The organism is Citricoccus sp., assembly GCF_035445025.1.
GTDB lineage: Bacteria > Actinomycetota > Actinomycetes > Actinomycetales > Micrococcaceae > Citricoccus.
On sequence record NZ_DAOMPX010000014.1, the window covers coordinates 1 to 56,139 of the forward strand.

The 56,139-nt window shown below is 72.5% G+C and carries 52 protein-coding genes and 2 riboswitches (1 of these 54 only partly in view); of the genes, 26 read left to right on the forward strand and 26 right to left on the reverse strand.

All coding sequences use genetic code 11. From position 1 onward, the window contains the following. Positions 1 to 1,257: bifunctional 3'-5' exonuclease/DNA polymerase (locus tag PLJ28_RS06485; RefSeq protein ID WP_324589978.1), on the forward strand; the 1,257-nt coding region annotated here is incomplete at its 5' end. 16 nt (positions 1,258 to 1,273) lie between these two features. On the opposite strand, the gene PLJ28_RS06490 is transcribed toward PLJ28_RS06485, so the two are convergent. Genes PLJ28_RS06490 through PLJ28_RS06500 form a run of 3 tightly spaced genes read right to left on the reverse strand, consistent with a single transcriptional unit; the run spans position 1,274 to position 5,114 of the window. After that, positions 1,274 to 1,879 (reverse strand): thymidine kinase, encoded by a 606-nt coding sequence (locus PLJ28_RS06490; protein WP_298041862.1) that lies wholly within the window; start codon positions 1,877 to 1,879, stop codon positions 1,274 to 1,276. Continuing rightward, positions 1,876 to 2,961: a tellurite resistance/C4-dicarboxylate transporter family protein gene (locus PLJ28_RS06495; RefSeq protein WP_324589979.1), complete on the reverse strand. Its 1,086-nt coding sequence runs from the start codon at positions 2,959 to 2,961 to the stop codon at positions 1,876 to 1,878. Before PLJ28_RS06495 ends, PLJ28_RS06490 begins: the two co-directional genes overlap by 4 nt. A gap of 14 nt (positions 2,962 to 2,975) precedes the next feature. Then, complete coding sequence (locus PLJ28_RS06500) at positions 2,976 to 5,114, reverse strand: transglycosylase domain-containing protein (RefSeq protein ID WP_298041860.1); 2,139 nt, start codon at positions 5,112 to 5,114, stop codon at positions 2,976 to 2,978. Between the two features lie 193 nt (positions 5,115 to 5,307). Between PLJ28_RS06500 and PLJ28_RS06505 the strand changes: the two genes are divergently transcribed. Continuing rightward, positions 5,308 to 5,583 (forward strand): acylphosphatase, encoded by a 276-nt coding sequence (locus tag PLJ28_RS06505; protein WP_298041859.1) that lies wholly within the window; start codon positions 5,308 to 5,310, stop codon positions 5,581 to 5,583. Positions 5,584 to 5,702: 119 nt separating this feature from the next. Here the strand turns inward: PLJ28_RS06505 and PLJ28_RS06510 are convergent, their stop codons facing one another. The 3 genes from PLJ28_RS06510 to PLJ28_RS06520 form a co-directional block, all read right to left on the reverse strand. Further along, a complete protein-coding gene (locus tag PLJ28_RS06510) occupies positions 5,703 to 7,037 on the reverse strand; it encodes a Na+/H+ antiporter family protein (protein WP_324589980.1) in 1,335 nt (444 codons plus the stop codon). 132 nt (positions 7,038 to 7,169) lie between these two features. Then, positions 7,170 to 8,525: an amino acid permease gene (locus PLJ28_RS06515; RefSeq protein ID WP_298041857.1), complete on the reverse strand. Its 1,356-nt coding sequence runs from the start codon at positions 8,523 to 8,525 to the stop codon at positions 7,170 to 7,172. 50 nt (positions 8,526 to 8,575) lie between these two features. Then, positions 8,576 to 8,677, reverse strand: a riboswitch (glycine riboswitch). 3 nt (positions 8,678 to 8,680) lie between these two features. Further along, a riboswitch (glycine riboswitch) is annotated at positions 8,681 to 8,781 on the reverse strand. A 64-nt stretch (positions 8,782 to 8,845) separates the two neighbouring features. Beyond that, positions 8,846 to 10,303 (reverse strand): sugar porter family MFS transporter, encoded by a 1,458-nt coding sequence (locus PLJ28_RS06520; protein ID WP_183527228.1) that lies wholly within the window; start codon positions 10,301 to 10,303, stop codon positions 8,846 to 8,848. Positions 10,304 to 10,522: 219 nt separating this feature from the next. On the opposite strand from PLJ28_RS06520, the gene PLJ28_RS06525 reads away from it, so the two are divergent. From PLJ28_RS06525 to PLJ28_RS06540, 4 genes are all read left to right on the forward strand, one after another. Then, a complete protein-coding gene (locus PLJ28_RS06525; RefSeq protein ID WP_183527230.1) occupies positions 10,523 to 11,218 on the forward strand; it encodes an NUDIX hydrolase in 696 nt (231 codons plus the stop codon). Positions 11,219 to 11,292: 74 nt separating this feature from the next. Next, the gene (nadA, locus tag PLJ28_RS06530) at positions 11,293 to 12,654 is read left to right on the forward strand and encodes a quinolinate synthase NadA (RefSeq protein ID WP_370577167.1); all 1,362 of its coding nucleotides are present in this window, start codon (positions 11,293 to 11,295) and stop codon (positions 12,652 to 12,654) included. Continuing rightward, positions 12,651 to 13,517: a carboxylating nicotinate-nucleotide diphosphorylase gene (nadC, locus tag PLJ28_RS06535; protein WP_010144385.1), complete on the forward strand. Its 867-nt coding sequence runs from the start codon at positions 12,651 to 12,653 to the stop codon at positions 13,515 to 13,517. Before nadA ends, nadC begins: the two co-directional genes overlap by 4 nt. Then, the gene (locus PLJ28_RS06540) at positions 13,514 to 14,662 is read left to right on the forward strand and encodes a cysteine desulfurase family protein (protein WP_298044481.1); all 1,149 of its coding nucleotides are present in this window, start codon (positions 13,514 to 13,516) and stop codon (positions 14,660 to 14,662) included. The genes nadC and PLJ28_RS06540 overlap by 4 nt, the downstream gene beginning before the upstream one ends. A gap of 18 nt (positions 14,663 to 14,680) precedes the next feature. On the opposite strand, the gene PLJ28_RS06545 is transcribed toward PLJ28_RS06540, so the two are convergent. Further along, entirely contained in the window at positions 14,681 to 15,328 is a 648-nt protein-coding gene (locus PLJ28_RS06545; protein WP_298044479.1) for a phosphatase PAP2 family protein, read from the reverse strand. 144 nt (positions 15,329 to 15,472) lie between these two features. Here PLJ28_RS06545 and PLJ28_RS06550 point away from each other — a divergent pair, with 144 nt between their 5' ends. Then, complete coding sequence (locus tag PLJ28_RS06550; protein WP_183527238.1) at positions 15,473 to 15,682, forward strand: dodecin; 210 nt, start codon at positions 15,473 to 15,475, stop codon at positions 15,680 to 15,682. A gap of 18 nt (positions 15,683 to 15,700) precedes the next feature. Here the strand turns inward: PLJ28_RS06550 and PLJ28_RS06555 are convergent, their stop codons facing one another. Further along, positions 15,701 to 16,234, reverse strand: a complete 534-nt coding sequence (locus tag PLJ28_RS06555) for a methyltransferase family protein (RefSeq protein WP_298044477.1) — start codon at positions 16,232 to 16,234, stop codon at positions 15,701 to 15,703. 83 nt (positions 16,235 to 16,317) lie between these two features. Beyond that, positions 16,318 to 18,237, reverse strand: a complete 1,920-nt coding sequence (locus PLJ28_RS06560; protein WP_324589981.1) for a glycoside hydrolase family 15 protein — start codon at positions 18,235 to 18,237, stop codon at positions 16,318 to 16,320. Positions 18,238 to 18,422: 185 nt separating this feature from the next. Between PLJ28_RS06560 and PLJ28_RS06565 the strand changes: the two genes are divergently transcribed. The 3 genes from PLJ28_RS06565 (at position 18,423) to PLJ28_RS06575 (ending at position 20,848) form a co-directional block, all read left to right on the forward strand. Beyond that, positions 18,423 to 19,820: an MFS transporter gene (locus PLJ28_RS06565; protein WP_183527244.1), complete on the forward strand. Its 1,398-nt coding sequence runs from the start codon at positions 18,423 to 18,425 to the stop codon at positions 19,818 to 19,820. A gap of 86 nt (positions 19,821 to 19,906) precedes the next feature. Continuing rightward, on the forward strand, positions 19,907 to 20,347 hold the full coding sequence (gene arfB / locus PLJ28_RS06570; protein WP_324589982.1) for an alternative ribosome rescue aminoacyl-tRNA hydrolase ArfB: 441 nt from the start codon (positions 19,907 to 19,909) through the stop codon (positions 20,345 to 20,347). A 138-nt stretch (positions 20,348 to 20,485) separates the two neighbouring features. Further along, complete coding sequence (locus PLJ28_RS06575) at positions 20,486 to 20,848, forward strand: cupin domain-containing protein (RefSeq protein WP_324589983.1); 363 nt, start codon at positions 20,486 to 20,488, stop codon at positions 20,846 to 20,848. Positions 20,849 to 20,854: 6 nt separating this feature from the next. Here the strand turns inward: PLJ28_RS06575 and PLJ28_RS06580 are convergent, their stop codons facing one another. Genes PLJ28_RS06580 through ychF form a run of 3 tightly spaced genes read right to left on the reverse strand, consistent with a single transcriptional unit; the run spans position 20,855 to position 23,994 of the window. Continuing rightward, positions 20,855 to 22,516: an ABC-F family ATP-binding cassette domain-containing protein gene (locus PLJ28_RS06580; RefSeq protein WP_324589984.1), complete on the reverse strand. Its 1,662-nt coding sequence runs from the start codon at positions 22,514 to 22,516 to the stop codon at positions 20,855 to 20,857. 22 nt (positions 22,517 to 22,538) lie between these two features. Then, on the reverse strand, positions 22,539 to 22,907 hold the full coding sequence (locus PLJ28_RS06585; RefSeq protein ID WP_183527252.1) for a zinc ribbon domain-containing protein YjdM: 369 nt from the start codon (positions 22,905 to 22,907) through the stop codon (positions 22,539 to 22,541). Beyond that, the gene (gene ychF / locus PLJ28_RS06590) at positions 22,900 to 23,994 is read right to left on the reverse strand and encodes a redox-regulated ATPase YchF (protein WP_183527254.1); all 1,095 of its coding nucleotides are present in this window, start codon (positions 23,992 to 23,994) and stop codon (positions 22,900 to 22,902) included. Before ychF ends, PLJ28_RS06585 begins: the two co-directional genes overlap by 8 nt. A 140-nt stretch (positions 23,995 to 24,134) precedes the next feature. Between ychF and PLJ28_RS06595 the strand changes: the two genes are divergently transcribed. Continuing rightward, positions 24,135 to 24,707 carry a hypothetical protein gene (locus PLJ28_RS06595; protein ID WP_183527256.1) on the forward strand — a complete coding sequence of 191 codons (573 nt, stop codon included), beginning with the start codon at positions 24,135 to 24,137 and terminating at the stop codon, positions 24,705 to 24,707. Between the two features lie 41 nt (positions 24,708 to 24,748). Here PLJ28_RS06595 and PLJ28_RS06600 read toward each other — a convergent pair whose 3' ends face one another. Continuing rightward, complete coding sequence (locus PLJ28_RS06600) at positions 24,749 to 26,350, reverse strand: SLC13 family permease (protein WP_502877079.1); 1,602 nt, start codon at positions 26,348 to 26,350, stop codon at positions 24,749 to 24,751. A 154-nt stretch (positions 26,351 to 26,504) separates the two neighbouring features. Here PLJ28_RS06600 and PLJ28_RS06605 point away from each other — a divergent pair, with 154 nt between their 5' ends. The 4 genes from PLJ28_RS06605 (at position 26,505) to PLJ28_RS06620 (ending at position 31,338) form a co-directional block, all read left to right on the forward strand. Beyond that, on the forward strand, positions 26,505 to 27,257 hold the full coding sequence (locus PLJ28_RS06605; RefSeq protein ID WP_324589999.1) for a TSUP family transporter: 753 nt from the start codon (positions 26,505 to 26,507) through the stop codon (positions 27,255 to 27,257). A gap of 96 nt (positions 27,258 to 27,353) precedes the next feature. After that, positions 27,354 to 28,673: a DNA recombination protein RmuC gene (locus PLJ28_RS06610; RefSeq protein WP_298041840.1), complete on the forward strand. Its 1,320-nt coding sequence runs from the start codon at positions 27,354 to 27,356 to the stop codon at positions 28,671 to 28,673. 86 nt (positions 28,674 to 28,759) lie between these two features. Then, a complete protein-coding gene (locus PLJ28_RS06615; protein WP_183527268.1) occupies positions 28,760 to 29,314 on the forward strand; it encodes an NADPH-dependent FMN reductase in 555 nt (184 codons plus the stop codon). A 296-nt stretch (positions 29,315 to 29,610) separates the two neighbouring features. Then, positions 29,611 to 31,338 (forward strand): DEAD/DEAH box helicase, encoded by a 1,728-nt coding sequence (locus tag PLJ28_RS06620; RefSeq protein ID WP_502877080.1) that lies wholly within the window; start codon positions 29,611 to 29,613, stop codon positions 31,336 to 31,338. Positions 31,339 to 31,477: 139 nt separating this feature from the next. On the opposite strand, the gene PLJ28_RS06625 is transcribed toward PLJ28_RS06620, so the two are convergent. The 4 genes from PLJ28_RS06625 to PLJ28_RS06640 all read right to left on the reverse strand — a co-directional run bounded on the left by PLJ28_RS06625 (position 31,478) and on the right by PLJ28_RS06640 (position 35,654). After that, positions 31,478 to 32,881, reverse strand: coding sequence for a GntP family permease (locus tag PLJ28_RS06625; protein WP_298044617.1), 1,404 nt, complete (start codon positions 32,879 to 32,881; stop codon positions 31,478 to 31,480). Positions 32,882 to 32,989: 108 nt separating this feature from the next. Continuing rightward, positions 32,990 to 33,508 (reverse strand): gluconokinase, encoded by a 519-nt coding sequence (locus tag PLJ28_RS06630; RefSeq protein ID WP_298044615.1) that lies wholly within the window; start codon positions 33,506 to 33,508, stop codon positions 32,990 to 32,992. After that, complete coding sequence (locus PLJ28_RS06635; protein WP_298044614.1) at positions 33,508 to 34,608, reverse strand: 4-hydroxy-3-methylbut-2-enyl diphosphate reductase; 1,101 nt, start codon at positions 34,606 to 34,608, stop codon at positions 33,508 to 33,510. Before PLJ28_RS06635 ends, PLJ28_RS06630 begins: the two co-directional genes overlap by 1 nt. Positions 34,609 to 34,700: 92 nt before the next feature. Beyond that, positions 34,701 to 35,654 (reverse strand): hypothetical protein, encoded by a 954-nt coding sequence (locus tag PLJ28_RS06640; protein WP_324589985.1) that lies wholly within the window; start codon positions 35,652 to 35,654, stop codon positions 34,701 to 34,703. A 115-nt stretch (positions 35,655 to 35,769) separates the two neighbouring features. Between PLJ28_RS06640 and xseA the strand changes: the two genes are divergently transcribed. From xseA to PLJ28_RS06660, 4 genes are all read left to right on the forward strand, one after another. After that, entirely contained in the window at positions 35,770 to 37,059 is a 1,290-nt protein-coding gene (xseA, locus tag PLJ28_RS06645; protein ID WP_298044612.1) for an exodeoxyribonuclease VII large subunit, read from the forward strand. Further along, positions 37,056 to 37,370: an exodeoxyribonuclease VII small subunit gene (locus tag PLJ28_RS06650; RefSeq protein WP_183527279.1), complete on the forward strand. Its 315-nt coding sequence runs from the start codon at positions 37,056 to 37,058 to the stop codon at positions 37,368 to 37,370. The genes xseA and PLJ28_RS06650 overlap by 4 nt, the downstream gene beginning before the upstream one ends. Positions 37,371 to 37,575: 205 nt before the next feature. Continuing rightward, the gene (locus PLJ28_RS06655) at positions 37,576 to 38,937 is read left to right on the forward strand and encodes an L-lactate MFS transporter (RefSeq protein ID WP_298044609.1); all 1,362 of its coding nucleotides are present in this window, start codon (positions 37,576 to 37,578) and stop codon (positions 38,935 to 38,937) included. Next, a complete protein-coding gene (locus PLJ28_RS06660; protein ID WP_324589986.1) occupies positions 38,934 to 39,116 on the forward strand; it encodes an MFS transporter small subunit in 183 nt (60 codons plus the stop codon). Before PLJ28_RS06655 ends, PLJ28_RS06660 begins: the two co-directional genes overlap by 4 nt. An 80-nt stretch (positions 39,117 to 39,196) precedes the next feature. Here PLJ28_RS06660 and PLJ28_RS06665 read toward each other — a convergent pair whose 3' ends face one another. From PLJ28_RS06665 to PLJ28_RS06685, 5 genes are all read right to left on the reverse strand, one after another. Beyond that, the gene (locus tag PLJ28_RS06665) at positions 39,197 to 39,766 is read right to left on the reverse strand and encodes a type 1 glutamine amidotransferase domain-containing protein (RefSeq protein WP_183527285.1); all 570 of its coding nucleotides are present in this window, start codon (positions 39,764 to 39,766) and stop codon (positions 39,197 to 39,199) included. A gap of 164 nt (positions 39,767 to 39,930) precedes the next feature. Then, positions 39,931 to 40,791 carry a PPK2 family polyphosphate kinase gene (locus PLJ28_RS06670; RefSeq protein ID WP_183528485.1) on the reverse strand — a complete coding sequence of 287 codons (861 nt, stop codon included), beginning with the start codon at positions 40,789 to 40,791 and terminating at the stop codon, positions 39,931 to 39,933. Positions 40,792 to 40,801: 10 nt separating this feature from the next. Next, on the reverse strand, positions 40,802 to 42,034 hold the full coding sequence (locus PLJ28_RS06675) for a pyridoxal phosphate-dependent aminotransferase (protein ID WP_183527287.1): 1,233 nt from the start codon (positions 42,032 to 42,034) through the stop codon (positions 40,802 to 40,804). A gap of 70 nt (positions 42,035 to 42,104) precedes the next feature. Beyond that, on the reverse strand, positions 42,105 to 43,211 hold the full coding sequence (locus PLJ28_RS06680; RefSeq protein ID WP_324589987.1) for a glycine betaine ABC transporter substrate-binding protein: 1,107 nt from the start codon (positions 43,209 to 43,211) through the stop codon (positions 42,105 to 42,107). Then, on the reverse strand, positions 43,208 to 43,636 hold the full coding sequence (locus PLJ28_RS06685; protein WP_298044605.1) for an NUDIX hydrolase: 429 nt from the start codon (positions 43,634 to 43,636) through the stop codon (positions 43,208 to 43,210). The genes PLJ28_RS06680 and PLJ28_RS06685 overlap by 4 nt, the downstream gene beginning before the upstream one ends. Positions 43,637 to 43,749: 113 nt before the next feature. Between PLJ28_RS06685 and PLJ28_RS06690 the strand changes: the two genes are divergently transcribed. From PLJ28_RS06690 to PLJ28_RS06705, 4 genes are all read left to right on the forward strand, one after another. Next, positions 43,750 to 45,744: a tetratricopeptide repeat protein gene (locus PLJ28_RS06690; RefSeq protein WP_324589988.1), complete on the forward strand. Its 1,995-nt coding sequence runs from the start codon at positions 43,750 to 43,752 to the stop codon at positions 45,742 to 45,744. A gap of 139 nt (positions 45,745 to 45,883) precedes the next feature. Beyond that, positions 45,884 to 46,444, forward strand: coding sequence for a hypothetical protein (locus PLJ28_RS06695; RefSeq protein WP_324589989.1), 561 nt, complete (start codon positions 45,884 to 45,886; stop codon positions 46,442 to 46,444). Positions 46,445 to 46,561: 117 nt separating this feature from the next. Next, the gene (locus PLJ28_RS06700; protein WP_324589990.1) at positions 46,562 to 48,100 is read left to right on the forward strand and encodes a sensor histidine kinase; all 1,539 of its coding nucleotides are present in this window, start codon (positions 46,562 to 46,564) and stop codon (positions 48,098 to 48,100) included. Beyond that, positions 48,097 to 48,795 (forward strand): response regulator transcription factor, encoded by a 699-nt coding sequence (locus PLJ28_RS06705; protein ID WP_183527300.1) that lies wholly within the window; start codon positions 48,097 to 48,099, stop codon positions 48,793 to 48,795. The genes PLJ28_RS06700 and PLJ28_RS06705 overlap by 4 nt, the downstream gene beginning before the upstream one ends. Here PLJ28_RS06705 and PLJ28_RS06710 read toward each other — a convergent pair. The 3 genes from PLJ28_RS06710 to PLJ28_RS06720 all read right to left on the reverse strand — a co-directional run bounded on the left by PLJ28_RS06710 (position 48,774) and on the right by PLJ28_RS06720 (position 51,677). Next, positions 48,774 to 50,003 (reverse strand): phosphotransferase family protein, encoded by a 1,230-nt coding sequence (locus PLJ28_RS06710; protein ID WP_324589991.1) that lies wholly within the window; start codon positions 50,001 to 50,003, stop codon positions 48,774 to 48,776. The two genes, PLJ28_RS06705 and PLJ28_RS06710, sit on opposite strands and share 22 nt — an antisense overlap. A gap of 17 nt (positions 50,004 to 50,020) precedes the next feature. After that, positions 50,021 to 50,890 carry a hypothetical protein gene (locus PLJ28_RS06715; RefSeq protein WP_183527304.1) on the reverse strand — a complete coding sequence of 290 codons (870 nt, stop codon included), beginning with the start codon at positions 50,888 to 50,890 and terminating at the stop codon, positions 50,021 to 50,023. A 157-nt stretch (positions 50,891 to 51,047) separates the two neighbouring features. After that, a complete protein-coding gene (locus PLJ28_RS06720) occupies positions 51,048 to 51,677 on the reverse strand; it encodes a GNAT family N-acetyltransferase (RefSeq protein ID WP_324589992.1) in 630 nt (209 codons plus the stop codon). A 66-nt stretch (positions 51,678 to 51,743) separates the two neighbouring features. On the opposite strand from PLJ28_RS06720, the gene PLJ28_RS06725 reads away from it, so the two are divergent. From PLJ28_RS06725 to PLJ28_RS06735, 3 genes are all read left to right on the forward strand, one after another. Then, entirely contained in the window at positions 51,744 to 52,475 is a 732-nt protein-coding gene (locus tag PLJ28_RS06725) for a 5-formyltetrahydrofolate cyclo-ligase (protein ID WP_183527308.1), read from the forward strand. 95 nt (positions 52,476 to 52,570) lie between these two features. Then, a complete protein-coding gene (locus tag PLJ28_RS06730; protein ID WP_298044596.1) occupies positions 52,571 to 52,948 on the forward strand; it encodes an FmdB family zinc ribbon protein in 378 nt (125 codons plus the stop codon). Positions 52,949 to 53,043: 95 nt separating this feature from the next. Continuing rightward, a complete protein-coding gene (locus PLJ28_RS06735) occupies positions 53,044 to 53,925 on the forward strand; it encodes a hypothetical protein (protein ID WP_324589993.1) in 882 nt (293 codons plus the stop codon). Positions 53,926 to 54,199: 274 nt separating this feature from the next. Here PLJ28_RS06735 and PLJ28_RS06740 read toward each other — a convergent pair whose 3' ends face one another. After that, positions 54,200 to 56,139: the end of a DUF4011 domain-containing protein gene (locus tag PLJ28_RS06740; RefSeq protein WP_324589994.1), read on the reverse strand. It continues 2,209 nt past the right edge of the window; 1,940 of the gene's 4,149 nt are visible here — the last part of the coding sequence; the start codon falls outside the window, past its right edge — the gene reads right to left on this strand; its stop codon occupies positions 54,200 to 54,202.

Here is a 56,139-nt window from a genome sequence, read left to right on the forward strand (position 1 = left end):
ATGCTGCTGCTGGCCGCGGAATCCCAGGGTGCGCTGGTCGCGGCGGAGATGCTGCAGGACGGACTGCCCTGGCGCCGGGACGTCCACGAGGAGATGCTGCGGCGCCGGCTCGGGCCCCGCCCCCGGGAGGGCGAACGGCCGCGGCTGCTGCAGGAGCTGGCCCAGCGCATCGCCGCCGGCCTCGGCGTCCCCGGCCTCAATCCCGATTCTCCCCAGGACCTGCTGCGGGGACTCACGGCGGCCGGGGTGCGGGTGTCCTCCACCCGGGCCTGGGAGCTGAAGGAATGGGCCCGTGGCGGCGGTGCGGACTCGCCACGCCGCACGGAGCTGGTGGCACCCGTGCTGGAGTACAAGCACCTGTACCGGCTGTGGACGGCCAACGGCTGGCACTGGCTGGACGAGTGGGTCCGGGACGGCCGCTTCCACGCCGCGTACGCGGTGGGCGGCGTGGTGACCGGGCGCTGGGCCGCCCACGGTGGCGGGGCCATGCAGGTCCCCGCGGCCGTGCGGGATGCCGTGCGGGCGGACCCCGGATGGCTGCTCACCGTGGCCGATGCCTCCCAGGTGGAGCCGCGCATCCTGGCGGCCATGTCACAGGACCGGGCCCTGGCCGCCGCCGGCTCCGGGCACGACCTGTACCTGGCGGTGGCGGAACAGGGCCGGCGGGCCGGGTCCGGGATCGGCGACCGGACCCGGGCGAAGATCGCGCTGCTCGGTGCCATGTACGGGGCCACGACGGGTGACTCGGCCGTGCTGATGCCGCACCTGCGCCGCCTGTACCCCGAGGCCATCGGGCTGCTCGAGCGCGCCGCCCGCCGCGGCGAGGAGGGCGGCCAGGTGACCACCTGGCTGGGCCGGACCTCCCCGGTGGTGGGGCCGGACTGGCTGGCCGGCGTCCGGGACGTCGGCACGGCCGAGGCCGAGTCCCGGTCCCGGTCGATGCGCGCGGCGGCCGGCCGGTTCACCCGCAACTTCGTGGTCCAGGGCACGGCGGCCGAGTGGGCCCTGTGCTGGATGGGCGAGATCCGGCGCCGGTTGCGCGCGGGCCACCGGGACCATCCGCGGGGGCTGCGGACCCGGCTGGTGTTCTTCGTCCACGACGAGGTGGTGCTGCACGGGCCCGCCGAGGAGGCCCCCGCCGTCGGACAGATCGTCACCGAGGCGGCCGCCACCGCCGGCCGGCTGCTGTTCGGGGCGGCACCGGTGGAGTTCCCGCTCACGGTCGCCGCGGTGGAGTCCTACGCCGAGGCGGGCTAGGACCGTTCCACCCGGGTCAGGTGTGGGCGCGGCACCGGGCCTGGTAGGTCTCCGTGCCGCCCACGTGCTCGGCCCGGGCGGCCCCGCCGGCCGTCGACGGCGTCCCGCTGGGAACGACCCGCACGTGGAAGGCGGCGTCCCGGCCGCACACCGAGCAGACGGCGGTCAGCTTGACCACCTCCTCCGCCAGGGCCATGAGCGCCGGCAGCGGTTCGAACGGCAGGCCGTCGAAGGTCACGCACAGCCCGGAGACCACGACCGTGAGCCCCTCCCCGGCCAGCCGCGTGACCACCGGGACCAGGTCGGAGCCGAAGAACTGGGCCTCGTCGATCGCCAGCAGGTCCAGGTCCTGGCCCGCCACGAGACCGGCCAGCCCGGCGGCGTCGGGCACGGAGCGGGCCGGGATGCGCTGCCCGGCGTGGGAGGCCACGTCCCGCGAGCCGTGCCGCACGTCCAGGGCGTGGTTGACCACCTCCACGGACAGTCCGGCCAGCCATGCGCGGCGGACCCGGCGCATCAGTTCCTCGGACTTGCCGGCGAACATCGGCCCGGCGATCACCTGCAGCTGACCGGTCCGCTCCCCCGCGAGGGCGAGCGGGCCGCTGCCCCACAGCCCGGTCACCGGGTGACCTCGCGGCGGGCACCGCGGACGACGCGGACCCAGGACCCGACCATGGCCAGCGTCGTGGCCGCCCAGGCCGCCAGGGCCACCCAGACCCACAGTTCCCCGACCCGGGCCACGATCGGCAGCTGGTCCGCCCGGCCCAGGTACATCCCGGCCACGGCGTACATGCCCAGCGGGAAGACGATGCTCCACAGCGTCGGGGTGTACCGCAGGGGGACCTTCTTCAGCACGTGCCGCCAGACACCGGCGGCGAAGAGCACCGGGATCAGCCACGTGGCGAAGCACCAGAGCACGACCGCGGCCCCCGCCACGAGGCCGCGGACGGCGTCCACCATCGGGGTGCTCTCCATCTCCACGATCCGCGCCCCGGCCACGATGGTGATGGCGATCGCGCCCATGGAGACCCAGTAGGGCGGCTGGAACTGCTCGGGCTCCAGCGGGTAGGCCAGCATCCGGTAGACCACCAGGATGGCCACGGCCACGTACAGCACCAGCCCGACCGACCAGGCGAAGACGGCCAGCATGGCCAGCCCCTGGCGCATCTCCGCCAGCTCGGGTTCCAGGGTGGCCGCCACCACGGCCACCGACTGCGCGGCGACCACCCAGATGAACCAGGTGCCGTTGGCGGCGGCGGTCACCGGCCGCTCGGACCGGCCCAGCACCGCGGCCCACGGCACGGCATAGCCCAGCAGCAGCCAGCTCACCGACCCGACCACGAGCAGCGCCGCGGCGGGCCCGATGATGCCGGTGCCGGCCAGCGAGGCTGCCAGCACGTCCGTGGCCGCCACGAAGGTGAACACGAGGAACGCCCTCGCGGAGTCGTGGAAGTCGGCCGCGTAGGCACCGCGATACGCCAGCAGCCGCCAGCCGTTGAGCACCACCAGCACGGCGTAGCCGACGGCGGCCAATACGATCAGCGCGGCAGAGAACCGGTCCCAGCCCCGCTGCGCCGCGCCGATGGACAGGATGCCCGTGCCCATCACGAAGGCGAAGTATCCCGGGGAGAGCCGCTCGGGCGTGAACCGGCGCAGCGAGGAGGACAGGGGTGGGCGCCGCGCAGGTCTCGTCACGGTGCCCATGGCCCCGATGCTAGTCAGCCGGTCCCGTTCCCGCCCATCCGGTAGCGCTCGGTGGAACCGGCGTCCGGGAACGGGGAGTCCGTCGGGGTGCGGAACGGCTCGGCCTCGACGCTGCCGGACGCCTGTTCCATGAAGTCCATCCACTGCGGCCCGGCCAGGGTGCTGCCCCAGAAGTGCTCGTGCTCCTGCCCGTTGACCCGGGTTCCGGCCAGGGTCTTCAGGTCCGTGTACCGCCCCACCCAGCTGGCCGTGGACAGCCCGGACGTGTAGCCGATGTACCAGGTGGAGGACTGGGAATTGTTGGTGCCGGTCTTGCCGCCCATCGGCACCCCCGGGTCCACGCCGGCCTCCTCCGCGTTGCGCCGGCCGATCTGGGTCAGCGTCTCGTTCAGCTGGGCCACCACCTCGGGATCGAGTGCCTGCTGGCAGTCCGGGCCGCCGACGTCGTACCGCTTGCCGGTCGAGTCCGTGACGGACTCGATCGCGCGGGGACGGCAGTACCGGCCGTCGTCCGCGAAGGCGGCGTAGGCCGCGGCCTGGGTCATGGGGGCGAACTCCTCCGAACCGAGGATGAAGGACGGGTTGCCCGGGTTCAGCGGCTGGCCGTCGTCCGCGCGGTGCACGCCGAGCCGGGTGGCCACGTCGGTGATGTCACACAGGTCCAGTTCCTGGGCCATGTTCACCATGACGGTGTTGATGGACCAGTACAGGCCGAAGTCGGCCGTCATCGGGCGCTTCATGTCGTCGATGACGTTGTTGACCTTCCATCCGCCCTCGTCCGGGATGGACACCGATCCGCCGGGCTGGCAGGAGGCGCGGAACTGCTCGCCCTGGCGCCAGTGGTCCTGGGAGGCGTCCACGAGGTCCGCCATGGACCGGCCGTCCTCCAGCCACGCCGCGGCCACGTAGGGCTTGAGCGAGGACCCGCCCTGGAAGCCGTTGCCCCCGCCCTGGGCGGCGTCCACGTTGAAGTTCAGCACGGTGTTGCCCCGGCCCTCCTCGGGTGAGTACCGCGTGTTCTGGGCCATCGCCCGGACGTTGCCGGTGCCCGGCTCGACCGAGACGAGGGCGGACCCGGCGCCCGAGGAGTCCGTGGCCGGGACGGTCTCCTCGACCGAGGCCTGGGCCTGCTGCTGGAGCTTCGGGTCCAGGGTGGTGGTGATCTCGAGCCCACCGCGGTGCAGCAGCTGCTCGCGGGACTCCGGATCCGGCCCGAAGGCCTCGTTGGAGCGGACCTCGTGCTGGACGAAGTCGCAGAAGTACGGAGCGGCGGAGGAGGAGATGCAGCCGGCCTGCTCGGGGTGGACGTCCAGGCCCAGGTCGCTGGCCGTGGCCTCGGCGTGTTCGGCGTCCGTGATGAAGCCCTGGGCCAGCATCGAGTCCAGCACCACGTTGCGCCGCTCCACAGCGGCCTCCGGACGGGTCTGCGGGTTGTAGCCGTTCGGGGACTTCACCAGCCCGGCGAGGGTGGCCGACTGGGCGATCGTCAGCTCGGAGGCCGGCACGCCCCAGTAGTACTGCGCCGCGGCCTCCACCCCGTAGGTGCGCCCCCCGAGCAGCACGATGTTCAGGTAGCCCTCGAGGATCTCGTCCTTCGTCATCTCCTGCTCCACCGAGACGGCGAGCTTCATCTCGCGCAGCTTGTCCATGTACGTCTTGGTCCCGGAGATCGTCAGCTTCTCCTTGCCGCTGAGCATGTCCGCGTTGATGAGCATGTTGTTGACGTACTGCTGGGTGATGGTCGAGGCCCCCTGCTCGGAGTCAGTGGAGGCGTTGTTCACGAGCGCACGGCCGATGCCCTGCGGGTCCACGCCGCCGTGCTCGTAGAACCGCTCGTCCTCGATCGCGACGATCGCCTCCTGCATGTTCGGGCTGATCTGGTCCAGGCCCACCGGCTTGCGGTTCTCCGCGTAGAAGGTGGCCAGCTCGGTGCCGTCCGAGGCCAGCACCCGGGACGGAACGCTGATCGGCTCCTCGCGCAGCGCTGTGGGGAACTCGTCGAGCAGCTCGGAACCGGTGGCCACGGTGGCGCCGCCGGTCGCGGCCAGGGGCAGGGCCAGCCCGGCCACGAGGATCCCGGCCAGGACGCTGGCGCCGAGGAAACCCAGGACCTTCCCGGTGGTGGTGGACAGTGCAGAGCGGACAGAACGCATCCGAAGACCCTCTCAACCGATCCTGACCGCCGGCTGGTCATGAGCCCAGAGCGCGCTGGTGGTGCGTGAGTCGGGTCACGGTGGTGCATGCCCCCGAGGACGTCGGCCGCGGCGGACACCGCACCCTCGCGTCGGCCCCGGTCCCGTTCGTAGGCTGGAACCCGACAGGAGCGCCGAGGTGGAGGGAGGACGCATGGAGGCGGTACACGTGCTGGTGTCCGGCACCGTGCAGGGCGTGGGCTTCCGCGCCACCTGCCGGCGGGCCGCGGCGTCGGCGGGGGTGACCGGCTGGGTCCGCAACCTCGACGACGGCCGGGTCGAGGCGCTCTTCGCCGGTCCCGCCGCGGCGGTGGAGGCCATGGTCGGGTGGTGCCGGTCCGGACCCGGTGCCGCGGAGGTCGAGGCGGTACGCGTCGACCGCCTGCAGGCCCCGCCGTCCGGCCTCCCCGGGCGCTTCGAGGTGCGCTGACGCCCCTGCCCGCCGCCCGTCATGGCCCGGAGGACATCGCCCCCTGCGGACCCGCACGGACGTGTCCCCTGGACGCGGACGGATCCTCCACCCGCCCCTCGCCGGCCGTTCGTCGGCGCCTACAGGACCAGGGCGGCGATGATCCCGCCGAAGAACAGCGGGATGTTGAAGTGCAGGAACGTGGGCACGCAGGTGTCCCAGATGTGGTGGTGCTGGCCGTCCACGTTCAGCCCCGAGGTCGGGCCGAGGGTGCTGTCCGAGGCGGGCGAGCCGGCGTCGCCAATGGCTCCGGCCGCCCCCACCAGGGCGGCGGTGGCGAGCGGGCTGAACCCGACGGCGGCGCACAGCGGCACGAAGATCGCCGCCAGGATCGGGACGGTGCCGAAGGACGAGCCGATGCCCATGGTCACCAGCAGTCCGACGACCATCATGACCACCGCCGCCAGCAGCCTGCTGTCCCCGATCCAGCCGGTCGCGGACGTCACGAGCTCGTCCACGGCGCCCGTCTCGGACAGCACGGACGAGTACCCCGAGGCCACCAGCATGATGAAGGCGATCGTGCCCATCATCGTCACGCCGCCGTGGGCGAGTTCGTCGGAGGTGCGCCAGCGCTCGCCGCGGAAGACGAAGATCACGAGGATGCCGCCGAGCGCGGCGATGACAAGCGAGCCGAACGCGATCTGGAGCACGAGGGTGACCGCGAGCCCGATCAGCACGACGACGTGCTGGCGTGTCCAGCCTGACTCATGACCCGAGCCCTCCGCACCGTCGTGCGAGGGACCGAACGCGAAGGCGGTGAGGTCCGGCGCGGCGTCCCGGTACTCCCGCGCCCGGCGGTAGCTGAAGAGGATCGCGATGACCAGGCCGATGACCATGCTGGCGACCGGGATCGCCATGGCCAGGGAGATCTGCCCGAGCTCGACGTCCATGCCGTACTTGGCCATCTCGTCGAGGATGATGTTCTGGAAGATCAGGCCGAATCCCAGCGGGATCAGCATGTAGGGGGCCTTCAGGCCGAAGGTCAGCGCGGTGGCGACGGCCCGGCGGTCCATCCTCATCCGGTTGAACACGCTCAGCAGCGGCGGGATGAGGATCGGGATGAAGGCGATGTGGACCGGGACGATGTTCTGCGACAGGCAGGCGAGTCCGGCGATCCCGAAGAGGGTCATCGCCCGCCGGCCGGAGATCAGCGGCAGGATCCGGCGGATCAGCTTCCCGGTGATCCCGGAGCGGGCGACCATGACCGACAGGATGCCGAGCAGGATGTAGCTCAGGGCGGTCTCCCCCTGGCCGCCGAGCCCGTCGACGAGGATGGTCACCGTCTCATCGGGGGTCAGCCCCGCGAGCAGTCCCGCGACGAGCGTGGCGATGAGCAGGGCGACGATGACGTTCACGCGGGCCAGGCTCAGCGCGGCGAGCACGAGCACGGACACGACGACGGGATTCAACAGCACAGCGGGGACGACCTCTTCGGTGGCGCGGGCGGCGTGATGGCGCATCCGCGCCCCGAAGAGTGTAGCCGGAGTACGGGTCTACTCACCCGCAGCACGGTGCCCTTACCGGTGACCCGACGGCGGCGGGCCCGGTCAGCCGAACAGGCTGAGCAGGATGCCCCCGACCGCCACGATGCCGGCGATGACCACGAAGACGTTCGAGATCGCGCCCCGGAACGGCGCCAGGGCGGGGACCTTCCGGATGGCGTACATCGGCATCAGGTAGAGCACGGCCGCGATGACCGGCCCGGCCAGTGATTCGATGAGTCCCAGGATGCTCGGGTTGAGCACGCCGGCGATCCAGGTGCTGGCGATGAGGAACACGCTGATCCCGATCCGCAGTCCGCGGTCGGAGAAGCGCCGGGACTGCGGGTCCACCATCCCGCGCATGATGCCCTGCGCGCCCTCGAACGCCCCGAGCCAGTGGCCGAAGAAGGACGAGCCGATGGCCGTGACAGCCACCGCCGGCCCGAGCCAGGCGATGATCGGCAGGCCCATGACGTTGGCCAGGTGGGAGAGCACCGGCAGGTTGGCGTCCTTGGCGGCCTGCAACCCCTCGGGGCCGAGGGCCAGCACGCAGGACCAGACGAAGCCCATGGTGAAGACCACCAGCAGGATGGAGGTGACGCGCAGGACGGAGGAGGCCTTCTGCACCGAGCCCGCCCCGTAGCGCTGGCGCAGGGACACCGAGAACTGCGAGATCGCCGGGGAGTGGTTGAACGCGAAGACCAGCACGGGGATCATCAGCCACAGGGACATCGCGAAGTCGCCGGCGGCGGGCACGGCCCCGAAGCCCTCGAAGGACCAGGACGGGATGAGCAGCAGGGTGACGGAGAACAGGACCGCGATCAGCGGGTAGACCAGCCACTGGGTGACGATCAGCATGACGCGCTGGCCGGCCACCATCACGGCGGACATCAGCAGCACGAGCACCCCGGAGAGCAACCAGCGCGGCCACGGGTCCATGCCCAGCTGGTTGACCATGAGGCTGTCCACGGTGTTGGTGATGCCGACGCCGTAGATGAGCACGATCGGGAAGATCGCCAGGAAGTACAGGATGGTGACCAGGCGTCCGGCGGCCTCGCCGAAGTAGTCCCGCACCACGCCGGTGATGTCACGGTCGGCCCGGGGCGAGGCGACCACCATGCGGGACAGCGCCCGGTGGGAGAAGTAGGTCATCGGCCCGATGATCAGCGTGGCGATGATCAGCGGCCACATCCCGCCCAGGCCGGCATTGATCGGCAGGAACAGGACGCCGGCGCCCACGGCGGTACCGAACAGGCCGATCGTCCAGCTCGAGTCGAAGCGGTTCCAGCCCGGCGCGGCGGCCGTGCCGTCCGGACGGCCGGGTGCCGGGCTCTCGAGGGTCGGGGCTGCGGCGGGGGCGTGGCCGGCTGGTCCGGCCTCGGTCCCGACGGCGACGGGCCCGGTGGGGCGGCTGGGTTCCATGGGTTCTCCTCAGGTGGACGTGGGACGGTGGTCCCCTCGTGTCCTCCCCGCTCTGTCCATGGACCTGAGAGTTTCGCGTCGTGCCGGCCCGGAGCCGGTCGGCCGCTTGCCCCGTCGGTGGTCGCGCGTGGGTGTGGCGACGCTTTCCAGAGGTGCCCAGCGATCCGGTACGGGGGCCTGAGAGATTCCCGGGGAGGGCTTGCTCCTTCGGCGTCGCGCATCTTAGGTGGTGCGGGATCTCTCCCGGACCGCTCAGTGGCTGATTCCGGGAGACAACTGTAATGCACCTCACACGGGTGCGTGAAATCGCGGCCGGGTCCTCACCGCGCGGGCGTGCTCCTGCGGGACTTCCGGACGATGCCGGTGTCCTGCATGTCCTCGAGCTCGCGGCCCTTCGTCTCCGGGACGAAGCGCCAGACGAAGAGGAAGGACAGCACCGCCATCACCGCATAGAGCCCGTAGGCCACGGTCAGCCCGATCTCGGCCAGCCACGGGAACGTGGTGGAGACCGCGAAGTTCGCGGCCCACTGGGCCGCCGCGGCCACGGCGAGCGCCCCGGCGCGAATCCGGTTCGGGAACATCTCCCCCAGCAGGACCCACACCAGGGGCCCCCACGTGGCACCGAAGAAGACCACGAAGGCGTTGGCCGAGATCAGGGCCACCGTGGACCACGGCTGGCCCAGCTCTGCGGCCGTGGTGCCGTCGGCGCCCTGGACGACCTGCGCGAAGGAGAAGGCCACCGCCATCAGGCCCAGTGAGGCCGCCATGCCCAGGGACCCGACGAGCAGCATGGGGCGCCGCCCCACCCGGTCCACCAGCAGGATGGCCACGATCGTCACCAGGATGTTCGTGACCGACGTGATCACCGTGATCGTCAGGGCGTCGGACTCCCCGAAGCCCACGGAGCGCCACAGCGTGGTCGAGTAGTAGAAGATCACGTTGATGCCCACGAACTGCTGGAACACGGACAGGACGATGCCGATCCACACGATCGGCCTCAGGCCCATCGCCGGTCCGCGCAGGTCGCGCAGGGACTCCCGCCGCTCGGACTCCAGGGTGTCCTTGATCTGCTCGATCTTGAGGTTGACCCGTTCGATGCCGGTGAAGTCGTACAGGACCTGGGCCGCACGGTCGAGGTCACCGCGGGCGACCAGGTACCGGGGTGACTCGGGCAGGCGGAACGCGAACGCCCCGTAGAGCACCGCCGGCACGGCCTCGGCCATGAACATCCAGCGCCAGGCCTCCAGTCCCCACCACAGCGTCTCGGCCGCGCCCCCGGCCAGGTTCGCGAAGAGGGCGTCGGACAGCAGTGCCACGAAGATGCCGGTCACGATGGCCAGCTGCTGCAGGGAGCCCAGCCGGCCCCGGACGCCGGCCGGGCTCACCTCGGCGATGTAGGCCGGGGCGATCACCGAGGCGGCGCCCACGCCCAGGCCGCCCACGACCCTCCAGATGATCAGGCTCCACACGTCGAAGGCCAGCCCGGAGCCGAGCGCGGAGACCAGGAACAGCACCGCCGCCAGCAGCATGACTCGGACCCGGCCGAAGCGGTTGGCGACGGGACCGGCGAACCAGGCCCCCAGGGCGCAGCCGATCAGGGCCGAGGACACGACGAAGCCGGTCAGCCCGGGTCCGAGTGCGAAGCCCGACTCGAGGGCGTCGACGGCGCCGTTGATCACCGCGGTGTCGAAGCCGAACAGGAAGCCACCCAGGGCGGCGGCGATGCAGATGCCGATCACGCGGATGTTCACGCGGTCGGCGGGATTCTTCGGCGTCATGACTTCCTCCGTGGGGGCGTGACCGGATGCCCCACCCTACTGCCGCTCCATGCCAGGGCGCAGGTCCTGGGACCCGCGAGGCCTGGGACCCGCCAGGCCGGGCCCGGGCCCGCGCTCCGGCCGCCCGCAACACTCTCCCCTTCGGGTCACTCCGACTGTAAGATGGATCTCAGTCAACTTAGGGTCATCCAGACCCTAAGTGGGAGGACGGGAGTCAGGGTGGATCAGCACACAGCCCGGTTGGCGGTGTCCACCGTCATCTTCGCGCTGCGTTCCGAGGCCGGGGACCCCCCGGCCCTGTGGACCCCCTTCGTGCGCCGCACCCGGGAGCCCCACCTGGACCAGTGGGCCCTGCCCGGCGGCTGGCTGCCGGACGCCGAGCCGCTCGAGGACGCCGCCGCCCGGACCCTGGCCGAGACCACCGGACTGCGCCCCAGCTACCTCGAGCAGCTCTACACCTTCGGCGCCCTGGACCGCTCCCCCACCGGCCGCGTCATCTCCGTCGTCTACTGGGCCCTGGTGCGCTCGGACGAGGTGACCGACGCCGCCGTGGGGAACAACGTCCAGTGGTTCCCGGCCGATGACCTCCCCGCCCTGGCCTTCGACCACAACGCGATCGTGGACTACGCCCTGCAGCGGCTGCGCACCAAGGTCGAGTACGCGCGGATCGCGCACACCTTCCTGGGTGAGACCTTCACCCTGGCCCAGCTCCGCTCGGTCCACGAGGCCGTCCGGGGCCAGCCCCTGGACCCGGCGAACTTCCGCCGCTCCATCACCGCCTCGGCGGACATCGTCGAGACCGGCGAGCGCCTGGCGGGCACCCCGCACCGGCCACCCCGGCTCTACCGCTACCGGCAGTTCACCCCGGGCAGCACCGACCCCATCCCCACCGAGCAGACAAGGACCCTCTCGTGACCACCACCGCCGACTCCCCCGCAGTCACTCCGCCGGACCGCTCCGGTTCCGGCCTGTCCCCGCGCGGCGCCTCCGTGCACCGCACACTGGACCTCATCGCCACCGGTTCCACGGGTGGCTCCTCCTGCTCCCCGGACCTGACGGCCGGGCCCTGGACCTTCGACGCCGGCACCCCCGGGTACGGACCGGGCGCCTCGCAGCAGGACGCGATCCCCGCCGGTGCACCCCGGCAGGGCGCGCTCCCGGAGGAGTACCAGCGCGCCTCCGACGAGGAGCTCCACGAGCGGATCCGCGTGGCTAAGGAGACCCTGGGCGAGAGGGTCGTGGTGCTCGGCCACTTCTACCAGCGCGACGAGGTGGTGGCCCACGCGGACTTCGTGGGCGACTCCTTCCAGCTCGCCAAGGCCGCCAGGACCCGCCCGGAGGCCGAGGCCATCGTCTTCTGCGGCGTGCACTTCATGGCCGAGACCGCGGACCTGCTCTCCACCGAGGACCAGGCGGTCATCCTGCCGAACCTCGCCGCGGGCTGCTCGATGGCGGACATGGCCGACCTGGACTCCGTCGCCGACTGCTGGGAGCAGCTCGAGGAGGTGTACGGCACCGCGCCGGACGAGGCGGGCCGCGCTCCGGTCATCCCGGTCACCTACATGAACAGCTCGGCCGCCCTGAAGGGCTTCGTGGGCGAGCACGGAGGGATCGTCTGCACCTCCTCCAACGCCTCCTCCGTCCTGGAGTGGGCCTTCGAGCGCGGCCAGCGGGTGCTGTTCTTCCCGGACCAGCACCTGGGCCGCAACACCGCCAAGGCCATGGGCATCGGCCTGGACCGGATGCCGCTGTGGAACCCGCGCAAGCCGCTGGGCGGCAACACCGAGGAGGAGCTGCAGCAGGCCAAGGTCCTGCTGTGGCACGGCTTCTGCTCGGTGCACAAGCGCTTCACCGTGGACCAGATCGCCCGGGCCCGCGCCGAGCACCCGGACGTCCACGTGGTCGTGCACCCCGAGTGCCCGATGCCGGTGGTCGACGCCGCGGACTCCGCCGGCTCCACGGACTTCATCGTCAAGGCCATCCAGGCCGCCCCGGACGGTTCCACCTTCGCGATCGGCACCGAGATCAACCTCGTCCAGCGCCTGGCCGCGCAGTACCCGCAGCACACCATCTTCTGCCTGGACCCGGTGATCTGCCCCTGCTCCACCATGTACCGCATCCACCCCGGTTACCTCGCCTGGGTGCTCGAGTCGCTGGTCGCCGGTGAGGTGGTCAACCGCATCCAGGTGCCCGCCGACGTCGCGGACCCGGCGCGGGTCGCCCTGGAGCGGATGCTCACCGTCGCCCCCGCCGCCCGTCCGGTCCCGACGCCGGCCGGTCCGGACGCGGGCGGGGCCGCGGCCGGTGCGGACGCCTCACCCGCGGGACCGGCCACGGGGGCGACGCGATGAGCGCCTGGTCCCAGCCGGTCGGGCGAGTCCAGGTCGAGCGGATCGTCGCCGCGGCCCTCGAGGAGGACGCCCCCTGGGGCGACCTCACCTCGGAGGTGCTGGTGCCGGCCTCGGCCACGGGGACCGCGCGACTGGTGGCCCGTGAGCCCGGCGTGCTGAGCGGCACGGCGGCGTTCACGGCCGCCTTCCGGCTCGTGGACCCGGAGCTGTCCGTGAGCACCTGGGTCCAGGACGGGGCGGCGTTCGAGGCCGGCACCGTGCTGGCCGAGGTCAGCGGCCCGGCGCGCGCGATCCTGCGCGGCGAGCGGATCGGCCTGAACTTCGTCCAGCGGATGTCCGGCATCGCCACCGAGACCTCGCGCTACGTGGCCGCGGTGGCGGCCACCCCCGCGCGGATCGTGGACACCCGCAAGACCACCCCGGGCCTGCGCGTCCTGGAGCGCCAGGCGGTGCGCGACGGCGGCGGCCACAATCACCGGCACTCCCTCTCGGACGCGGTGATGGCCAAGGACAACCACCTGGCGTTCCTGGCCGGTGCCGGCGTCAGCCTGACCGAGGCACTGGTGCGGGCCCGGCACCTGCTCCCCCACACGGCCCACCTGGAGGTCGAGGTCGACCGGCTGGACCAGATCCCGGACGTGCTCGCCGCCGGGGTGGACACGATCATGCTGGACAACTTCACCCTGGACGAGTTGCGCGAGGGCGTGGCGATCATCGGCGACCGGGCCATCGTGGAGGCCAGCGGCGGCGTCAGCCTGGACACGGTCGCCGACATCGCCGCCACGGGCGTGGACGTGATCTCCGTGGGGGCGTTGACGCACAGCGTGCGGTCCCTGGACCTCGGGCTGGACGTGGGGACGTGATCTACCTCGACCACGCCGCCACCTCCCCCGTGCGGCGCGAGGCGCTGGAGGCGATGTGGCCGTACCTGACCGGGGACTTCGGCAATCCCTCCAGCCACCACGGCCTGGGCGAGTCCGCCGCGGCCGGGCTCGAGGCCGCCCGGCGGTCCGTGGCCACGGTGCTGGGCGGGCGCGCGGCCGGCGTCGTGTTCACCGGCAGCGGCACCGAGGCGGACAACCTGGCCGTCAAGGGCATCGCCCTGGGTGCGCCGCGCGGCCGGCACCTCATCACCACGCCGCTCGAGCACGAGGCGGTGCTGGCCTCGGTGGACTACCTGGTCCGCGCGCACGGTTTCACCGCCGATCACCTCACCCCGGACGAGCACGGTCTCGTCTCCCCGGCGGAGCTCGCCGGGCTCATCCGTCCGGACACGGCGCTGGTCTCCGTGCAGTACGCCAACAACGAGATCGGCACCGTCCAGCCCATACCCGAACTGGCGGCGGTGGCGCGGGAGCACCGGGTGCCGTTCCACACGGACGCGGTGCAGGCGGCCGGTTGGCTGGACCTGGATGTGGGGCGCCTGGGCGTGGACGCCCTGAGCCTGTCCGGGCACAAGGTCGGGGCCCCCAAGGGGGTCGGCGTCCTGTGGGCCCGCAGCCGGCTGGCCCTGGAACCCGTCGTGCACGGCGGCGGCCAGGAGCGCGGCCGGCGCAGCGGCACCGAGAACGTGGCCGGCGCCGTGGCCCTGGCCACCGCCCTGGCGGCCGCCGAGGCCGAGCGGGCCGGCGTCGGGCCCCGGGTGCGCGCCCTGCGGGACCGGTTCGTCGAGCAGGTGCTGCGCGAGGTGCCCAGCGCGCGGCTGACCGGAGATCCGCAGCGGCGGCTGCCGGGGACGGCGTCGTTCGTGTTCGCCGGCACGCACGGGGAGGCCGTGCTGCTGGAACTGGAACGGCGCGGGGTCGTCTGCTCCTCCGGGTCCGCCTGCGCAGCCGGCTCGGATGAGCCGTCCCACGTGCTCACGGCGCTGGGCGTCCCGGCCGGACTGGCCAGGACCGCGGTGCGGTTCACCTTCGGCCCTGACTCCGCGGAACAGGACGCGGAGCTGGCGGCGAGCGCCGTGCGGGACGCCGTGGTGGCGGTGCAGGGGCTGCAGACCGCGGGCTGACCCGGCCCGCCCGGCCGCTCAGCCGGCCACGCCGGTCCATCCGCAGAAGGCCAGTCCCACGACGATCCCGACGATCGAGCCGAGCACCACCTCGGCGGGCTCGTGCCGGGCCAGGCGCACCCGGGACCAGCTGACGCCGAACCAGAGCGGGACGAGGACGGCGAGCAGTGTCCAGGCCCCGGCGACGGCGGGGACGACCACGGCGGTCAGCGCACCGATGAGGGCGTGGACACTGACCTTGATGCGGGTGTTCAGGGCCATCACCACCAGCAGGGTGCCCACGGCCAGGACCACCGCGGCCCGCATCACGGTGCCGGTGGGCACGAGGAAGGCCAGGGCCGCCCCGAGGAGGATGGACCCGAGGGCCAGGGCGTAGAACAGATGCCGTTGGGTCCGGTGGACGATGAACTTGTCCGTGACCACCTTCCGGTGTGTCATCACGAGGGAGATGGCCTGCGGCACGACGGCGATCGGCACGACCGTGAGCAGCGCGCTGCGCGCCCAGTGGGGATCGGTGTGCACGGCCACCACCACGAGGACCACGGCGACCAGGACGAAGGGGCTCGCCGCCTCCGTCAGGACCGTGGCCAGCCGGTCCAGCCCGCGCGCACCGGCCCTGCCTCCGCGGCCGTCGTGCCTCGTCAGGTCGTTCGTCGTTCCCGTCATCGTGCCCCTTCCCCGGCCAGTCTAGGAGCCCGAGGGACCGCCGCCGTGCGTGGCACGGGGTCTGGCCGCGGCGGGGCAGCCTCCGTTACGGTGGCCAGCACGACCCCCGGGCGCACCGGCCCGGGCCGAACCCCGGAGGACACCATGGCCAACAACGTGTACAACGTCACCGAGATCGTCGGGACGTCCCCTGACGGCGTCGACGCAGCGGTCACCAACGCCGTCACGGAGGCGGCGAAGACGTTGCGGAACCTGGACTGGTTCGAGGTCCAGTCCATCCGGGGTCATATCGAGGACGAGCGGATCGCCGACTGGCAGGTGACCATCAAGCTGGGCTTCCGGCACGAGGGCTGAGCCGTGCGGGAGCTCCCCTCACCCGGCATCCTGACGGCCTGGGAGTTCCCCCGCGGGCCGGCGGACCTCGGTCACGGCCCCCTCCTGCAGGCGGGCGGCGGAGCGCCGGTCCAGCCACCGGGGCACGGCGGCACAGTAGTCCTCGTACGCGGCGCCGAACCGCTCGCGGAGTGCCCGTTCCTCCGCGGGGATCTGGGTGCGGTCCATCAGCATGACGAAGGCCGCCACCGGGACCCACGCGGCCCAGCGGCCCCGCCGGATGGCGTGTGCGGCCAGGAGCCCGGCCATGCCGAGATACATCGGGTTCCGGGTGACCACGTTGGGCCCGCTGGTCACCAGGGTGGAGGCCCGCTCCGGTTCCCGGGGGTCGACCGTCGTCCGGTACACCAGGAACTGGGCCGACGCCCCGATCATCGTGACGGCAGAGGCGGTCGCGACCGTCTGGGCAGCTGCCCGCCGGAGCGGTCCTGCTGTCGCGCCGGCCGGCAGGATGCGCTGCAGGGCGGCGGCGGACAGTGCCAGAAGGGGCGGGGGGATCCGTGGGTTCTCCATCCAGTGATTGTGCAGGTCACGGCACGGAGGCACCAGAGGTGAGGCGTGGCACCCCGCCCCGGACCGGCTCTCCGGGTGTCAGCTCACCCGGCCGGGGCCGCGTCCGCATCGTCCCCAGCGCCCGGGGCAGCCAGCGTGGCCTCCCGGGAGCGGCGCCGGGACTGCGCCGGCGGGGCCAGGTCGAGCTGCCGGTCCAGCGCGAGGGCCGCGTCGATGAGCGCCAGGTGCGTGAAGGCCTGCGGGAAGTTGCCGATCTGCTCGCCCGTGAGGGCGATCTCCTCGGAGTAGAGGCCCAGGTGGTTGGCGTAGGTCAGCATCTTCTCGAAGGTGATCCTGGCCTTGTCCAGACGACCGGACTCGGCCAGCGCGGCGACGTAGGCGAAGGTGCACAGCGAGAACGTCCCCTCCGTGCCCCGTAGGCCGTCCGGCGAGGCCTCGGGGTCATAGCGGTACACCAGGCTGTCGGTGACCAGCTCACCGTCCATCGCCTCCAGCGTCGAGCTCCACATCGGGTCGGTGGGGCTGATGAACCCGAGTGTCGACATCCTCAGCAGCGAGGCGTCCAGCACGTCGGTCTCGTAGTGCTGGCGGAACGCCTGCCGGGTGGGGCTCCAGCCGCGGTGCATGATCTGGGTGTAGATGGCGTCCCGTTCGGCCCGCCACCGCTCCAGGGGCGCGGGCCGTCCGTTGTCCGTGGCCAGCCGGATGCCGCGGTCAAGGGCCACCCAGTTCATCAGGCGGCCGTAGGTGAAGTCCTGGCGGCCGCCGCGGGTCTCCCAGATGCCCTCCTCCGGCTGGTCCCAGTTCTCGGCGACCCAGTCCAGGAGGTCGCAGATCCGGAGCCAGCCCTGATGGGTGGCCCGGAGACCGTGGCGCGAGGCCACGTAGAAGCTGTCCATCGCCTCACCGTAGATGTCCAGCTGCAGTTGTCCGGCCGCCCCGTTGCCGATGTGCACCGGCCTCGACCCGCGATACCCCTCCCAGTGGTCGAGGACCTCCTCCGTGAGGTCGGTCGATCCGTCGATGCGGTACATGATGTTCAACGGGCCGTTCCCGCCGGGGTGCGCCTGGTCCTCCATCCGTTCCCTCAGCCACCGGGCGAGCGCCGCGGCCTCCTCGGAGAACCCCAGTCCCAGCAGGGAGTAGACGGAGAAGGACGCATCACGCACCCACGTGAAGCGGTAGTCCCAGTTGCGCTCCCCGCCGATCTGCTCCGGCAGGCTGGCGGTCGGTGCCGCGACCAGGCCGCCGCTGGGCGCGTAGGTCATGAGTTTGAGCGTGATGGCGGAGCGGTGCACCATGTCGCGCCACCGCCCCGCGTACGTCGACCCCCCGAGCCACGCCTCCCAGAAGTCCACCGTCTCGTCGAACAGCCGCCAGGCCTCGGCCACGCGCACTGACCGGACGGGGCCGGCCACGCCCGTCTCGATGAACAGGCCCCGCGCCTGGCCGGCGGCCAGGGTGAGCTCGACGTGCACGTCGCCGCCGTCGAGCACCCGCACCCGGCCCAGTCGCTCGTCGTCGGGTTCGCGGACCAGGTGCGCCGTCATCGACGTGCGGGGGCCCTCGAAGACCGCACCGTCCTCCGTGACGCGGGTCTGGTGTGGCTCGCGCCCGTAGTCGAACCGCGGGGCGACCTCGATCTCGAAGTCCATCTGCCCGCGCACGCACCGCACCATGCGGACCAGGCGCCGGCCCGGAGTCGCGGCCGGACCGGCCACCGGCATGAAGTCGACCACCTCCCCCACGCCGGCCTCGGTGATGAACCGGGTGACCAGCACCGCGGTGTCGGGGAAGTACATCTGCTTGCCCGTGAAGACCTCCGCGGTCGGGCGCACCCGGCAGCGGCCACCGTTCGCGGCGTCGAGCAACGCCCCGAAGACGCTGGGCGAGTCGAACCGCGGTGCGCAGAACCAGTCCACCGACCCGTCGGTCGCGACGAGCGCAGCGCTCTGGAGGTCACCGATCAGACCGTGGTTGGCGATGAGCGGGTAGTCGGTCATGGCAGAACCCTTCGTTGGACGACGGGGCCGCACCGCCGGCGGTGCAGACGTGTCGTTCTCAGGGTCGGGCGTCGGGACCGCGGCCGCATCATACGCGGCGGGTGATGTTCCGGGATGCCCGACGGCGGCACGATGGCCACGGGCCCCGGGCGCGGGGACAGGTCTCGACTCGAGTGGGGTGCCAGATGACCGGAAACGGAATGGACGACCGACCATCACGTGCCCAGCGCGGGGCGCTCCTTCCCCTCGCCCTGGCACAGTTCATCTGCAGTTTCGCGGGATCGAACATGAACGTGATGATCACCGACATCAGCGAGGACCTGGACACCACGGTCCAGGGCGTGCAGATCGCGATCACGGTCTTCCTGCTGGTCATGGCGGCCTTCATGATCCCCGGGGGAAAGCTCACCGTCCGGTACGGCCGCAAGCGGTGCTTCATCACCGGCCTCATCGTCTACGGCGTCGGCGCGCTGGTCAGCGCCGTGTCCCCCGGACTGGGTGTGCTCATCCTGGGCAACTCCCTCCTCGAGGGCATCGGCACGGCGCTGCTCATCCCGCCCGTCTACATCCTCGCCACGCTGTACTTCGCCGACCTCACCTCACGGGCACGGGCGTTCGGCACCATCAGCGCGATGGCCGGCGTCGGGGCCGCGGCCGGGCCGCTGATCGGTGGGGCCATCACCAGCTTCATCAGCTGGCGTGCCGCCTTCGTGTTCCAGGCGCTGATCATCGCGGTCATCGTGCTGCTGAGCCGCCGGCTCGTGGATCCCCTGCCGGCCGAACCGGACCGGCCGTTCGACACCGTCGGCGCGGCGACCTCGGCGGCGGGTCTCATCCTCATCGTCGCGGGCATCCTGGCCGCGGACGACAACGCCTGGCTCATGCTCGCCCTGCTCGCGGCCGGCGCCCTCCTGCTGACCCTGTTCTTCACGATGGGGCGGGCCAAGGAACGGGCCGGGAAGGAGCCCCTGCTCTCGAGCGCCATGTTCCGCGACCGGACGGCCAACCTGGGGATGATCACGCAGAACCTCCAGTGGCTGATCCTGATGGGCGTCTCATTCACGGTGGCTGCCTACCTCCAGGTGGTCCGGGGCTACGGTGCGATCGAGTCCGGCGTGATCTTCACGTTCGCCACCCTCGGGATCCTGCTGTCCTCGATCGGTGCCCAGCGCTTCGCGGAGCGGCGGCCGCAACGGACCCTGATCATCGCGGGTTTCGCCATCACCGTCGTCGGCATCGGCGTCCTGATCCTGATGGTCGACGTCTCCCCCAGCGCCTGGGCGTTCTCACCGGGCCTGTTCCTCATCGGTTTCGGTCTCGGCGGCATGCTCACGCCCTCGGTGAACATCGTGCAGTCCGCCTTCGCCGACGAACTCCAGGGGGAGATCTCCGGACTGTCCCGGAGCGTGTCGAACCTGGGCTCCTCGCTCGGCACGGCGATCGCGGGCACGATCCTCGTCGCGGGCCTGTCCACCGGCGCCTACGCCACCGCGATGATCGCACTGGCCGTCGTGGGGCTGCTCGGACTCGGGCTCGCCACGTTCCTGCCGCGCACCCCGGCCCCGACGGGTGCCCGTGCCTAGCGTCACAGCGGTAGGACGGATGTCCAGGAGGATCCTGGTCCCGGCCCCGACCGGTGCCACCGTCCGCGGTGAGGCACACTGGTCGGGTGGATGACCTGCACGTGCCCCCGGGCCCCGGAGCACCCAGTGGCCTCACGGTGTCTGAGGGAGAACTGGTGGAGCAGTTCTCCCGGTCCTCCGGTCCCGGGGGCCAGGGCGTCAACACCGCTGACTCACGCGTGCAGCTCAGCCTCGACCTGCGGACGACGACGGCGCTGAGCGACACCCAGCGTGCCCGCGCCCTCGACCGGCTCGCCGAGCGGCTCACCGGGTCGGTGCTCACCATCACCGCCTCCGAGCACCGCTCGCAACGACGGAACCGCGCCGCCGCGAGGCAGCGCCTCGCCGGATTCCTGCGCGAGGCCGTCGTCCCGCCGGTCCCGCGACGATCGACCCGGCCCACGCGTGGCTCACAGCGTCGGCGGCTGGAGGCGAAGGGCAGGCGGTCCGAGGTCAAGCAGAACCGTCGGCGTCCGCGTCACGACTGAGGCCCCGGCGGGGACGGCAGCACCGTGGCGGCCCGCCTCCGGCCGGGCGACGACCGTGCCCCGATGCTTGCGGGCCCCCGGGGAGCGGGCCGAGAATTGCCGTGGGTCCTGACGACCCACGGAGCGAAGGAGATTCCGATGTCGGACTATGAGCTGAAGAACGTCTCGGCTCCCGACGAGGTCAGGGAGTTCCCGCTGGGCACGGGCGAGATCGTCACCATCGGGGGTGGGCAGGTTGCCCTCATCACCCTGCAGCCCGGCTGGAAGTGGTCGGAGCACGTCAAGCCGGTGGCCGGCACCGATCTCTGCGAGGCGCCGCATTTCCAGTACATGATCTCCGGTCAGGTGCACATCCGGATGGCGGACGGCAGCGAGTTCGACGCCCGCGCCGGTGACGTGGTGGTCGTCCAGCCCGGGCACGATGCCTGGGTCGTCGGGGACGAACCCGCGGTCACGGTCGACTGGGGCGGCGCGCACGTGTGGGGCAAGCCGCAGGGCTGAGGGGCCTCAGCGCCGCCGCTCGGTGACCTGGCCCGCCTCGACGTCCCACCACCGGTCCGTGCGCACGGTCGCGAGCATCCTGCGGTCGTGCGTCACCAGCAGCAGCGCCCCGTCGTAGGACTCGAGGGCCTGCTCCAATTGCTCGATGGCCTCCAGGTCCAGGTGGTTCGTGGGCTCATCGAGGACCAGGAGGTTGACCCCGCGCGCCTGCAGCAGGGCCAGCCCGGCACGCGTGCGCTCCCCCGGGGAGAGTTCGTCCACGGGACGGTTCACGTGGTCCGCCCGGAGCCCGAACTTGGCCAGCAGCGTTCGGACCTCGCCCGTCGCCAGCTCCGGGACGAGCGCCTCGAACGCCCCGGCGAGCGGCCGGGTCCCCGCCAGCAGGGAACGTGCCTGGTCGACCTCCCCGATCTGCACACTGGTTCCGAGGGTGGCGGACCCCTCGTCCGGCAGGTGCCGGCCGAGAAGTCCCCGGAGCAACGTCGACTTGCCGGCCCCGTTCGGACCCGTGATGCCGATGCGCTCCCCCGCGTTCACCTGGAGGGACACCGGCCCGAGCGTGAACGACCCGTGCCGGAAGACCGCCGCGCTGAGCGTCGAGACCACCGAGCTCGATCGCGGTGCCGCGCCGATGCTGAACTCGAGCCGCCACTCCTTGCGCGGCTCCTCCACCTCCTCGAGCCGCGCGATCCGGCTCTCCATCTGCCGCACCTTCTGGGCCTGCTTCTCACTGGACTCGGTCGAGGCCTTGCGCCTGAGCTTGTCGCTGTCCGGCGCCTTGCGCATCGCGTTGCGCACGCCCTGGCTGGACCACTCCCGCTGGGTCCTGGCCCGGGCGACGAGGTCGGCCTTCTGCCCGGCGAACTCGTCGTAGCGTTCCCTCAGCTGCCGGCGGATCGTCGCCCGTTCCTCCAGGTACGAGTCATAGCCCCCGCCGTACACGCGGTTCGACCCCTGCGCCAGGTCGAGTTCCAGCACCCGTGTCACGCAGCGCGCGAGGAACTCCCGGTCGTGGCTGACCAGCACCACACCGCCGCGCAGGCCGCGGACGAAGTCCTCGAGCCGCTCGAGGCCGTCGAGGTCGAGGTCGTTGGTGGGTTCATCCAGCAACACGATGTCGAAACGCGAGAGGAGCAGCGCCGCCAGTCCCACGCGGGCCGCCTGGCCTCCCGAGAGCGAGGTCATCAGCGCCTCCTCGACCGGGACGCCGTCGAGGTCGAATCCGAGCTCCGCGAGTACGGCCGGAAGCCTCTCGTCGAGATCGGCGGCGCCGCTGGCCAGCCAGCGGTCCAGCGCGGACGCATAGGCGTCGTTCGCGGCCTCGGCGTCCACCGGGTCGGCGAGCGCCTCGGCCGCCGCGTTCATCTCCCGGGTCGCCTGCGCGCATCCGGTCCGCCGGGAGATGTAACCGGCCACGGTCTCACCGGCGACCCGTTCGTGCTCCTGCGGCAGCCAGCCGACGAACGCGTCAGCGGGAGAGAGGGACACCGACCCTGCCTGCGGGGCGTGGACACCGGCGAGCAGCGAGAGCAGCGTCGACTTCCCGGCGCCGTTCGCGCCGACCACCCCGACCACGTCCCCGGGCGCCACCGTCAGGTCCAGCCCGTCGAAGAGGGTGCGGTGGCCGTACCCGCCCGCCAGCCCGGCGGCCACCAGTGTCGCGGTCATCGTTCACTCCTGTCCGAACAGGTCAGAGGACCTTCTTGACGACGCTCGACTTCAACTGGATCCGCCCGAAACCGGGCACCGTGGCGTCGATGTCATGGTCACCCACGCCGTCGGTGATGAGGCGGATTCCGCGCACCTTCGTGCCGACCTTCACGACTCCGCCGCCACCGCCCTTGACCTTGAGGTCCTTCGCGATGGTCACGGTGTCGCCGTCGGCCAGGGGGTTCCCCACCGCATCCCTGATCCCGGCCGGCGTCTGCTCGGGAGCCTCACCGGCGGTGCCGTCGTCGGCAGCCCACTCGTGCCCGCACATGGGGCACACCAGCAGCGGGCCCTGCTCGTAGGCATACGCCTCACCGCACTCGGGGCAGGGCGGGAGCGCGTCAGACATTGAAGCGGAACTCCACCACGTCGCCGTCCTGCATGACGTACTCCTTGCCCTCCATGCGGACCTTGCCGGCGGCCTTGGCCTCGGCCATGGAACCGGCGGCCACGAGGTCCTCGAAGGACACGATCTCGGCCTTGATGAAGCCGCGCTCGAAGTCGGTGTGGATGACGCCGGCGGCCTTGGGGGCGGTGTCGCCCTTCTTGATGGTCCAGGCGCGGGCCTCCTTGGGCCCGGCGGTCAGGTAGGTCTGCAGCCCCAGGGTGTGGAAGCCGGTGCGGGCCAGCTGGTCCAGCCCGGACTCGTCCTGGCCGTTGAGCTCGAGCATCTCGCGGGCCTCCTCCTCGGAGAGCTCCACGAGGTCGGCCTCGAGCTTGGCGTCCAGGAACACGGCGTCGGCCGGGGCCACGAGGTCGCGCAGTTCCTGCTGCCTCGCCTCATCACCGAGCACGCCCTCGTCGCAGTTGAACACGTAGATGAACGGCTTGGCGGTCAGCAGGCTGACCTCGCGCAGCCACTCGGTCTCGGGCGCGTCCTTGGCCTTGCCCTGCACGGCGGCGTAGATCGTCTCCCCCCGCTCGAGCACGGCCAGGGCGGACTGCAGGGCCTCGAGCTCGGCGGCGTCGCGCTTCTTGCCCTTGACCTCCTTCTCGACGCGCGGGATCGCCTTCTCGACGGTCTGCAGGTCGGCGAGGATCAGCTCGGTGTTGATGGTCTCCATGTCCGAGGCCGGGTTGATCTTCCCGTCCACGTGCACCACGTCCGGGTCGTCGAAGGCGCGCACCACCTGGGCGATCGCCTCGGCCTCGCGGATGTTCGCCAGGAACTGGTTGCCGAGCCCCTCGCCCTCGGAGGCGCCCTTGACGATGCCGGCGATGTCCACGAAGGACACGGTGGCCGGCAGGATCTTCTGCGAACCGAAGATCCCGGCCAGCGTCTCGAGCCGCTCGTCCGGCAGGTTCACCACCCCGACATTCGGCTCGATCGTGGCGAACGGGTAGTTCGCCGCGAGCACGGTCTGACGGGTCAGGGCATTGAAGAGGGTGGACTTGCCCACGTTGGGCAGGCCGACGATTCCGATAGTAAGAGCCACGGTGGTCCATCCTACCGGCGTGCGGGGCGGCGCCCGGCAGGGCGTCCGGCAGGGCGTCCGGCAGGGGCATCCGGCAGGGGCATGCGGGGCCGCCCGGGGGTGGTTGTCCTTCGCCTCCGGACACCGATAGCGTCGAGGACGTGACTGAGCAGCCAGAGCAGACCCCGTCCCCGTCCACCGACCCCGCCGCCATCCCCGGGGCCGCGGCCCCGCAGGGCCAGCAGGAGGCTCCGGGCACGACGGCGAATCCAGGCCTGGTGCCCGCCGGCACCGCCCTGCCCGAGGGCCAGCCGCAACCGCCCTCCGAGCGCATCTCGCCCCTCGTGTTCCTGGCGATCGAGCAGGCCCTGGAGTTCGCCTCCGAGGGCGCCGACGTGGCGCCGTTCCTGCTCGGCTACGTGGACGAGGAGCAGAAGGGCATGTGGCGGCTGCCCGGGGCGGACGAGGCGCAGATGCGCGAGCAGATCGCCCAGCTGAGCCCGCGCCCGCACCTGGCCGTGTCCGTGTTCGACGCCCGCCTCGAGGTCAACGGCGAACCGCACGACGCCTTCGTGCTGGAGGCCTTCGACGACGAGGAGGACCGCTCGGCCACCGTCATCCAGCTCTACTCCCCCGCGGCCGCAGGGGTCGCCGAGGGCGCCGAGCCCGGACAGGCGGAACCGATCGGCGCCCCGCAGCTGTACGCCAACGGGGAGAACGTCCTGCGCGCCTGAGTCCGGGTCCCGGGGCCGTTCTCACACGGGCCCCGGGGCCATCAGAACACCAGCCCGAAGGCCCACACCCCGAGGGTGAGCGTCGTCAGGGTGATCAGGACGACGCCCACGAGGTTCAGGTACAGGCCGCCCTTGATCATCTGCCCGATCGTGACGTACCCGGAGCCGAAGGCGATGGCGTTGGGCGGGGTGGCCACCGGCAGCATGAAGGCGCACGTGGCGGCCAGCGCCACGGGGATGCACAGCAGCAGCGGGTCGACGCCCACGCCGACGGCGACGCCTCCGGCCACCGGCAGGAACGTGGCGGCGGTGGCGGTGTTCGAGGTGATCTCCGTCAGGAACAGGATGGCCACGGCCATCACGGCCACCAGCAGCCACACCGGGAGTCCGCCGAGGCCGGAGACCTGCTCGCCGATCCAGTCGGCCAGGCCGGAGGCGCTGAACTGCGCCGAGAGGGCCAGGCCACCGCCGAACAGCAGCAGCACGCCCCACGGCAGCCTGACCGCGGACTCCCAGTCCAGGAGCCGCACGCCCCGGGCGGCCCCGGCCGGCAGCAGGAACAGCAGCAGTGCGGCGAGCAGGGCGATGCCCGCGTCGCTGATGAGCCCCTCGAAGGCCAGCGGGACGATGATCCAGGACGCCGCCGCCAGGACGAAGACCACCAGGACACGGATCTCCCCGGAGGACATGCGGCCCAGCTTGGACAGCTCGTCCGAGATCAGTTCCCGGCCGCCCGGGATCTCGGTGATCTCTGCCTTGAACAGCACGCGCGTCAGCAGGAACCAGACGATCACCATCATCACCAGGGACAGCGGGACACCCACGAGCATCCACTGCCCGAAGCCGATCTCCACCCCGTGGGCCTGGGCCATGTAGCCGGCCAGCAGCGCGTTGGGCGGCGTGCCGATCAGCGTCCCGAGGGACCCCACGGAGGCCGCGTAGGCGATCCCGAGCATCAGGGCGGTGCCGAAGTTCGAGGCGATCACGGCGTCCTTGACCTCCGCGGACCCCGGGTCCGAGCCCTCCTCCACCGGGTTGGAGGAGTCCTTCGCCACCACCAGGGTCAGGACGGAGACCCCGATGGGGATCATCATCACGGCCGTGGCGGTGTTGGACACCCACATGGACAGGAAGCCCGTGGCGATCATGAACCCGGCCACCACGCCGCCGGGCTTGGTGCCCATCGCCCGGACGGTCACCAGTGCGATGCGGCGGTGCAGGTTCCACCGCTGCATGGCCAGGGCGATGATGAACCCGCCCATGAACAGGAAGATGATGTTGTTCCCGTAGGACGCGCCCACGTCGTCGACGCCGATGTCCTGCCCCAGGGTGGGGAAGGCGATGAGCGGGACCAGGGCGGTGGCCGGGATCGGGATCGCCTCGGTCATCCACCACACGGCCATCAGGACGGCGACGGCCGCGGTGAGGCGTGCGTTGTAGGCCAGATCCTGCGGGAGGGCGAGGAAGACGATCCCGGCCAGCACCAGGCCCGCCGCGAGGCCGATCCACCGCCGCAGGTTCAGGCTCCGCGCCTCCGCCGGCGCCCGCTCACCCGGTGACTTCTGGTCGATCTCCCGGCCGTCGTCGTCCCCGGCAGGAGCCTGCCCGGCCCGGCCGTCCTGCTGCCCCGTCATGTTCGACATGGTGCGATGCCCTCTCCTCGTCCCGGTGTGCTGTCCGGACACACTAACGTGTGATCCGGGCCATACCGATGGCCCGCCCGGCGCCCGGCAACGGCGCGGCGGGGGTCGGACGAGGGCGCCCGGACGCTCCGGGGGGACGGGTGGACGCGTGCCGATGGAGTCCGGGATCGCGCTCGCCGTCGCCGCCGTCCTGCTGGGCTGCGTGCTGCAGCGCACGAGCGGGATGGGCGTGGGGCTCGTCGTCTCCCCGGCGCTGGTCCTGCTCATCGGGCCGGCCCAGGGCGTGTTGCTCACCAACGCCACCGCGGTCGTCTCGGCGGCGCTGATGACCGTCGCCGTCCGTTCCGACGTCGACTGGAGGCGGTACGCCCGCATCGCCCCCGTCGTCGTCCTGGGCGCGCTGCCCGCGGCGGTGCTGGTCCGCGAGGCGGGGCCGGGCTGGCTGGAGCTGATCATCGGGGCGGTCCTGCTCGTCTCGGTGGGCGGCACGACCCTGCTCCCCCGGCTGCCCGAGGTCCCGGAACGTCCGGCCGGACTGGCCGCGGGCATCCTGGGCGGCTTCCTCAACACCGCCGTCGGCGTCGCCTCGCCGGCGTTCCTGGCGTACGCCCGGGTGACGTCGTGGGGCCACCGCGGGTTCGCCGCGACGCTGCAGCCGATCTTCCTGACCCTCGGGCTGGTCTCCATCATCGTCAAGGTCCTGCTCGGGTCCGCCCCGGACGCGGACCTGTCCTCCTGGCCCCTCATGCTCGCCGTCATGGCCGCCGTGCCCGTCGGCGTGCTGCTGGGCGGTGTGCTGTCGCGCCGCTTCTCCACGACCGGCGCCCGCCGGCTCGCCGTGGGCGTCGTCGTCCTGGGGGCCGCCGGCACGCTGGCGCGCGGCGCCGTCCAGTTGCTGGGGGCCTGAGGCGCCCGGGCGGACCGCCCGCCGGGCGGGCCCCGGTACGCCGTCACGACGGCGATGCTCACCTAACCTGTCCACCGCCTCTGGCACGGTGGGGACATGGAGACTTCTGTGGTGTTGGTGGTGGCGCTCGTCTGCGTGGTGGCCGGGCTGGTGGTGGGCGCCGTGCTCGGCGCCTGGTTCGCGACCCGCCAGGGACGGGACGGGGCACAGGCGTACCGGGAGGAGTCCCAGCACCTGCGCGGAGAGCTCGCCGAGGTCCAGGCGGCGCTCGCCGCGGCGGAGGCCGAGAGCCGGGTGCTCACCGCCGAGCGCACGGCGGACCGGGACCGGGCCGAGGTCGAGTCGAGGGTCCTCACGGCCCTGGCCCCGGTCGGCCAGCGGCTGGAGATCCTGCAGCGGCAGGTCGGCATGCTGGAGCGGGACCGCGTGGAACAGTACGGCCAGCTCTCCGAGCAGCTCAAGACCGCCGCCGAGACGGACACGGCCCTGCTGGTGAACACCAGGTCTCTGGTGGCCACCCTGAAGTCGACGTCGGCCCGCGGGCACTGGGGCGAGGTCCAGCTGCGCCGGGTGGTGGAGGCCGCCGGCATGCTGGCCCACACCGACTTCGCCGAGCAGCAGGTGCTGCGCGGGGACGAGGACCAGGTGCTCCGCCCGGACCTGGTCGTGCGGCTGCCCGGGGGCAAGTCACTGGCCATCGACGCCAAGGCCCCGCTCGCCGCGGTCCTGGAGGCCGAGGAGCTGGCCGGTGACCCGTCGGCGGAGGCCGCCGGACGGCGCCGGGACCTGCAGCGGTCCCACGCCCGGGCCGTGCGGGCCCACGTGGACGCCCTGTCCGCCAAGGAGTACTGGCAGGGACTGGAGCACTCCCCCGAACTGGTGGTGTGCTTCCTGCCCGCGGAGTCCTTCCTGGCCTCCGCCCTCGAGGCCGATCCGGCGCTGCTGGACCATGCGTTCTCGCGCAACGTCGCCCTGGTGGCACCGGTGTCCCTGCTCGCGGCGCTGAAGTCCGTGGCCTACGCCTGGCGGCAGGAGACCCTGACCGAGAACGCCCGGTCCCTGTTCGAGGCCTCCCGGCAGCTGTACCAGCGCCTCGGCACCCTGGGCGGGCACGTGTCCAAGCTCGGCGGCTCGCTGCGCTCCGCGGTGGAGAAGTACAACGCGATGGTCGGCACGCTGGAGTCCCGGGTGCTGCCCTCCGCCCGCCGCATCGGTGACCTGGACCCCACCCTGGGCGAGGGGTTGGCGCCGCTGAAGCCGGTCGAGGCCACGCCCCGGGTGCTCTCGGCTGCCGAGCTGCTGGACGAGGACTTCCTGGCGGGCAACGCCTCCGGATCCGGCGTGGACACGGGTGCCGCCACCGGATACGGCGCTGTGAGGGACATCACCACCGCGACGGGGACGCGGCCGGAATAGTCCGGCGTGAGGGCTGGTTGACATGATCGAGTCGTTGAAATTTCAACGACGCGATCCATCGCCTCGACCGTCTGGAAGGACATCCCATGCGCATCGGCTACATCGTCGGCTCCCTGGCCCAGAACTCCATCAACCGCCGCCTGGCCAGGGCCCTGAGCACCCTGGCCCCGGAGGGCGTGGAGTTCTTCGAGATCGGCATCGGCGACCTTCCGTTGTACAGCTGGGACTTCGACGCCGACTACCCGGCCGCGGCCCTGGACTTCAAGGAGACCGTCTCCGGTGCCGACGCCATCCTGTTCGTCACCCCGGAGTACTCCCGCTCTATCCCGGCCGCGCTGAAGAACGCCATCGAGTGGGGCGCCCGGCCGTGGGGCCAGGCCGTGTGGGGCGGCGTGCCCGCCGCCGTCATCGGCACCTCCCCCGGTGGCACCGGGACCGCGATGGCCCAGCAGCACCTGCGCAACATCCTGGCCCACCTGGACATGAAGACCATGGGTCAGCCGGAGTCCTTCATCCAGGCCCGCGAGGGTGCCATCGCCGACTCCGGTGAGATCCAGGACGAGACCCTCCTGCCGGTCCTGCAGGGCTTCGTCGACGCGCTGGTCGCCCACGTGGACGCCAACGCGCGCGTCTCCGCCTGATCCCAGACACCGTCTCACCCGGGACCCCTCACCCAGGGCGCTCCCGTCCCCCGAACCCCCGGTCGCTCCCCCCGCGCCGGGGGTTCGGCCTTTCGGCCCGCTGACGTGGGTGAAGACGGCCGCCGGGCGGCGATGCCGTAGACTGGTCACAGCCAACCGGGCTGGAGCCTTCCTCCCCGGTGCCGGCCAGCACCGCGATGAGTGGCTCCTGTCATGCCGCTCCGCCCGTGCCAGGGCCGGGTCTTTCTTCCACCCGGACGGATCTCAACTTCGTGACTTCTCTTCAGCATGCCGCCGTGACCGGCGGTACCTCCACCGTGCCCTCCTCCTCGGACGCCGCCGCCAGCGGTTTCACCGAGCTGGGCCTGCCCGCCGGCCTGGCCGCCGCGCTGGCCCCGCAGGGCATCACCACCCCCACCCCCATCCAGGCGGCCACGCTGCCGGACTCCCTCACCGGCCGGGACGTGCTCGGCCGAGGCCGGACCGGTTCCGGCAAGTCCTACGCGTTCCTGCTGCCGCTGGCGGCCCGCCTCGACGGCGGCCGCCCGGCGCAGGCCCGCCGCCCGCGGTCCCTCGTGCTGGCCCCCACCCGTGAGCTGGCCCTCCAGCTCGCGGAGTCCTTCGAGCCCCTCGGCGCGCACACCGGCCTGTCCTCGCTGACCATCTTCGGTGGCGTCGGCCAGAACCCGCAGGTCAAGGCGCTGCAGCGCGGCGTCGACGTCCTGGTGGCCTGCCCCGGCCGTCTGCTGGACCTGATGGGACAGGGCCACGTGGACCTGTCCGGCGTCGAGGTCCTCATCATCGACGAGGCGGACCACATGGCGGACATGGGCTTCCTGCCGATGGTCCGCAAGATCCTGGACAAGGTCCCCGCACCGGCCCAGAAGATGCTGTTCTCCGCCACCCTGGACGACGGGGTGGGCGTGCTGGTCAAGAAGTACCTCAAGAACCCGGTGGTCCACGAGGCCGACTCCGCGGTCTCCCCCGTGGCCCGGATGGACCACCACGTGGTGGCCGTGGACGGGGATGCCAAGCTGTCCACCCTGGCCAACCTCTGCGCCGCCCCGGGCCGGACCATCGTGTTCACCCGCACCAAGTACGGTGCCAAGAAGGCCGCCAAGCAGCTGCGCCAGCGCGGCGTCTCCGCCCTGGAACTGCACGGCAACCTCTCCCAGAACGCCCGTACCCGCAACCTGGACGCCTTCCACAACGGCACCGCGGGAACGCTGGTCGCCACGGACATCGCCGCCCGCGGCATCCACGTGGACGACGTGGCCCTGGTGATCCACTCCGACCCGCCCACGGAGCACAAGGCCTACCTGCACCGCTCGGGCCGCACCGCGCGCGCCGGGCAGGCCGGCACCGTGATCACCCTGGCCGGACATGACCAGCGCAACGAGGTCCGCTCCCTGATGCGGGCCGCGAAGATCACCCCCACCGTGCACGCCGACGGCGCCTCCGAGCCCCTGCTGGACCAGCTGGCCCCCGGCCCACGGACCTTCCTGGAGCAGGCCGAGCTGGAGAAGCTGCTCGCCGTGTCCACCCCCACCGCCCAGGCCGCGCAGTCCGGGCAGGGCCAGCAGGGCGGCGGTCGCGGTCAGTCCGCCGGTCAGCGTTCCGGTGGCTCCCGGGGTGGCCGTGGTCGCGGCGGCCAGGGTGGCCGCACCGCCGGGAACGACGCCGGCCGCACCCGCGGCGGCCAGGCGTCCGGCCAGCGTGCGGGCCAGCCGGGCACCGAGTCCCCGGCCTCGGGCCGCTCCGGCCAGGGCCAGGCCCGCCGGGACGGCTCCGGCCAGCACCAGTCCGGTCAGGGCTCCCGCGGCACCGGCCGTCCCGGCAACCGCCGCGCGGGGTCCTCGGCCGGCGCGCCGTCGTCGGGCGGGCGGGTCTACACCTCCGAGTCCGGTCGCGGCGGCCACTACGCCGAGGGCGCCGGCTCCCGGGACGGCTCGGGCGAGCGCGCCGGTGGCCGCAGCCGCGGCAACCGCAGCCGCCGCCGGTCCTCGGGCGCCGCGCGCGGCTGACCGGCACCACCGCGTCCGGCTCCGCCTGACCGGCGGGCCTCCCCCGTCCCCGGGGACGGTGGACAGGTGACGAAGGCCCCGGTTCCGTTCGGAACCGGGGCCTTCGTCATGGGCGGGTGGTGCCGTGCCCGCGCGGCGGTCAGCCCACGGCGCCGGCGATCGCGAAGATCGTCCAGGCGATGGCGAAGCCCATGAGGCCGATCAGGGTCTCGAGCACGGTCCAGGTCTTCAGGGTGGTCTTCACGTCCATGTCGAAGAATCGTCCGACCAGCCAGAAACCGGAGTCGTTGACGTGCGAGGCCACCACGGAGCCGGCCCCGACGGCGAGCACCATGGCGGCCAGCTGGACGGGGTTGTAGTCGGCGGCGGCCACACCGGCGCTGACGAGTCCGGCCGCGGTGGTCAGGGCCACGGTGGCCGAGCCCTGGGCGATGCGCAGGATGGCCGCGATGAGGAAGCCGGCCAGGATCAGCGGCACCCCGAGGTCCGCCAGGGAGTCCTCCAGGGCGTTGCCGATGCCGGAGGCCCGCAGCACGGAACCGAACATGCCGCCGGCGCCGGTGACCAGGATGACGGAGCACACCGGCCCGAGCGCACCCTCGAGCGTCCTCTCGATGACGGCCTTGTCGGTGCCCCGGGCACGCCCCAGGACGACCATGGCCACGATGAGGGTGATCAGCAGGGCCACCGGGGTCTCGCCCAGGACCCGCAGCACCTGGAACCAGGTGGCCTCGCTGGTCCCCTCGGGCAGGACGCCGCTGCGGTGGAGCGTGTCGAGCCCGGTGTTGAGGAAGATCAGGATCATCGGCAGCAGCAGCACCATGACCACGGTGGAGAACCGCGGCGGGTTCTGCTCGTGGGCCTCATCGGCGTGGCCGAGGATGTCCGGCACCGGGAGCACCCAGCGCCGGCCGGCCCAGCGCCCGAAGAGGTAGCTGGTCAGGTACCAGGTGGGCAGGGCCACCACCAGGCCGAAGACCATCACCAGGCCCACGTTCGCCTCGAAGAAGGTCGCGGCCGAGACCGGTCCGGGGTGCGGCGGGAGGTAGACGTGCATCACCGAGAAGGCACCGGCCACGGGCAGTCCGTAGGTCAGCACCGACCCGCCCAGGCGGCGTGCCACGGCGAAGACGACGGGCAGCATCACGACCAGGCCGGCGTCGAAGAAGATGGGGAAGCCGAACAGCAGGGAGGCGACGCCCAGGGCGAAGGGGGCGCGTCTCTCCCCGAACCAGCCGATCAGCGTGTCCGCGAGGACCTTGGCGCCGCCGGACATCTCCACCAGCCTGCCGAGCATGGCGCCCAGGCCCACGAGGAGGGCGACCGTGGCCAGGGTGCTGCCGAAGCCCGCGGTCGCGGTGGAGACCACCAGGGACGGTGGGATGCCCGCCGCGAAGGCCGTGAGGAGGCTGACGAGGACGAGCGCGGGGAACGCGTGCATCCGCAGGTACATGATGAGGAACAGCAGCAGGATGATCGCCGCGGCGGCGATCCCCAGCAGTGCGCCGGCCCCCAGCGTGGGGGTCCAGTCGTCGATGGTCATGGGTGGGGCCTTCGGATCGTCGAATGCAGCACGGACGGTCCCGGGGTGTGGGGACGTCTGCGCACGGGGGTTGACGCTCGTCGGCGACAGGCCCTCGGGACGGTCCGCTCAGAGACGTTCGACCAGGTCCAGGGCCCGTTGGACGAGCCCGTCCACCGTACCGGAGTTCTCCAGGACCATGCCGTCCTCGTCCTCGCCGAGGGCCTCGAGGGTCGCGAGCTGGCTGGGCACCAGGGACGCGGGCATGAAGTGTCCCGGGCGGTGCATCATCCTCTCGGTGATGACGGCGGGGTCGGAGATGACGTGCAGGAACACGACCCGGCCGGACGCCTGCCGGAGCAGGTCCCGGTAGGCGCGCTTCAGGGCCGAGCAGGTCACGATCGTCCCGCCGGAGCCGGACTGGGCGTCCATCCAGTCCCGGAGGGTGTCCAGCCAGGGCCAGCGGTCCTCGTCGGTCAGCGGGATGCCGGCGGCCATCTTCTCGATGTTCGCCGGCGGGTGGAAGCGGTCCGCCTCCGCGTAGGGCCGGCCCAGACGGGTGGCGAGCCCCTCGGCGAGGGTGGTCTTGCCCGAGCCGGAGATCCCCATCAGGACCAGGTGGACGGCCGCCGGGGCACTGTCCGGCATCAGCCCTTGGGGGTGCGGTTGCGGCCGCCCAGGGAGCGGTCGGTGTCCCCGACCTTCTTCATCTCGGCGCGCAGTTCCTTCGGCAGCGAGAAGATGATGTCCTCCTCGGCCGTGACGACCTCCTCCACGGCCCCGTAGCCGTACTCGGCCAGCAGCCGCAGCACGTCCTGCACGAGGACCTCGGGCACGGAGGCGCCGGAGGACAGGCCCACCGTGGCCGCGCCCTCGAACCAGGACTCGTCCACCTGGTGGGCGAAGTCCACGCGCTCGGCGCGCCGCGCACCGTACTCCAGGGCGACCTCCTTGAGGCGGACCGAGTTCGACGAGTTCGCCGAGCCCACGATGATCATCAGGTCGCACTGCGGGGAGATCTTCTTGATCGCGGCCTGGCGGTTCGAGGTGGCGTAGCAGATGTCGTCCGAGGGCGGATCCTGCAGGTTGGGGAACCGCTCGCGCAGGATGGACACGATCTCCAGCGTCTCGTCCACGGAGAGCGTGGTCTGGGACAGCCAGATCAGGTTGTCCGGGTCCTCGACCTGGACCGTCCGGGCCTCGTCGGGGTTGTTGATGACGGTGGTGTGCTCGGGCGCCTCGCCGTAGGTCCCCTCGACCTCCTCGTGGCCCTCGTGGCCGATGAGGAGGATGCGCCGGTCCTGCCGGGCGAAGCGCACGGCCTCACGGTGGACCTTGGTGACCAGCGGGCAGGTGGCGTCGATCGTCCTGAGGCCCCGGTCCGCGGCCTCGTTGACCACGGCCGGGGACACGCCGTGCGCGGAGAACACGGTCAGCGAGCCCTCGGGCACCTCGTCCAGCTCCTCCACGAAGACCACGCCCTGCTGCTCCAGGGTCTCCACCACGTGGCGGTTGTGGACGATCTCCTTGCGCACGTACACGGGCGCCCCGTGGTGCTCGAGCGCCTTCTCCACGGCCACCACGGCGCGGTCCACGCCCGCGCAGTACCCGCGCGGCGCGGCCAGCAGGACCTTCTTGTCACCGTCCACGACGGCGGCGGCCTCCACGTCCTCGCGGGTGCGGCGGGCGCGGGGCACGTGGGGCATCCCGACGGCGACGGGGGCAGCGCTGGCGGATGCGGTCGGCATCGCGGCAGGCATGGACGAGACAGAGGGGACGGCAGACATATGGGCCATTCTACCGAGCGGGCACCCACTGGCCACCGGGGGTGATGGACGCCTCAGCGCCGCCGGCCGGCCCGTCCCCGGGAGAACAGTCCGGCGAGCACGCCCAGGGCCGCCACGACGGCGCCGCCGGCCATCAGCAGGACCGTGTCCGGCACGGCGTACTGGCGGACACCCTCGGTGAGGGACTCGGCGGCGATGCGCGCCAGGCCGGTCACACCGGTCACCTCCAGCCGGCCCAGTGCCCACCAGCCGATGACCCCGGCCAGCACCGCGGTCCCACCGGCGGCGACCAGCACTGCCCAGCGCCGCCCGCGCGGCGCGGTCAGCAGGGCCAGCAGGCCCGCGGCGACGGCCCCGCCGGCCAGCCAGGGCCACTGCGGCAGCAGGGACACCGCCTGGGCGAGCCGCTGGCCGTTGACCTCCGCCGGATCCGGGACGTTGAGGTCGACCACCAGGGGTGAGGCCCCGGCGTCGTCCGCGGTGACCGGATCCTGCAGGTCCGCGAGCGCCTGTTCGGCACCCTCCCGGACGGCCCGGCCGACGGACTCCCCGCCGGGGAGCATCTCGACGGACTCGGACAACCGGTCCACGCCGAGGTCGGCCAGCGGGGCCAGGTGCAGGTGCACGGTGGCATCGGCGGACCCGGCCGTCCCGGCCTCGACCACCTCGAGCCGCTCCACCCACTCCACGCGGGTCTGCTCCAGCGTCTGCGACCAGGCGCCGGGGAAGCGGTCGTCATGCACGAGACCGTCCGCCGCGCCTTCCGCCAGGTCCATCAGTCCCTCCCGGAGGAAGGGCGGGAGCTGCGCCGGCAGGTTCTCCCGCACCAGGGACGTCACCTGGCCGGGCAGTGCGGCGCGCAGCCCGGGGTCCTCGGACAGGGGCCCGGCGATCCGCTGGAGGGGTCCGGGGGTGTGGACCAGGGCCTCGAGGCGGGCCCCGGCCAGGGCCAGGGACGCGAGCAGTCCGGCGAGCACGGCCAGGACGAGGGAGAGCACCGTGCGCATCGCGGCTCCGTTCACCGGTGGGGTTATCGCGGCCCAGCCTACTGATAGAACTAAGGGGAACGACGCCACCCGTCGGCACCCACCCGTCGACACCCGTGGAGAGGATCCGCCCCGCATGGACGAGCCCCTGGCAGCCGGTTCGCCTCCCGCCACCGCGGCGGAGACCGCCCCCGATGCCCCCTGGCCGCTGCGAGTGCTCTCGGAGAACCTCAAGCGGTACTTCGAGCGGGCGCCCCAGGCGTGGATCGAGGGCCAGCTGATCGAGTTCAAGGTGATCCGCGGCAACGCCTGGATGACCCTGCGGGACCTGGACGCGGACTACTCGCTGCCGGTGACCGCGTGGCGCAACGTCGCCGCCACCCTGGACGGCACGGTCGAGCAGGGCTCGCGCGTGGTGGCCTGCGTGAAGCCGAGCTTCTACACCAAGACCGGCAAGCTGAGCATGATCGCCTCGGCCATGCGCCCGGTCGGCCTCGGCGACCTGCTGGCCCGCGTGGAGAAGCTGCGCCGCGCGCTGGAGGCGGAGGGGTTGTTCTCCCCGGAGCGCAAGAAGCCGCTGCCGGTCCTGCCGCAGCTCATCGGGCTGGTGACCGGCCGTGACTCGGATGCGATGAAGGACGTCATGCGCAACACCCACCTGCGCTGGCCCGCCGCCCGCTTCGAGGTCCGCGAGGTGGCCGTGCAGGGGGCGAACGCGCCGCGCGAGGTGATGGCCGCCGTCGCCGAGCTGGACGCGCACCCGGAGGTGGACGTCATCGTCATCGCCCGCGGCGGAGGCGCCCTCGAGGAGGTCGTGCTGCCGTTCTCGGACGAGTCCCTGGTGCGTGCCGTGGCGGGCACCCAAACGCCGGTGGTCTCGGCCATCGGGCACGAGGCGGACCGGCCCGTGCTGGACGACGTCGCCGACCTGCGGGCCTCCACCCCCACGGACGCGGCCAAGCGGATCGTCCCGGACGCCGCGGTGGAGCGCGAGGCGATCGCCGGTGCGCGGTCGCGGCTGGCCTCGGGGGTGGAGCGGCTCGTGCTGCACGAGGCGCAGCAGCTGCAGTCGCTGCGCACCCGGCCCGTGCTGGCGAACCCGGAACGGATGATGTCCGAGCGGACGGACGACCTGGAGCGGTGGCGCGAGCGCGCCCGGACGTCCCTGGCCGGGCAGCTGGACCGCGAGCACGACGCGGTGGGGCACCTGCGGGCCCGCGTGCGCTCGCTGTCCCCCCAGCACACCCTGGACCGCGGGTACGCCGTGGTCCAGCACGGAGGCCGGGTGGTGCGCGACGCCGGCCAGGTCTCCCCCGGTGACGCCCTGGACATCCTGGTGGCCGCCGGACGCATCGCCGCCACCACCACCGGAACCACCCTGGGCCCCGAGAGCAGCGCCCAGAGCAGCACAGAGGAGACCCGATGAGCACCCCCAGCACCACCCCCGCCGGCCAGGACGGGGCCGCCGAGGCCACCGCCGTGGAGGGGTTCTCCGCCGCGGACACCTCGGACATCGCACGGATGAGCTACGAACAGGCCCGGGCCGAGCTGGTCGAGACCGTGACCCGGCTCGAGACCGGCGGTGCCGGGCTGGAGGAGTCCCTGGCGCTGTGGGAGCGGGGCGAGGCCCTGGCCGACCGGTGCGAGGCCTGGCTGGACGGTGCCCGCCAGCGCCTCCAGGAGGTCCGGGCCCGGGCCGCCGGGGCGGGTGCGGACACCGGTCCGGCCGGGGCCTGAACCGGCCGCCGCGGCGGGACTCGGCGAAGGGCCCGCCCCGTGTTCGGGCACGCCGGCGGCGGGGCGCATTGACCGGGCGATTACCTGTAGGTAACGTCTCACGCGGTGGTCCAGATCACAGCGCACCATTCCGGACGGACCCGTTCCGGTCCGTCGGCCCGCGCACCCGCCCCCGAGCGGCCACCCGGAGAGGGACCGCACCACCATGCCCAGCATCCTCGATCGGGAGGCCATCATCGCCCCCCGGCAGTTCAACCGATGGCTGATCCCCGCGGCGGCCCTGGCCATCCACCTCTGCATCGGCCAGGTGTACGCGTTCAGCGTCTTCAAGATCCCCATGATGGGACATTTCGACACCGGTGAGGTCGCCGTCGGGTGGATCTTCTCCGTGGCCATCGCCATGCTCGGCCTGGCCGCCGCCTTCGGAGGTACCTGGGTGGAACGGTCGGGACCGCGCAAGTCCATGGTCGTGGCCGGGACCTTCTGGGTGGCCGGGTTCCTCGTCGCCAGCCTCGGCATCGCCACGGGGCAGCTCTGGCTGGTCTACCTCGGCTACGGCGTGGTGGGCGGCATCGGCCTGGGCATCGGGTACATCTCCCCGGTGTCCACGCTGATGAAGTGGTTCCCGGACCGGCCCGGGCTGGCCACGGGGCTGGCCATCATGGGCTTCGGCGGTGGCGCCCTGATCGCCAGCCCCCTGTCCAACAGCCTCATGGCCCTCTTCGGCGGCGGCACCGATCCCGCGAACCTGGAGGCGGGCCTGCTGCAGACCTTCCTGACCCTGGCCGCCGTCTACGCCGTCGTCATCTCCCTCGGGGCGATCGTGATCCGCGTCCCGCACCCGGACTGGACGCCCGCCGGCTGGGACCCCTCGACGGCGGCCGCCAAGCCGATGCAGACGACGGCGAACGTGTCCGCGGACTCGGCGATCCGCACGCCCCAGTTCTGGCTGCTGTGGATCGTGCTGTTCTGCAACGTCACCGCCGGCATCGGCATCCTGGAGAACGCCGCTCCCATGATCCAGGACTACTTCGACTGGATCACCCCGGCGGCGGCGGCGGGCTTCGTGGGACTGCTGTCCCTGGCCAACATGGCCGGCCGCTTCGTCTGGTCCGCCACCTCGGACTCCTGGGGCCGGAAGAACAACTACATGATGTACCTCGGCGTCGGACTGGCGCTGTACCTCGTCATCGCCCTGATGGGAGGGGCCAACGTGGTCGTGTTCATCCTCGCCACGATGGTCATCCTGTCCTTCTACGGCGGAGGCTTCTCCACCATCCCGGCCTACCTGAAGGACCTGTTCGGGGTCTTCCAGGTGGGAGCCATCCACGGCCGGCTGCTGACCGCCTGGTCGGCGGCGGGCATCGCCGGTCCCCTGATCGTCAACAGCGTGATCGAGGCCCAGGCGGACAGCGGGCTGACCGGCGCCAGCCTGTACTCGCTCTCGCTCTACATCATGGTCGGGCTGCTCGCGATCGGCTTCCTCGCCAACCTCCTGGTCCGCCCCGTCCACCCCAAGCACCACGTCCCGGAGGGCCGGGACCGCGAGAAGGAGTACGTCCAGTGAGCACACCCAACGCAGGCAACAGCACCGCAGGCGGCGCCGCCCCGGTCACCCGGGAACCGGCCGGCACCGGCGGTGCCTACCGGACGACCGCCCTCGTCCTGGCCCTGATCGTCATCGCCGCACTGGCCTACGGGCTGGTCCAGACGGCCCTGAAGGCCTCCGCCCTGTTCACGGGCTGAGGCACCCATGACGCCGGCCCCGGCAGGACCCGCGACCTGCGGGTCCGGCCGGGGCCGGAATGTGTCGTCGTGCCGACGGCTCAGGCCGTCTGGCCGGCGTGCCTGCCCTCGGCGAACTCCTCCACGAGCTTGGCGTTGAACGCCTCCAGGTCGCCCGGGTTCCGGCTGGTGGTCAGGCCCTGGTCGACCACGACCTCCTCGTCCACCCAGGTGGCACCGGCGTTCTGCAGGTCCTCGGAGAGGGAGTGGTAGCTGGTGAGCTTCCGGCCGGAGACCACCCCGGCACTGATGAGGGTCCAGGGCGCGTGGCAGATGGCGGCCACCGGCTTGTGCTCCTCGAAGAAGCCGCGCACGAACGCCTGGACGTCCTGGTCGGCCCGCAGCGCGTCGGCGTTCAGGGTGCCACCGGGCATCACGAGCGCATCGAACTGCCCGGAGGAGACGGAGCCGACCTGGTGGTCCACGGGGAAGGAGTCGCCGTGCTCCCAGTCCCCGTTCATCGCGGTGATGGAGTCGGACTCCGGGGAGACGAGCACCGGCTGGCCGCCGGCGGCCTTGACGGCCTCCCACGGCGAGGTGAGCTCGACCTGCTCCACGCCCCGGGTGGCGAGGAAGGCGATGGTCTGTCCCTGCAACTGCTGTCCGGTCATGTCGGTACCTCCTGGAGAGCGGATGGATCGGTCTGTCATCCCACCCTAGACCGGTGCCCCCGGGGGTGCCGCAAGGGGTGTTCGCCCACAGCGCTCAACCGGCGGGGACGACAGTCCGTGGCGCCACCGTCCACCCACCGGCGCCGGTCCCCCGGCCGCCCGGGTCAGCTCTCCGCCAGCCGCCGCTTCTCCAGGGCCACGTCGAAGTCCGCGGGCGGCCACTGCAGTTCCAGCGACTCCAGGGCGGTGATCAGCAGCTCCTGGACGGCGATCCGTGAGTACCACTTGCGGTTGGCCGGGACGATGAACCACGGGGCGTGGTCCGCGTCCGTCTCCTCGATCGCGACCCGGTAGGCGTCCATGTACTCGTCCCAGTGGGCGCGCTCGTCCACGTCACCGGGTGCGTACTTCCAGAACTTGTCCGGACGGTCCAGCCGTTCGGCCAGCCGGTCCTGCTGCTCCTCCTTGGTGATGTGCAGCATGACCTTGACGATCCGCGTGTTGCGCTCCGCCAGGTCCCGCTCGAACCGCCGGATCTCCTCGTACCGCCGCTCGATCGTGTGCAGTGAGGTCAGCTGCCGCACCCGGTGGATCAGCACGTCCTCGTAGTGGGACCGGTCGAAGACCGCCACGAAACCGGGGTCGGGCAGGTGCTTGCGGACCCGCCACAGGAAGTGGTGGCTCCTCTCCTCCTCGGTGGGGGCCTTGAAGGCCGCGGTCTCCACCCCCTGGGGGTCCATGGCACCCGCCACGTTGCGCATGATCCCGCCCTTGCCGGCGGTGTCCATGGCCTGGACCACCAGCAGCACGGAGGCACCCTTGCCGTTGCCGGACACGCCGTTGGCGTAGAGCAGCTCCTGCAGCTGCGAGAGCCGTTCGGCGCGGATGGCCAGGGTGGCCTCCCCCTCGGCCCTGCCGCCCAGGTACCCCGGCTTGGAGTCGGGATGGATGTCCGCGGGTCCCTTGATGACCCCGTCGCGGGTCCGGGCGCGCAGCAGCTCCCAGGGTGGTCCCTCGAAGTCCATCACGTGCTTCTTAGCGCTCACGGTATTCCTCCAGGAAGTCGGCGATGCGTTCGATCGCGATCTCCAGGTCCCGGACGTTGGGCAGCGTGACCAGCCGGAAGTGGTCCGTGTCCGGGTAGTTGAAGGCCCGGCCGTGGGAGACGAGGATCTTCTGGGCGCGCAGCAGCTCGATGACGAACTGCTCGTCGTCCTCGATCTCGTAGACCTCCGGGTCCAGCCGCGGGAACAGGTAGAGCGCGCCGTGGGCGGGCTGCACGGTGACGCCGGGGATCTCGGCCAGCAGCCGTTGGGCGGTGTTGCGCTGCTCGAGCAGCCGTCCGCCGGGCAGGATGAGGTCGTTGATGGACTGGTAACCGCCCAGGGCGGTCTGGATGGCGTGCTGGCCCGGGACATTGGCACACATGCGCATGTTGGAGAGCAGGGTGAGCCCCTCGATGAAGTCCGTGGCGCGGTGCTTCGGCCCGGAGATCGCCACCCAGCCGGCCCGGTACCCGGCCACGCGGTACGCCTTGGACAGCCCGGAGAACGTCAGGGTGAGGACGTCGTCGGACAGTCCGGCGGCGTTGATGTGACGGGCACCGTCGTAGAGGATCTTCTCGTAGATCTCGTCGCTCATCAACACCAGGTTGTGCTTGCGGGCGATCTCCACGATCCCGGAGAGCACCTGGCGGGAGTACACCGCCCCGGTGGGGTTGTTCGGGTTGATGATGACGATCGCCTTGGTGCGGTCGGTGATCCGGGCCTCGATGTCCTCCAGGTCCGGGGCCCAGCCCTCCTCCTCCATGCAGCGGTAGTGCACGGCACGCCCGCCGGACAGCGTGGTGGCGCCGGTCCAGAGCGGGTAGTCCGGGGCGGGGATGAGCACCTCGTCGCCGTCGTCGACCAGGGCCTGCAGCACCATGGAGATCAGCTCGGAGACGCCGTTGCCGATGAAGATGTCCTCCACCTCGATGCCCATGATCCCGCGCGACTGGTAGTACTGGCTGACCGCGGTCCGGGCCGAGTAGATGCCCTGGGAGTCGGAGTATCCCTGCGCGTGCGGCAGGTGGGAGACCATGTCCTTGAGGATCGCGTCCGGGGCCTCGAAGCCGAAGGGGGCGGGGTTGCCGATGTTCAGCTTCATGATGCGGTGGCCGGCCGCCTCCATGCGCTGGGCCTCCTCGAGGATCGGCCCGCGCACGTCGTACCGCACGTTCAGGAGCTTGGAGGACTGCTTGATCTGACCGGTCCGTGTCTTTGCCATGCCCACCATCCTCCCACCGCAGGGCGCGACTTGGCGCGTATCACCCACCGGGAAGACGGGAATCCGGCCCCTAGAACCAGCGCTCCGGTGCCTGCTCCAGGCCGGCCGACACCAACCAGTACTGGGCGGCCTCCTCGGGCGGCAGGGCGTCCGGGCCGGCGGAGAGCCGTTGCAGCTCGGCCAGGTGCTCCCCGCTCAGCTGTCCGGCGAGCTCGCCCAGCGCTCCGGTCGCGGTGCCGGGCACGTCCTGAGGATCGGCCACGAGCAGGACCCGGCCCTCGGGCAGGATCCGCTCGGGGTCGCCCAGGGGCACCAGGGCGTGGTCGGCGATCGCTGGATCGGTGCCGTAGAGCATGGCGACGTCGGCCCGTCCCGTCACCAGGTCGGCGGCCGGTCCGTCCTCGCCCGGCGCGATCCACTCGTCCGGTTCGCAGCCGGCCAGGACCTCGAGCCGACGGGTCTCGAGGGCCCCGGCGGCCTCGGGGGTGAAGACCATCCGGTCGCACAGGCCGTTGAGGTCGCCCAGCTCCTCCATCGAGTACAGGCCGGCCGTGGCCGTCGTGGTCACGGCCTGCAGCCGCAACGTCCCGGCGGACTCCCCGATGACCTCGGTGCCCTCGGGCAGGTGGTCCACCACGATGGCCGTGGTGCCCGCGGCGTCGGCGGCCGGGTCGCCGTCCGGCAGCGGCGTGGCGGTGCCGGTGGCGGTCGGGTGACCGGTCGGGGAGGCCGGGGCCGGGTCCGTGGGGCTCGCCGTGCGGGTGGGTGACCCGGTGCCCGGGGACGGCCCACCGGTCGCCGGGGAGGCGCCCGCGGTGGGCGCGGCCGACGCCGTCGGTGACGGGGACGGCGTCGGGACCGGGCCGGCCAGGGCCGCGGGGGCGACCTCGGAGGCCATGGCGAGCGAGTCGACGATCGCCACCTGCTGGTCTCCGGCGGCACCCCAGGGGACGGTCGAGGGCTCGCCCATGACGGCGTTGACACCGTGGTTCTGCAGGTGCCGGACCGCGACGCGGGCCAGGAGCTGCTCCTCGGGCCGGGTTCCCCCGACCACCGTCACCGGTCCCGCCGTCGAGGAGGCGGTGGCGCCCGGGCCGGAGTCCGCGGGAGTGCACCCGGCCAGGGTCACGGTGAGGGCGAGACTCGCGGCGGCCCAGCCCGGCGCGGCGCGCCTCATCGGCGCACCCCGGCCAGGTCGAGGGCATGGTGCACGTGCGGGGAGGTCCGGTACCGGTGCAGCTCGTCCAGCGGAAGCCACGCGGCGTCGATGGATGACCCCCCGACCTCGGCGCGCAGCCGGCCGGAGACGATCTCGGCCCGGTACAGCACCTGGACCGCCAGCAGGGAGCGCCGCGTGGCATGGGTCCGGTGCTCCGGGTCGATGGTGCGGCTGATGACACCGAGCAGGCCGTCGAGGCGGGCCGTGTACCCGGTCTCCTCCTCGATCTCGCGCAGGCAGGCCTGTTCGGGCTGCTCCCCCAGCTCGATCCTGCCGCCGGGCAGCGTCCAGATCGCCTCACGCGGCCCCTGCCACAGGCTCAGCAACAGGGCTCCGTCCTGGACGATCACTCCGTAGGCACCCGCCCTGGTGTCGAAATCCATGGACTCCAGTCTAGGAGGCCGCGGGCGCCGACCCCGCCCCTCCCCCGCGTCTCTGGAATACTGGGTGGGCTGTGCACGCATACCACTGGATTCGAGAGAAGGGAGGGCCGGTCGTGAGCGAGGAGGACACGCCCACCCCGGGCCTGCCCGAGGACCTGGCGCCGCGGCTGGGCGCCGTGCTGGCCCGGCGCTCGCTGACCAACTCCCAGGACGACCCGGAGACGGCCCGCGGCTGGCTGGACGCCTCCTACGAGGCCGCCTACGCGGAGGACCTGGCCCTGGCCGGGCGCGCGGCCCGCGCCGGTCTGCAGGCCCGCGGCGGCCAGGACCCGTTCAACCGGGCCGGACTGCTGCGCGCACTGGCCTCGGTGGCGGAGATGCAGGGCGACCATGCCGCGGCCACCCGGTACATCGCGGAGCGCTCCCAGCTGCTGGTGGAGGCCGGGTATCCCCACCAGGCCCGGATGGAGTCCGAGCTGGGCACCATGCTGCTGCGCGAACCGGAGTCGTTCGAGGCCACCGTGCTGGAGGGCCTGCTGGAGGCCGAGCGCGCCCGGTCCGCGCGCTCCGTGGACACCGTCCTGCCGGACGTGCTGGTGGCGCTGGCGGTGCGCAACGTGGAGGACGGCCGCCTGGATCCGGCGGTGGACCTGCTCGAGGAGTGCCTGGACATCCTGGACGCCCGGGTGGGCGCCGGGATCGCCGTGGCCCCGGAGTCCCTGTCCTCGACCCGGATGTTCCTGGCCCACGTCCACCTGATGTCCCATGAGCCCGAGAGCGCGGCGGAGGTCGCGGACGAGGTGCTGGCCGGCAAGGCCAACCGCGCGGTCCGCGCGGCCATGTGGATGCTCAAGGCGGTGGTCGCCCACGAGCTCGGTGACGCGGCCCAGGCAGCGGCCGACGCGCTGCGCGCCGTGGAGCTGCACGCCGCCGCCGGGGTCCGGAAGGGCGCGGCGTCGGCGGCTGCGCTGCTGGCGGGCCTGGCGCACGACGCCGGCGACCAGCAGTCCTCCATCCTCGCCTGGAAGGTCGCGGTCGCCCAGGCCGAGCAGGGCGAGGTGCCGGAGGCCTCGGACCTCACCCTGGCCCTGGGGCACCAGCTGCTCGAGGCCGAGGAGCACGCGCTCGCCGAGCGCGTGCTGGCGGGACTGGTGCGCCGCGAGGAGGCCGCCCGTCGGCTGCCCGGGCTGGCCCGGGCACTCGTGGACCTGGGCCACGCCGCCCGTCACCAGGGGCGTCCGGACGAGGCGCTGGAGCACTGGGACCGCGCGTCGGGCCTGTTCCAGGAGGCCGGGTCCCTGGCCGAGGCCGCCCGGATGTGCCTGGCGGCCGGCGCCCTGCTGAACCGGCAGGAACGTGCCGAGGACGCGGCAGAACGGTTCTCCCGGGCCGTCGAGCTGGCCCGCCGGGTCGAGGACGAGGACGACCCGGCCGTGCTGCCCCAGGCCCTGCACGCCCTCGGCCACGTGCTGTGCGAGCTGGGCCAGGAGCGGGGGGTGGCCCTGCTGGACGAGGCGATCGCCCTGGCCCAGGACTCCTCCGCGGCGTGGCACGAGGCAGACTTCACGGACACCCGTGCCCGCGGGCTGTGGGCCCTGCGCCAGGGCCCGGCCGCGGTGTCCTCGGCACTGACGGCGGCGGACCTGTTCGCCGCCTCCCAGGACACCACCGCGGCCTCCAACGCCGAGCTGTTCGCCGCCTACGTGCTCCTGGAGCAGGAGCGGGCCGAGGAGGCGGCCTCCCTGTTCCGGATGATCACGGAGCAGCAGGACACGGCCCGGTACCTGCGGATGGCGGCCTGGCTGGGGCTGGCGCAGTCCCTGGACCTGGCCGGTGATGAGGAGGGCGCCGCCCTGGCCCGCCTCCGTGCGGACGCCGCCTCCTCGGAGCAGGACCCGGACCCGCAGGCGGAGCAGGGTGGGGACGCGCATCCGGAGGCGGACCTGGACCAGACCTTCGACCAGGCCCTCGATCAGACCCTCGACCAGGCCCTGGACCTGGCCCTGGAGCTGGATGCCGAGCAGGCCGTGGACGAGGCCCGGGCTCCCGATCCCGGGCAGGACCCGGATCCGGACGCGGACCAGGACGGCGATCCCCCGACCGGGTGACCCTGCCGGTCCGCCACCGCCGGTCCGCCCCCGCCGCGTCGGCCCCCGCCGCGTCGGCCCCCGTCCGCCGGACGGTCGTCCTCTCCTCGTCGACCGGGGCCGGTCTCTCATCTTCGGCTCATCCGGATGCGGAAGGATCATGGCCATGAAGAACGCGGGCAGAGGATTGAAAGCCGCCGTCGTCCTGATGGTGGCGGCGGTCGTGGCGGCTCTGGGCGTCGCGGTCCTCGCGGCCCGGCCCAGCTCCGTGGAACTGGCCCCGCTGATCGCCGTGACGGATGCCCCGACGGCGCAGCGGCACAACGCGCCCTCCGCGGCCGGGACCGGTTCCCCCGGTGACGCCTCGACCGCGCCGTCCTCCCCCCAGGACGGGACGCCCTCGGCCGGGTCATCGGGCGTCACGGGCCGCACGGACGGATCCGGCCCGGCCGTCTCCCGGGCGAGGATCTCCGCCCGTCCCGCCCCGGAGACGTCTGCCCCGGCCCGTGCGGGTTCCTCCGGTGGCTCGGCGTCCTCCGGGGACACCGGCTCCGACAGCCAGGCCGCACAGCCCCGCACCCGCCAGGCCCCGCCGGCGGCCCCGCAGCCCGTCCCCGCCCCGGCACCGCAGTCGCCCGCCGATGACGATGATGACGACCGGGACGATGACGATGACGACGGGGATGAAGGTGACGACGACGGGGATGACGACGATGACTGATGCGTCCCCCGGCGGGCACGCATGATCCCGCGCGCCCACCCGCCTGGCCGGGATGCCTCCCGGACCGGCGGCCTGCTGAGCCGTGCGCGCCCGGTCCGCCGCTGGAGCGCACTGCCCGTGCGCACCCGCGTGGTCGGACTGCTGGTCCTGCTGACCGCCCTGGCGCTGCTGCTGTCCGGTGCCACGGCCTACCTGCTGCAGCGCGCCGTCATGAACGGGCAGATCGACGACTCGTTGAAGCGTTCGGTCCAGGAGTTCCGCATCCTCGCACAGGAGGGCATCGATCCCGAGACCGGTGAGCCCTTCTCCGCCTCGGACCAGCTGGTCTTCACCGCCATGCAGCGCACCCTGCCCGCCGACGACGAGGGCATGCTGGGCCTGCGGGACGGGCGGATCAGCTGGACCGCCTCGGATGCCGTCGAGGTGCGCCTGGAGGACGACCCCGAGCTGATCTCGTGGGCCCAGGGCCACTTCGGGGGCGACTCGGTCCGGCTCGAGACGGTCTCCACGGCCCAGACCACCTACCGGGCGATCGCGGTCCCCATCCGCTTCGACAACGACACCGCCCCGTCGATGCTGCTGCTGGCCTTCGACTACTCCGCCCAGTTGGCGGGGCTCAACTCCTCGTTCCTGTCCTACGGCGGGGTCGGCCTGGGCGTGATGGGTGTGGTCGGCCTGGCCGGCTGGGTGCTGGTGGGACGGCTGCTGCGGCCGTTGCGCACCCTGCAGTCCACCGCCGCGGAGATCTCCGGGACGGACCTCAACGGCCGCGTCCCCGTCTCCGGCCAGGATGACGTCGCCGAGCTGGCCACCACGTTCAACGAGATGCTGGACCGGCTCCAGGAGTCGTTCTCATCGCAGCGGCAGCTGCTGGACGACGTCGGCCACGAGTTGCGGACCCCGATCACCATCGTCCAGGGCCACCTGGAACTGCAGGACGCCGAGGACCCGGCCGACGTGCGCGAGGTGCGGGAGATCGCCCTCGACGAGCTGGACCGCATGCGCCTGCTGGTGGAGGACCTGGTGACCCTGGCCACGTCGGGCCGGCCGGACTTCGTCGAACCCGATCCGATGGAGGTGGGTGCCCTGACGCGCGACGTCCTGGGCAAGGCCACGCAGCTGGGCGATCGGGTCTGGACGCTGGACCACGCGGCGGACATGACGGTCCCCCTCGACGGCCGGCGCATCACCCAGGCCTGGCTGCAGCTGGCCTCCAACGCCGTGAAGTACTCCGAGGACGCGTCCAAGGTCTCCCTCGGCTCCCAGGTGCTCAACGGCCATCTGCGGCTGTGGGTCCGGGACCAGGGCATCGGCATCCGGTCCGAGGACCGAGAGCGCATCTTCAAGCGCTTCGGCCGTGGTGCCAACAGCACCCGCGCCGAGGGCTCGGGGCTGGGCCTGAACATCGTCACCGCGATCGTGAGCGCCCACGGGGGCACGGTGGACGTCCAGTCCGCGCCCGGCATCGGGTCGACCTTCTTCATGGACCTGCCCCTGACCGAGGAGGACCCTCCGGCCGACGGATCGTCCCCGGCGGTACCGTCGGAGACGGATGACACGACGGCGTGCCGGACCGGCCGGGCCCTCGAGACGTCCATCCCGGGGGCCGGGGCCCCCGGGGACCAGCAACCCCCCTCCAAGGACGGTGTGGCGTGAGCCAGATTCTGATGATCGAAGACGAGCCGCGGATCAGTTCGTTCGTGGCCAAGGGCCTGAAGGCGGAGGGCCTGGCGACCACCGTCGCCGCCACCGGTCGCGAGGGCCTCGTGCTGGCCCTGACCGGTGGTTTCGAGCTGGTCATCCTGGACCTGGGGCTGCCGGACATGGACGGGTTCGAGGTGCTCAAGAGGATCAGGGCGCAGGACGCGAGCCTGCCGGTGATCATCCTCACCGCCCGCACCTCCGGCGAGGACACCGTCACCGGGCTGACCTCGGGCGCCGACGACTACGTGCCCAAGCCGTTCCGTTTCGCCGAGCTGGTGGCCCGGGTCCGGCTGCGGCTGCGCGGTGACAACGGCAACGGCCAGGCCCCCGAGGACCCGGTGCTGCGCCATGCGGACCTGGAGCTCGACCCCCTGCGGCACGTGGCCGCGATCGGCGGGGTGGAGGTGGACCTCTCCGCCCGGGAGTTCTCCCTGGCCGAGACGTTCATGCGCCACCCGGGCCAGGCCCTGAGCCGGGAACAGCTGCTGTCCCGGGTCTGGGGCTACGACTTCGACCCCGGTTCCAACGTGGTGGACGTGTACGTGCGCTACCTGCGCAACAAGCTCGGCGCCTCCCGCTTCGTCACCGTCCGGGGCGTGGGCTACCGGCTGGTGGATGAGAAGGACTACCAGCCCGAGGCCGACTGAGGCAGCCCGAGCAGCGACTCCGCGATGTCCAGCCGCTTCCGGGCCGCCGACTGCCAGTCCCGGCGGCCGGAGTCCCGGGCACCGGCCACCAGGGACAGCGCCACCGACGCCGACCGGCACGCCAGGGCGACGGGGTCCACGGTCGTCACGAAGTGCGAGTGGAACCGGCGCAGCGCCGAGTCGGTGAAGACGTACCGCTCGTCGACCGTCGGCAGCACCGCCAGGTGCCCCAGGAAGCAGGCCAGGTCGTCCACCCGGTGCCCGGGACCGGCGCCGTCGATGTCCAGCACGCAGCTGATCCGCCCCTCCGCCACCAGCAGGTTCGCCTCGTAGAGGTCACCGTGGGCGGGCACCACGGGGCCGCGGTCCGAGCAGTCCAGTTGCCGTTGCAGGTGGTCCACCAGGGACCGGATACGACGGGCCTGGTCAGGCAGCGCCGTGGCCGCGGCATGGCCGTAGGAGGGAGTGCGGTCCGCCCACGCCTCCCGCTGCGGCAGGGACAGCAGCTCGGCGGGCATGCGGTCCAGCAGCTGGGTGACCTCGGCCGGATCGATCCGCCGGGCGCCGTCCGCCATGATCTGTCCCGCCAGGACCGTGCCCGCGCCCTGCCCCAGGGCCAGGACGTCGGCCACCGGTGGGCCCAGCACGGGCGGGACCGGAACGCCGGCCGCCGCCAGCAGCACGTGCCGGTGGTGCAGTCCCGTGGCCTGTCCGCCGCGCATCACCTTCAGGAACACGGTCCGGCTGCCGAACACGGCCCGCAGGACCGCCCGCCGCAGCGGTCGGTAGCTGACGGTCTGCAGGTCCGTCAGGGGATCCCCGGCGCCCCAGACCGATGCCACGGACTCGGGGTCCGAGGCCAGCGCCAGTCCGTGCAGCCGTGGGTCGTGGGGGTGGAACCACGCGGACCAGTCGGTGTCCGCGGCGCGGCCGGCATCGATCACGGCGTCCTCGGGGACCGATTCCGCGGTCAGGGCGACGTACAGCTCGGGTGGCGTGGACTCACCGGGGCCGGGTGCCGTCCGGACCCGGAAGACGCCGGTGGCGCCGGCGCCGGGGCGGTGCTGGAGGTCCACCAGTTCGGCGTCGTGCAGCGGCCTCAGGCCCTGGACCTCCAGGACGCGCTCGATGCTCGAGCGCACGTCCGGGGAGGACAGGTACGCGACCTGCCGGTTCTCCGCGTGCTCTCCGGGCGCCGGCCGGAGCATCGGCCCGTCCCCCGTCGTCAGACGGCCCGGCGGCGTTCCAGGACCTTGTCCAGGTCCAGGGGACGGTTGGCCGTGGCCTGGACCTTGGCCAGGTACTCATCGGACACTCCGGCCTTGAGCTTGGTGCCCGGCTGGTGGGCCGGGACCTCCGGGCGGGCCAGGGGTTCCGGCAGCGGACGGTGCGCCTCGGCCGCGTCCAGGTAGGTCGGGCGCGGGACGGACGGCCGCGGGGCGTCGTCAGCCCGGGTCCCCGGGGTCGGGTCGGGAACCGGGGCCGGTTCGGCGTCCGGGCGCGGGTCAGCCGCCGGCGGCGCCACGACGTCGGCATCGTCCCGCTGGTCCGTGGGCGTGCCGGAGGCGGCGTCGAAGACGGTGGCGGAACCGTGACCGGTGGGCCCGGCGGTCGGCTGAGCCGGACTCATCGCCTCGGTGAACGCCTGCTCGATCCGCTCGTCACGCCGCCGCTTGCGGTCCCGCAGCGCCAGCGCCCGCAACGAGGCGACGCCGGCCACGGCCAGCAGGGCGGAGATGACGGCGGCCGCACCGGTTCCCGCACCGAGGGCGGCGGCCAGGCCGGTCACCACCGCGGTCACGAGGGCCAGCACTGCCACGAGGGCGATGATCGTGCGGTCCCACCTGATCCGGAACCCGGACCCGGACGACACGCGGGAACGGCCTGCGACCCCGGGCGTGGACTGGGAGTTGCGCGACATGGACTTCCTCCGGTGGCTTCTGGACGGGGGCTGGCGGGTTGCCCTCCGGTGGATGGCGATCACCCACGCCACCACCAGTGCGCACAGCACCAGTGAGGCGTGCAGGCGGATGTCCGGAAGGTAGCCCAAGGCGAGGCTGAGCGACTCCTCGAGAATACCCGTGCCTGCGTCCACTCCGCCAAGGCTACCGGCACGGAACTACCGACGTGTGATTCAACACGGTGTGTTGCGGGGACCTGCGCGTTCTCCGTACCCCGCGCCCGGGCGCGCCGGGCCTCCCCGTTGGGTGCGCCGGTGTCGGGGACTCGTGCGGGCGGCCCGCCGGGCGCCCTCAGCCGGCGGGCCGCTCGTGCTCGAGGCGGGAGAGCAGTCCCCCGGGGACCTCGGGGGCGGTCAGCGCGTAGGAGTCGTGGTCGCGCCACGCGCCGTCGATGTGGAGGAAGTCCTTGCGCAGTCCCTCGTGCCGGAAGCCGAGCTTCTCCACCACCCTGCGGCTGGCCGCGTTCTCGGGACGGATGTTGATCTCGATCCGGTGCAGGCCCAGGGACGCGAAGCAGTGGTCCACGGCCAGCGCCACGGCGGTGGGGACGATCCCCCGACCGGCCCACGCCTGGTCGATCCAGTAGCCGATCGAGGCGGACTGGGCCGAACCGCGCACGATCGAGGACACGCTCAACTGGCCGGCGATGACCGGGTCCCCGGCGACCGTGGTGCGCAGGCAGATCAGCCACGGCAGTCCCGTGCCGTCCCGGCCGCTGCGGTTGAGGACCCGGACCATCTCGAAGAAGCTCCTCAGCCCCGTCTCCGGCACCGGGTTCGTCGCGTCCCACGGCTGCAGCCAGGCACGGTTCCGGGACCTCAGTGCCATCCACTCCTCCTGGTCCCAGCGCCGGAAGGGGCGCAGCACCAGGTCCCCGTGCTCCAGGGTCACGGGCCACGAGTGGTTCTGCGCAGGAGCCATGGCTCGATCCTATGGCCCGGTCGGAGCCAGGACCCCGAGGTGTCCCGGCGAGGCACAATGGGAGACGTGTCCCCCAACGAAACCGCACCCCAGAACCAGCCCGAGGCCCAGTACTCCGCCAAGCTGACCGGCGACCGCGGATCCACGCCCGAGGAAACGCTGCAGTGGCGCAAGCAGGACGTCCGCACGCTGTGGCGGGCGCGGCGCCGCGAGCTGGGCGAGGACGAGAGGGCCGAGCAGTCGCGCGCCCTCACCCGCCACGTGCTCGACTGGTACCTGCCGCGCGCACGCCACCGGCGCGCCGCCGTCGTGATGTCCTACGGGACCGAGCCGGACACCGGCCCGCTGCGCCAGGCGTTGCACGAGGCCGGGGTCGAGGTGCTGGTGCCCATCACCGAGCCGGAGCGCCAGCTGTCCTGGGCGCGCTGGTTCCCGGGTGTGGAACTGGCCCGCAGCCCCGTGGCCCCCATCGACGAGCCGGTCGGCGAACGGTACGGGCTCGAGACGATGCGCACCGTGGACCTCGTCCTGGTGCCCGCCCAGGTGGTGGACCTGCGCGGCATCCGGATGGGACAGGGTGGCGGGTACTACGACCGATTCCTGGCCGGGGTGCGCCGGCAGCGCCAGGACGGCACGAACGGTGAGAACGGCCCGGTCACCCTCGCGTCCGTGTTCCGGCACGAGCTCATGAGCCGCGGGTTCATCCCCGCCGGGGAGTTCGACGTGCCGGTGGACGGGGCGGTCACCGCCGACGGCCTCACGTGGTTCGGCGACGAGGAGACGTCCCCGGGGGTGTAGCATTGGCACTCGAAACGTGCGAGTGCCAAGCCCGCCCGGCGGACGGAACGGTCTGTCCCTGCCCGGCCCACGGCTGGCCGGAAGGAGTGTCCCCGGTGCCCACCTACGCCTACGCCTGCAAGGACTGCGGTCACGCGTTCGACATCGTCCAGTCGTTCAGCGACGATTCGCTCACGGTCTGCCCCGAGTGTGAGGGCACGCTGCGCAAGAAGTTCAACTCCGTGGGCGTCGTGTTCAAGGGGTCCGGCTTCTACCGCACCGACTCCCGCTCGGACGGATCCGGCTCCAAGGGCAGCGGTGCCTCCACGGCGGCGTCCTCGAACGGCTCCGGCAGCTCCGAGGGCTCCTCGGCGTCCTCCACCGGTTCCACGGACTCGAGCAGCCCGGCCCCGGCCGAGAAGACGTCCGGCTCCCCCGCCCCGGCGTCCTCCGGTTCCACGCCGGCCAAGACGCCGGCGCCCGCCTCCGTCTGAGCCGGTACTCCACCGCCGACCGGCGCCCGGCGCGCCGTCCCCGCCCCCACGGCACCCCCCGGCGGAGGCCCGCCGCGACCTGATGTGCTCGCGGCATGGCCACCGGAGTCCCGTGCACACCCGAACCGTCACCGCGCCGACGCCCTGCCTCGCGCGGCCCCGCCACCGTCTCCCGCGGACGACCCTCCCCGGACCGGTCCGGCTCCCTGCGGCGCCGAGAGCGATCCGCCCTGCGCCGTGAGCGGGCGCTGATCCGCCGGCGCCTCGCCGCTCCCCCACCGGCCCACCTGGCCGGCTCGTCCACCCAGCCCGACGACGGTGACCCGCCGGGTGCAGGCGGCACGGACGGCGGCACGGACGGCGGTGCCGGCCGAGCATCGGGACGGCGCCGGACGCGCCTGCGCCTGGCGGTGGCCGCCCTTCCCTTGGCCGTGGCCGGAGCGCTGTTCGTGGCCACCGGTCCCGGCGTGGATCCCGCCTCGGTCTCCGCTGTGGGCCCGGCAGCGGAGGACCCGGTCGCGGCGGAGGACTCCGGGATGGCGGGCTCGGGGGCGCAGGCCGACCCACTGGTGCCGGTCCTCCCGCCCGGGGCCGGAGGCGCCATGGTGCCCTCGGACGTGGCCGGGGCCGCGGAGACGGCTGCCGTCGCCGAGGCGGTCCCGGGCGATGTCGCCGCGGCCCCGCCGGTGCCCGCGGCGCCCGCCGGCCACCGGCCCGTGGCCGTCCGCATCGCCGACCCGGCCGCCCTGTCGCTCGTGAGCACGGGTGATCCCGTGGACGTCATCGGCATGGACGGCAGTGTCCTGGCCCAGCGCCTCGAGGTGTTGCAGGACCGGTCCTCCGGCTCCGGCTCCGGCCCCGTGCTGGTGCTGGCCGTCCCGGACGGCGCGAGCGCGGCGCTGGCGGCAGCGGCCCTGTCCCGGGAGCTGACGGTCCTGCTGTCCGGCGAGAGCGCCGTCCAGGACCCGGGACCCTGACCCCGCCCTGGGGTCCTAGCCCCAGTGGGGAGGCTTCTGCTCCAGGATCCAGCGGTCGCGCTCGGACAGACGCGGAGCCGGTGTGGACGTCGGCGTGGATCCCTGCCCGGCGGACCGGCCCGGCGACGACCGGTCCCCGAGCGGGAGACCGTCCAGCTGCGGCTCGGGCCCGTCGGCGCTGGCCGGCCCGGTGCCCGGGGCGTCGGCCCGACGATGTCCGGCCCGGCCCCCGCGGCGCCGGGGCGTGGAGCCCGCGGCGCCGGCGGGCGAGGGGTCAGCGGGAGTCAACGTCGTGGCCGGCCGGATCGAAGACCGAGGAACCTGCGCCCGAGACACCCTCAGGGGCAGGGTCCCCGGCCGCGTGATCGTCTTCGGAACCCCCGGAGACGACGGTGAGGTGCACGACGTTGTCCAGCTCGGGGGCGGAATCCCCTGCGTCCACGCCGTCGGCATCGGTGTCCGGGGCCTCGGTGTCGGTCTCGGCCTCGGTGTCGGTCCCGGCCTCGGTCCCGGCGGTGGCGCCCGTGCCCGCCCTGTCCGCCGACGTCGGGGAGTCCGCCTCCGGGCCGTCCGGTGCGCCCGTCGACGCGCTCACCGGCGCGTCCTCGGGCACTGCGGCGGGGATCGCCCGCGCCACCGCGCGCGGATGGAGGCCGTCCTCTGAGAGGACGTCACCGGGACCGTCTCCGGCCGCCGGCAGGCCCAGGATGGACGCCACCGCCTCGGCGCACCCGGCGGGGTCGGCGAACACGTCGATGGTCCACAGCGGGTAGTACTGCCAGCCGCTGCGCTCGAGTTGCTGGGGCCGCTGACGGGACCGCTCCCGCACGCTCATCCGGCGGTAGGACTCCGAGCCGTCGGAGATCAGCGCCACCGGGGCGGTCCGCTCGGCCGCGGCCTGGCCGTCCCAGGACGGAGTGCCCAACGGGTTCCACACGGCCAGGTCGATGCTGCCGCCGAACTGCGGCACCACGGTCCCGTGCCGATGCTGCAGGCGGTCCGCGAGGTCGGCCACCAGCGGGTCATCCGGCCGCGGGTGCGAGACGTGGCCGCCGTCCTTCAGGTAGGTGGCGAGCAGCCCGTAGAAGTCGGCGGCGCCGTTGCCCAGGCGTGTCGGGTCCAGGTCGTCGGGGTGGACGCAGGTGAGCACGTGCAGGTGCTCCCGGGCGCGGGTCATCGCCGTCGCGTACAGTTCCCGTCCCCCGGCCTCGGAGAACGGGCCGAAGTGATGCACCACGCGGCCGTGCGGGGTCCGGCCGTATCCCAGCGTGAAGACGATGTGGTCCCTGACCACGCCGTGGGCCCGGGCCATCGGCGCCACCACGAAGGGCTCCTCGGCGCGGGTGAAGAACGGTGCAGCCCAGGGGTTGTTCGGCAGGTTGAGCCGGATGGCCTCGGCGACCCGCCGGGCATGCAGGGGGCTGGCGGTGACCACGGCCAGGGACGAGTCCGGCCGCTTGCGGATGTGCTCGAAGACCAGGTCCATGGTCCGGTTCACCTCGGCCACGGTGGACTCCACGCCCTCGTCCCCGGCGCCGGGCATGCCCGTGCCCCCGGGCAGGAACTCCACCCGCACGGGGTGGTCCGAACCGGTCAGTTCGGCCGCACCGGGCAGCATGTCCAGCTGGCCGTCGTACAGCTGGTCCCCGATCAGCCGGGTGAGCCGGCGCTCCAGGCCCCGGTGCATGATCCGCAGTTGCACGCTGGGCAGCACCCGGATCAGGGCGGAGAAGGCGGAGTCGACCTCGCGGGGAGAGTGCACCGTGGCCGTCGGGTCCACCGAGACGTTGAACGGCTTGGGCGACCCGGAGGTCCCGTCCCCGAACGCGACCACCTGACGCCCGCGGCTGATCGCGCCCAGGGCGGTGCTCAGGGCCAGCGACTCGGCGTCGAGCAGCAGGACGGTGTCGAAGCCCAGGTCCGCGGGGAACTCGGCCAGCGCCAGTGGCGAGGTCGTCCAGACGGGCACGAGGGACTGCAGCAGTCCGGGCTCCAGGGCGGCCAGGGTCTCCGGGTCGGGGTTGCCGTCCTTGAGCAGGCCACGCAGCACCCGGGCCGAGGCGCGATGGTAGGAACTGGCCTTCTTCCACTGCTGGGACAGCGTCCAGTTCAGCCGCTGGCTGCCGGTCTCCAGGTGGGTGGCGTCCGCCAGCCGGTACTCGGACTCGATGCGGCGCAGGGAGGCGGCGTCCGTCATGGCGAGGTAGTCGTCCC

Bases quoted from the DNA above. Each gene is read 5' to 3' on its own strand.
- PLJ28_RS06495 (WP_324589979.1), bottom strand. From the start codon at position 2,961: ATGGGCACCGTGACGAGACCTGCGCGGCGCCCACCCCTGTCCTCCTCG.
- PLJ28_RS06500 (WP_298041860.1), bottom strand. From the start codon at position 5,114: ATGCGTTCTGTCCGCTCTGCACTGTCCACCACCACCGGGAAGGTCCTG.
- PLJ28_RS06505 (WP_298041859.1), top strand. From the start codon at position 5,308: ATGGAGGCGGTACACGTGCTGGTGTCCGGCACCGTGCAGGGCGTGGGC.
- PLJ28_RS06515 (WP_298041857.1), bottom strand. From the start codon at position 8,525: ATGGAACCCAGCCGCCCCACCGGGCCCGTCGCCGTCGGGACCGAGGCC.
- PLJ28_RS06520 (WP_183527228.1), bottom strand. From the start codon at position 10,303: ATGACGCCGAAGAATCCCGCCGACCGCGTGAACATCCGCGTGATCGGC.
- nadC (WP_010144385.1), top strand. From the start codon at position 12,651: ATGAGCGCCTGGTCCCAGCCGGTCGGGCGAGTCCAGGTCGAGCGGATC.
- PLJ28_RS06545 (WP_298044479.1), bottom strand. From the start codon at position 15,328: ATGACGGGAACGACGAACGACCTGACGAGGCACGACGGCCGCGGAGGC.
- PLJ28_RS06550 (WP_183527238.1), top strand. From the start codon at position 15,473: ATGGCCAACAACGTGTACAACGTCACCGAGATCGTCGGGACGTCCCCT.
- PLJ28_RS06555 (WP_298044477.1), bottom strand. From the start codon at position 16,234: ATGGAGAACCCACGGATCCCCCCGCCCCTTCTGGCACTGTCCGCCGCC.
- PLJ28_RS06560 (WP_324589981.1), bottom strand. From the start codon at position 18,237: ATGACCGACTACCCGCTCATCGCCAACCACGGTCTGATCGGTGACCTC.
- PLJ28_RS06565 (WP_183527244.1), top strand. From the start codon at position 18,423: ATGACCGGAAACGGAATGGACGACCGACCATCACGTGCCCAGCGCGGG.
- PLJ28_RS06575 (WP_324589983.1), top strand. From the start codon at position 20,486: ATGTCGGACTATGAGCTGAAGAACGTCTCGGCTCCCGACGAGGTCAGG.
- PLJ28_RS06580 (WP_324589984.1), bottom strand. From the start codon at position 22,516: ATGACCGCGACACTGGTGGCCGCCGGGCTGGCGGGCGGGTACGGCCAC.
- PLJ28_RS06585 (WP_183527252.1), bottom strand. From the start codon at position 22,907: ATGTCTGACGCGCTCCCGCCCTGCCCCGAGTGCGGTGAGGCGTATGCC.
- PLJ28_RS06600 (WP_502877079.1), bottom strand. From the start codon at position 26,350: ATGTCGAACATGACGGGGCAGCAGGACGGCCGGGCCGGGCAGGCTCCT.
- PLJ28_RS06605 (WP_324589999.1), top strand. From the start codon at position 26,505: ATGGAGTCCGGGATCGCGCTCGCCGTCGCCGCCGTCCTGCTGGGCTGC.
- PLJ28_RS06610 (WP_298041840.1), top strand. From the start codon at position 27,354: ATGGAGACTTCTGTGGTGTTGGTGGTGGCGCTCGTCTGCGTGGTGGCC.
- PLJ28_RS06615 (WP_183527268.1), top strand. From the start codon at position 28,760: ATGCGCATCGGCTACATCGTCGGCTCCCTGGCCCAGAACTCCATCAAC.
- PLJ28_RS06625 (WP_298044617.1), bottom strand. From the start codon at position 32,881: ATGACCATCGACGACTGGACCCCCACGCTGGGGGCCGGCGCACTGCTG.
- PLJ28_RS06630 (WP_298044615.1), bottom strand. From the start codon at position 33,508: ATGCCGGACAGTGCCCCGGCGGCCGTCCACCTGGTCCTGATGGGGATC.
- PLJ28_RS06635 (WP_298044614.1), bottom strand. From the start codon at position 34,608: ATGCCGACCGCATCCGCCAGCGCTGCCCCCGTCGCCGTCGGGATGCCC.
- PLJ28_RS06640 (WP_324589985.1), bottom strand. From the start codon at position 35,654: ATGCGCACGGTGCTCTCCCTCGTCCTGGCCGTGCTCGCCGGACTGCTC.
- xseA (WP_298044612.1), top strand. From the start codon at position 35,770: ATGGACGAGCCCCTGGCAGCCGGTTCGCCTCCCGCCACCGCGGCGGAG.
- PLJ28_RS06650 (WP_183527279.1), top strand. From the start codon at position 37,056: ATGAGCACCCCCAGCACCACCCCCGCCGGCCAGGACGGGGCCGCCGAG.
- PLJ28_RS06655 (WP_298044609.1), top strand. From the start codon at position 37,576: ATGCCCAGCATCCTCGATCGGGAGGCCATCATCGCCCCCCGGCAGTTC.
- PLJ28_RS06665 (WP_183527285.1), bottom strand. From the start codon at position 39,766: ATGACCGGACAGCAGTTGCAGGGACAGACCATCGCCTTCCTCGCCACC.
- PLJ28_RS06670 (WP_183528485.1), bottom strand. From the start codon at position 40,791: ATGGACTTCGAGGGACCACCCTGGGAGCTGCTGCGCGCCCGGACCCGC.
- PLJ28_RS06675 (WP_183527287.1), bottom strand. From the start codon at position 42,034: ATGGCAAAGACACGGACCGGTCAGATCAAGCAGTCCTCCAAGCTCCTG.
- PLJ28_RS06680 (WP_324589987.1), bottom strand. From the start codon at position 43,211: ATGAGGCGCGCCGCGCCGGGCTGGGCCGCCGCGAGTCTCGCCCTCACC.
- PLJ28_RS06685 (WP_298044605.1), bottom strand. From the start codon at position 43,636: ATGGATTTCGACACCAGGGCGGGTGCCTACGGAGTGATCGTCCAGGAC.
- PLJ28_RS06695 (WP_324589989.1), top strand. From the start codon at position 45,884: ATGGCCATGAAGAACGCGGGCAGAGGATTGAAAGCCGCCGTCGTCCTG.
- PLJ28_RS06710 (WP_324589991.1), bottom strand. From the start codon at position 50,003: ATGCTCCGGCCGGCGCCCGGAGAGCACGCGGAGAACCGGCAGGTCGCG.
- PLJ28_RS06720 (WP_324589992.1), bottom strand. From the start codon at position 51,677: ATGGCTCCTGCGCAGAACCACTCGTGGCCCGTGACCCTGGAGCACGGG.
- PLJ28_RS06735 (WP_324589993.1), top strand. From the start codon at position 53,044: ATGGCCACCGGAGTCCCGTGCACACCCGAACCGTCACCGCGCCGACGC.